A 57,671-nucleotide genomic window follows, 5' to 3' on the forward strand; every position below is an offset into this window, starting at 1 on the left:
CTCGTTGCGAGCTGCATGGATGCAGCGAATGTCATTAAAGCAGGAGCACTTAATGACCTTGCCTCAAAACCGCTAAACTCTCGCTGAGTGACTAACTGTTTATACTGATTGGTATTAGTGAGTTAAACGAATTATTTATCAGGCTCAACGTTTTGAGCCTATTTTGCTGAGGAGCAGTGTATGCCAGCATCTATCGTAGCTGATTACAATTTAGAGATTTACGGTGAGCCTTGTCCTTATCCAGCGGTTGCTACGCTTGAAGCGATGCAATCATTGAAAGCGGGGGAAGTATTAGAAGTGATCACCGATTGCTCGCAGTCGATTAACAATATTCCTAACGATGCAAAGAACCATGGCTACGAAGTTTTAGACATTAGCCAGCAGGGGGTTATGTTGCGTTACCTTTTGAAAAAGTAATTTTCGGCGATTTAATAATAAAAAAGGCACTCAATGAGTGCCTTTTTTGCAGACTAGCTGCGAGTCATTGCAGCTTACTGTGGAAGTTCTGCGTTGTGGTAAACGTTCTGTACGTCGTCACAGTCTTCAAGTGCAGCAAGGAACTTCTCGAACTGTTCAACTTCTTCTGGATCAGTAATCGCAGTCATTGTTTGCGGCACAAAAGTGATCTCTTCCATCACATAGTCAGTGTCTTCTGGTAGCTCTGCAGCCAATGCCGTTTTCACTTTAAAGAATTCTGTATGTGGTGCGTAAACACTGATCATACCGTCTTCAAGTTCTACATCGGTAACATCAACATCAGCCATCATTAGCATTTCCAGAATGGCATCTTCGTCGTCACCAGCGAAAACAAATACCGCTTGGTGATCAAACATGTGGCCAACCGTACCTGGGCCACCTAACTTAGCGTCGTTTTTAACGAATGCTTGGCGAACTTCTGTGAAAGTACGTTTGCCGTTATCTGTTAAACAGTCTGCAATTACCATGCAGCCGCCTGGACCAAAACCTTCATAACGCGCAGTTTCGTAGTCTTCACCACCACCGCCTTTGGCTTTATCAATTGCACGCTCAATAACATGAGCTGGCACTTGATCTTTCTTAGCCTTGTTAATCATTTGACGAAGTGCAAGGTTGCCATCAGGGTCGAAACCACCGTTTTTGGCACAAACGTAGATCTCTTTTCCGTAACGAGAATAAAGTCTAGTTTTTTGCCCAGCAGTTTTCGCCATGGATTCTTTGCGGTTTTGGTATGCTCTGCCCATCTTGATCTTTCTCACTAAGCTTCAAAAATTGTCAGCAATGTTACCAGCTTTATTGCAACAAATCAGGTGCAGGCCTTTAAAAATGCTATTCACAGCGATTAATTTTGTTTTATGGCAGTAACTAAGGCGGCTTATTCACATTTGTAGGATCCAATTACAGCCAATTTAATCTCATTACTGTCTAGCTTGGAAAGATGTGATTAATGCGTCGATAGTCCTTTTAATTAGCAGTGGTTGTTCTCGGCCAAAATCATGCACGGCATAAACACTATTCAACTCACATTGATGGCTGCTAATGAGTTCAACTAATTGCTGTTGTTGCTGGGCTTGCTCAAACATAAAATCAGGCAAAAGCGCGACGCCTAATCCAGCTTTTGCTAACGATAAAACTGCAGAGGAGGTGTCGGCGTAGCGATTGGCATTAAACTGCATTATCAGGTTCTTTTGACCTTTAGTTGGTTTTTTTGATTGCAGTTGATGTTGAATTTTTTGCCCCTGCCAAGAGTTAGCGATGTAGTCCAGTTCAGTAAACTTTTTAGCATTTATCTGCGCCCTATGGCAGTTAATAAATACAGGGCTAGCGCAGAGCACGTCTCGAAATTCACCGACTTTACGTTGCATAAGGTTGCTGGAGGTGAGTTTTCCAACACGTACAGCCAGATCGATATCCTGACCAAGTAGATCTACACGGCGGTCTTGTACCTGAATATGGGGGCGGATCATCGGGTTATCTATGCACAAAGTGGATATTGCTGGCGTAACTATGTTGTCAATCAATGCATGTGGTGAGCTGATTTTTAGTGGCCCAGCTAGGGTGTCTGCCGCTTCTCTAGCTTGCTGCCAAGCGATTGCCGAAATAGCCCCAAGCTCATTACAACGCTGATAGAAGTCTTTACCCGCAGGAGTCAACTGTTGCTTGCGTGTTGTTCTATGCAGTAGCTGTACTCCTAGAGCCTGTTCTAGTGACTTTAAATGATGACTAATTACTGATTTAGATAGATCCAGTTTATCTGCAGCAGCACTGATTGAGCCGTTATCGACAATGTGTTTAAAAATAGCCATATGCCGTAAGTGATCCATATTGCCGTCCTTTTAATCTGGCTACTTTGCTGTTAAATGATTAGCTATTGTTCTGTTAAATAGAACTATGATTGCGATTTTGGCTAGGTTATCAATGCTAATTAACACTGTAAACTGCTGCTACAAATTCAAATTCAGGTACACACTATGTCACAGCAATTACTCAACGCCGTAAAGTTAGCGAGCGCCACTTGGATGCAAGGTTTTAATACACAAAATGCAGCGTTATGTGCGGCGCAATACGCAGAAAATGCACCAATGTTAGCCCGCCCTTTTGGCGAGTTTGTCGGTACAGAAGCGATTCAAGCCTTTTGGCAAAACTTAATTGACCAAGGTTATGCTGATGTCGAATACACCAGCCCACAGTTTAAAGTGCTAGATGAAAAGTCGGTATTGCTTACAACTGAGTGGAAAATGAACAAAGCTTATGGTGTTGTACATAAAGAGATTTGGGTACTTCAAGCCGACGGCACTGCCAAGCTAGTAGATGATGAGTTTGAAGTATTAGGTTGATGCTTAATACTTGTATTTGCAGTTATTATCTTGAGTGTATATTTATCGGTTGCTCTTAAGAATCGCTATTTAATATAAAAGGCTTAATGAGAATTAAGCCTTTTATATTTAGCGTATGTCATTTTATAAAGTGTGAGTTTATTACCGTTGTGTTTGCCAGTGTATTAATAAATATGCCGTTCGGTAAAGTTGGGTTACTAGTCAAGATTTAAAGTTAATTTAAGTTTTAATTAATGGGTTTGATTAATTGAATATTAAATTGTTATCGCTTTTGTTTTATTTGATTATTTATGTGAACTCTACCTCTAAAGATATATATTGTTGAGAATTTAATCACATAAATAATTGCTGTGAAACTTTAAGGTATTTACGGGGGAGTAAAGGTCACGACTTAATAAAAATTATGGAGTGATGATGAGAAAATTTAATAAATGCAGTGTGGCGTTAATCGTCGCCACCGCTTTCGGTCTAGCAGCCTGTAGCGATGGTAAAGATGGTAGTGACGGTGAAGATGGTACTAGCCCACTACCACCAGTGGTTGAGGTGACTGAAACGACAAACGTTGAAATGCTGGGCCATACCTTAGAAGAGGGCGCTGTGCGTTTTGAATTTGAGGTAACTAACGAAAAAGGTCTTTTGGTTAGCGGCCTTGAAAAAGTGAGTGCTGAAGTTGCTGAGCTAACCGACAAAGGTATCGCTCGCAGTCGCCCAGATTTTGAGGGGACTATTGCAGGTGGTAGCGCCAATGAAGAAACTGAAGGCGCAAGCCTGACAATGACAGAGGATGGTCGCTATGAGTTTTTAGCGCCTATGCCTGCAGTTAATGCGAGTACAGAGGGAATTATTCGTATCGCAGTGGGTGGCAGTGAGAAAATTGCTAAATCTGCCTACATTATTGTTGATAAAACAGAAGGACTACATACAACGTCCACTGCGACGTGTCATAGTTGTCACGTTGATTATGCCGCATCTAGTCTAAAACATCCTAGCTATACTGCGATCAATACAGACGGTGAAACTGATTTAGTTGCTGGCTGTATGATGTGCCATGGCAACGTGGTTCGTGATGACGGTGGCTATGCACGCAACTCGATGCAAAAGATTGGTCATATCAATCATCAAAAGTTTGAAAAAGACTTTGATGCCGCGAACTGTTATACCTGTCACGCAGAGCCTATTACTAAAGTTAATACCATGCAGACTTGTACTGACTGTCATGATGCAGCTGGTGTCGGTACCACAGCTGTAGCAATGACCTACAGTGGCTTTAGTGAGTCTGATGATGTACGTCTATTCCACAAAAAAGTGGCTGAAAAAGCTTTGGTTCGTGATGAACATTCATCAACCATATCTGCACCATACATGAGTACAGATGCGGGTTACTGTACCGATATCGCCTTGTTTAAAGGTGAAGAGCAACTGGATCTTGAGGCCTTGTTGGCCGATGGTACTGTCTCATATTTAGGCGCTTACCTACATGGTTATGATAATGGCTCGATTGTTGGCCGTGCAGCAAGAACCAGCACTACAACATTTGATGCCAACGGCACTGCATCTATCTGTTTTGCTAGCTTAGATGCGACTTTCCCTGAGTTAATGGCAAGCTCACGCATTACCTTTAACTTTGGTGATGATGCCAGTTATGACGGAGTAACTTTACACGGCTACTCTGACATGATGTCTGGCACGTTATATGAGCGCCGCCATAGTGTCACCATGGATAGCTGTAGCACTTGTCATAACAACGAAACTAACTACCACAAGAATGGCAGCTATGCCGATGGTGGCTTAGGTTGTGTTGCTTGTCATAACAATGGTCAAGATCGCAGTTCTAAGAACTCTGCACCAGGATTTGGCCCTATGGTTCATAGCATGCACTGGGGCGTTGGTAGTTCAGCAGTGACGGGTGAGCCTAATTCTGCGACTAAACTCAATGCAGAGAACTGTGTCGCTTGTCATGCTGAAGGTATTGATTTGAATGCGGTTCCTAACCAGTACATGTTATCTAAAGCCTTTAATGGCGGGCAATCAGGAGTGGCATCAAGCCCTGTAACGGCGAACTGTTTTGCTTGTCATGACAGTGACCAAGCACTTAACCACATGAAGTCTAATGGTGGTGAAATTAACACTCCAGTTGACCACACGGGTGATTGGTATAGCCAAGGTACCTCTGAATCATGTGCAACGTGTCATGCTGAAGGTCGTTCATACGGTATTGAGAAATACCACGTGTTTGACCGTAAAGAATAAAAAGTAAGGGTTAGCGGCTCCCTGCAATCTGCTAACCCGTCACTTTTTGGGGCGTAATTTAATCAGCATTTAAAAATAAGTGACTCTTTTTAATGTTGTTTATTTGGCGCCTTTTTTATACCTACTAATATATTGCAGTTAGTTAGATTACCTTTTACGTCGTTTGTACCTTTAAATGTAACTAGTTGTATTTTATTTTATCGTAACAATAGTTGTGAGTGCTTGGTTTAATAATCAATAATCTAGGTATAAATAAATGAATGATAATGCTATTTCTATATTTGATATTAATATTGAAATGACTCTTAGTTAATTCTGGTTGCTGAAGTTAGGCCGCTCTATAAATTCTGGCACATCTAGCACTCGGTCTTGCCAGTTATTAAATAAAGCTTGATAGAGAAACTCAATAAACACTTGATAGCGTCTTGGCAGATATACTCGCTGAGGCATACTCATGGTAACTAAGCTTTGTTTCATTGGAAAGTCATTGAGTATCGTGACTAGCTCACCTTTCTCTAATGCATCATGGGCAATCACTAAAGGGATCGCGGCGATACCTAAGCCTTCAATTGCCGCTTCACGCATTAGGGTGATGTTGTTGGTTTCTAGCCGAGATTTAGGCTCTATAGTCACCCAGTCTTGACCGTTAAATAGCGTCCAATTGTTTTCAATATGCGGTGAACTGAGGCGAATACATTGATGCTGATTAAGTTGTTCTGGGTAACTTGGTGTGCCTTGCAGCGCTAAGTACTTCGGGCTTGCCATCAAAATTTTGGGGGTATTGATTAGGGCATAAGTCTTGAGCCTGTCATCAGTTTGTGCCGTGATTTGAAACAATAGATCTATGCCTTCGCCAATGACATCTACCTGACGGTTAGTTAGCTCAGCCTCAATGGTGATATCTGGGTACAGTGCCAAGAACCTTGCGAAGATCCGTCCAAAGTAAAGCTGGCCCATTTCGATGGGGCAAACGATTTTGAGATGGCCTTTAATAGTTTGCTGTCTGGCACTGAGCTGATCTTCTGCGTTATGAAGATCGGCCAAAATACGGCTCACTCTATGATAGTAATCGGCTCCCGCTTCGGTGAGTTTTAATGCGCGGGTAGTTCTATATAAAAGTTGCACTCCGGCATCAGCTTCAAGTTCAGCCACTTTACGGCTAACAGTCGCCTTTGTAAGCCCTAAGGTATTGGCTGCCTTAGTAAAACTACCTTGCTCTACGACTTGAGAAAACATCTGAATACGATTGAGATCTATCATTGTTACACCTGTGAAACAGTGGGTAATTTTTTAGCTATCTAATAAGTATGATGAGACAGTAGTAAACTATGACTCACTAATCAAGGAGTCATTCATGTCCAAAACCAAATTATTTATCGCTATTCCTGCTTTTATTATCGCGCTTGTGGCAGGAGGCTACTATTGGTGGACTCAAGTACGTAATTTTGAATCTACTGATAACGCGTATGTAGAAGCTGATATCTCACATATTAGCGTTAAGGTGCCGGGTTATGTGACGGCAACCTTTGTTACCGACAACCAGCATGTGGCGAAAGGCCAATTATTAGCACAACTAGAAGATAGCCAGTTTGCGGCTAAAGTAGCCCAAAGTCAGGCGCTATTAAATAGTGCAACCGCGCAGTTAACCACGTTAAATGCGCAAATCGATCTACAGCAAGCCTTAATCAGTCAGGCTGAGGCGGGAGTAGTGGCTGCCCAAGCAGAGCAAGTGCGCAGTCAGCAGCAGTTAACTCGAGCGACTCAGTTAAAAGTGAAAAACTATAGCTCGCAAGACGCAGTTGATGAGGCGCAAGCTGCGTTTGAGTCCGCTACAGCTCATGTTGACGAAGCAAAAGCCGCTCTGGTTGCCAAGCAGCGTGAATTGAAAGTACTCACTGCACAGCTAGTTGAAGCGGATTCGAGTGTTGAGCAAAACAAAGCGGGTTTGGCATTAGCTCAGATCCAGTTAGCTGATACTAAGATCACCGCTCCATTCAGTGGCATTATCGGCAAGCGTGGAGTGCAGCAAGGTCAGTATGTGCAGCCAGGACAAGCCATTTATAGCTTAGTGCCTGACAATGCTGTGTGGATCACTGCTAACTTTAAAGAGACACAAATTGCAGATATGCATGCAGGCCAGCAAGTTTCTATCGAGCTAGATGCATTTTCAGGTAAACATTTTTCAGGAGTTGTAGACAGCTTATCGCCTGCATCTGGTGCCAAATTTAGCTTATTACCCGCGGAGAACGCTACCGGTAACTTTACTAAAATAGTGCAACGGATCCCGGTGCGTATTCGTCTTGATAGCGATTCAGCAGCGCAACTTGAACAAGGCAAAATAGTGCCAGGTCTGAGTGCGTTGGTTAAAGTCGATGTTGGTAGTGATGCAGCAAGCACTACAGCAGTTGCTAGCAGAGCGCAGTACTAATGTCTGTCGCGACTACCGATATCACCACAGCTGACACTCAGTTGCCTAAGACCAACATTGAGCAAGTTGAGCCTGGCAGTCGCCGTGCTTGGATTGCCGTATTTGGTGGCCTTATTGGTGCGTTTATGGCGATTTTAGATATTCAAATCACTAACGCATCAATGAAAGAGATCCAAGGTGGTCTGGGGGCAACGCTCGAAGAGGGATCGTGGATCGCAACGGCTTACCTCGTGGCTGAGATGATCGCCATTCCTTTGTCTGGTTGGCTCAGCAAAGGCTTAGATATTCGCCGCTATATGTTGTGGAATAGTGCGATATTTATCTTTGCCTCTTTGCTTTGCTCCATTGCATGGAATTTAGAGTCGATGATTGCCTTCAGGGCAATGCAGGGCTTTTTCGGTGGTGCGTTAATCCCGATGGCTTTCAGGCTTATCTTGGAGTATCTACCCGATAATAAACGTGCCGTCGGCATGGCACTGTTTGGTATTACAGCGACCTTTGCACCATCCATAGGGCCAACCTTAGGGGGCTGGCTTACCGAGCAATTTAGTTGGCACTACCTGTTCTATATCAATGTACCACCGGGATTAGTGGTGATGTCGATGTTAGCTTATGGCTTGGTCAAAAAGCCGATTAACTGGCCTGAGCTGAAAAATGTTGATGTCGCGAGCGTACTCACTATGGCACTGGGTATGGGGTGCTTAGAAGTCGTACTCGAAGAGGGAAATCGAAAAGATTGGTTTGGTTCTGATCTTATCCGCAATCTAGCGATTGTCGCTGCGATTAATATAGTTATTTTCGTTTATTTGCAGTTTAAGAAAAAAGTGCCTTTAGTTAACTTGAGGCTCTTAGGTAATCGTGACTTTAGTCTATCAACCGTTGCCTATTTTTTATTGGGATTAGCACTGTTTTCATCTATCTATATGGTGCCGTTATATCTATCGCAAATTCAAAATTATAATTCGTTAGAGATTGGTGAAGTCTTGATGTGGCTTGGTTTTCCCCAGTTATTGATTTTACCTTTTATGCCGAAATTGATGCAGCGTTTTGATAATCGTTACTTAGCTGGCTTTGGTTTTTTCATGTTTGGCGTGAGTTACTACATGAATTGCCATATGACTGCTGACTTTGCTGGTCCACAGTTAATTGCTTCTATGGTGGTTAGAGCCATTGGCCAACCGTTTATTATGGTGCCAATCGGCATGCTAGCCACGGCTAGATTACAAAAGTCTGAGAACGCCTCGGCATCAACAGTATTGAATGTGGTGCGCAATTTAGGTGGGGCATTTGGTATTGCATTAGTTGCAACCTTGACTGATAACTTAGGCCGACTTCATTTAGCGCAAATGAAAGAAACCTTGCCGGCTGTGAGTCCACTTGCTAACGGATATTTAAGCCAAACAGCGGCTATGTTGGAAGGTGCGGGATCTGATCCTATCACCGCCAGTCAACAAGCGTCGGCACTGCTGGGGCAAACCATGCAGCAGCAAGCCATGATCCAAGCTTATAATGATGTGTTTTTTATTATGGCGGGATTGTTGATGGTTGCAGTGGTGGCTGTGCTATCTATTCGTAAGCCTCTAGCAACAGACAACAGCGCCCATTAGGTTATGATTGTGTAGAAATAGGCGCTAAATATTGAGAAAAATTTCAAGGTTTAGCGCCTGTTTTTATCATAACAAAGTGCTAGACTGCGGCCTGTTGCATTGTAGTTGGAGCAGGTTATGCTTTGGAAGTCTTTGTCTTTTTCTGAGCTTTCACTTAATGAGTTATATGATCTATTAAAGCTTAGAGTTGATGTATTTGTGGTTGAGCAAAACTGCCCATACCCAGAGCTAGATGATAAAGATCGTCACGCGCAAACTCAGCATTTACTAGGCTTGAATGAGCAAGGTGTAATCCAAGCTTACGCTAGAGTACTCGCCCCAGGCGTGAGCTACCCTGATGCCAGTATCGGGCGCGTTATTGTGGCTGATTCTGCTCGCGGTGGCGGTGTGGCACATACTTTAATGCAAAAAGCGATTGCGATATCCACCAAGAAATGGCCTGAGCATAATATTCAGCTTGGTGGCCAAGAGCATTTAAAAGCTTTCTATCAACAGCAAGGATTTGAGCCAGTATCTGAGATGTATTTAGAAGACGGCATCCCACACATTGATATGTTACGAGTTACCAAAGTAGAAGCTTAATATTAGCTGATATGATGTTGCACAATTAAGGAGTGAGTCGTGCTCAACTATATAGAACCCGTATTTCGTCCACCATCAGAATGGAAGTCTTTAATACTGCAGGTCACTAATGGTTGTAGCTGGAATCAATGCAGCTTTTGCGACATGTACACTCAGCCACAAAAACGCTTTCGAGCGCAAAAGACCGATAAAATAGAGCAAGATTTAATTGCTGTCAGCAATTCTCGCGCCCATATTAGTCGGGTGTTTTTGGCTGATGGCGACGCCATGACCTTGCCATTTGCACGACTCGAAGCTATCTGCTTAATGATAAAACAGTACTTGCCTAATGTGACTCGAATTAGTAGTTACTGTTTGCCAAGAAATATTAATAACAAGACGCCCGAACAGTTACAGCGTTTAAGGGAGTTAGGATTAAGTCTGCTGTATATCGGCTGTGAAAGCGGTGATGATGAAGTATTAGCACGGATTAAAAAGGGTGAGACGTTTGACTCATCACTCGCGGCATTACAAAAGATAAAAGCGGCAGGGATTAAAGCGTCGGTGATGATTCTAAACGGCTTAGGCGGGGTCGAATTATCAAAACAACACGCTGAAAACTCTGCTAAGTTGATGAATGCCGCTCAGCCTGAATATTTGTCAACATTGGTGGTCACGTTACCATTAGGCACTGAGCGTATGGACGCGGCTTTTGACGGCCATTTTCAATTGCCAGATCAGACGCAACTCTTCACTGAAATGCACACTTTACTGAGTCATCTCGAGCTTGATAAAACGGTTTTTCGTTCAGATCATGCGTCGAATTATCTGGTTTTAAAAGGTATTTTAGGCAAAGACAAACTAGCACTGATTTCCCAAGTAGAAGCTGCTATGCGCACCCCTGAACGTATTCATTTACGTCAAGAGTGGCAGCGAGGCCTGTAGGTGTATAATCAAAGATCGTGATGCATGCTTCATGCAAATGAGTTTTGCTGTTTAAGCTGATTAACAATGGTTAGGCATTCATCTTTAAACCACTGTATAAGCGGATCTTTATGTACTCTGGCATGCCAATAAAGCGTGCTTTCAAACGGCTTTAATTCTTTGATTGCAACACCTTTAAGTTGTGATTGCCATAAAGGTGACTCCAAAGTGCGCAGCGGTACAAAACCAACGTGTTTACCTGCCAGCAAGCCATGCAACAAAACCTGAAATGAACTAGTCGAAAACGTGGATTTACGCTGTAGTTGATGTTGTACTGCGAGTTGAGTTATCTCCAGTTCTGCTAAGTTCGAAGCGGAATACTCTGCAGTATCATAGCTAAATATTTGCGCAAGCGTTGGTTGTTGCAACTTTGCGAGTGGGTGGTCAAGGCTATAGGCCGCGCAATATCGAGTAGTAGAGATGGTGCGCCCATGAATATTTGCTGGTGGCGTATCTGTTCCTGCGCCTGCAAGATCAATTTCCCCCGACTCTAATAAGCTAAACACATCTTTTGGCTTGTGAATAAACTCAAGCTCTATATTAGGCGCAGATAACAGGATTTTATCTAAAAGCATCGGGATTATTGCTTGAGTTAGGTCATCCATAAACGCCATTCGAATAACCCCATGACTTTCCATCGGATCAAAAGCTGTTTGTGAAATCAGTCGATCACTTAGATAAAGCCATTCAGTGAGTGAGCTATAAAGTCTTAATGCCTTTGTTGTTGCTTTTATCCCTTGGCCTTGCTTAATAAATAGCGGGTCATCAAACATAAGCCTAAGCTTCTTTAAGTTTTGGCTCATCGCAGGCTGTGAGATATCTAATCTTTCAGCACTTCTAGAAACACTTTGCTCTTCAATTAAAATCGTAAGGCTGAGTAAAAGATTAAGGTCACATTGCTGGATAATTTTTAAATCAGTTAAATTCATGACACTTTTTCTAAGGGTAAATGCAAATGTAATAGTTTAGTAAGCTGTTGTCGAAACCACTTCTGCAACTCTGGCGCTCTATGGTGGCGATCCCAGCAGATCTTTAATTCAAGCTTTATTGGCTTACCTAACCAAGCAAATTCCTCGACTTGCTGTTTAGGCAAAATATTTAAAGCAAAATGTGGCAGCAACGTTGCGGTATTATTGGTCTGTAAGGCATAAAGTAGCGCACTTAATGAAGCCGTTGTTAAGGCATACGCTGCATTTTGAGCATTGATTTGCTCTAATGAGGCTAAAGAATGCAGTTGGTTATGTTCTTGAAACTGATAGCGTAATAGTTTTATCGCACTTTCATCTATTTGACTGTGCCGGTTATTACTGAGTTTATGGGTAACCATTTGCCAAGAAGCCTTACCGATAACTTCGCTTGTTAGTGGCGTTGGTACATCATCGTAAAAACCAATAACCGCATCGGCCTGACCGCGTCGGAGTAACTGAAAACCATTAGCACTTTGGGATATATATTCCAGTTCAATACCTGGCGCTTGTTCACTCATTAAGGTTATAAGTGGGGCCATGATAAGCTGGGCAGTAATATCGTTCATAATAAAACGGATCCGCCCTTGAGCTGTTTTGGGGCTGAAATGATCGGCTTCTAATATGCGTGCGGTTTTATCGAGTAATGGAGTGAGCTCTAATGCGATGGCTTGCGCTTTATTAGTGAGGGTCATACCGTTGTTACTTTTTAGCAGCAGCGGATCAGCGAACATTAAGCGTAAACGTTTAAGGGTTTGGCTCATCGCAGACTGAGATAACCCTAGTTGCTTAGCGGCATTAGAAACATGAGCCTCGTTAAGCAGAACTGCTAAAGCGAGTAATAGGTTTAAATCGCAATTTTTTAGACGTTCAAGATTGAGCTGGGTCAGCATTGCCTACTCCTCTTTAAGAAACTGACTATAAACGATTATAATTTGCTTGAATAGGCTTGTTATGAAGTGAGAAAGAGCCATCCTTGGCTTAGGCTATCCCTACCATTCCCATTAATTTGGGCTACAAATCCTTAATGTTCCCTTAGTAAGAGTCGCTTTAAAGCAACTCTTATACCGCTCAACTCAAGAGTTAGAGGGCTTAGTTTAAGTATCCTTGTGCCATCCTAGCGGGTTCGGGTCCTTAGTGTGATACTTAAACTTTTTACTTTGTCACTAGCACTTGCTGTTGGCTAGTTAAGGTCACAATTACTCGACGCTCAAGAGCGCGCTCTTGACGAGTATTAGCTTGTGCAGTTTGCTCACCTACCGCTTCAGTATCGATACGCTTCACTTCAACACCATGGTTTTCTAAATAGCTAGCAACTTGCTTAACACGCTTTTCTGATAGTTTCAGGTTGTAATCGCTATTGCCTTGGTTGTCAGATTGACCGCTTAGTAAGATAACGTCTTCATCTTGTTGTTTAGAAAGATCGATAACTTGATCAAGCTTGCTCTTAGCATCATTAGTTAACTCTGAAGAGTCGAAACCAAAGAACACTGCCACACTATTTGTTTCAGTCACCACTTCATAAGTTGGTTGTGGTTTTGGATCTGGCTTTGGCTCTGGACGTGGCATAGGTTTAGTTTGCTTGTCGATCACCGCTGGTAAAACCACAGGGGTCGCTTTTGACTTAACACCAAAGCGGTAAGTCAGTTGTAGACCAACGGTTTGAGCATCCATATTGGCTGTGTTCCATGCGGTTTCATCGATACCGGCAAAGCGGCGGTACTTAGCTGAAATTGCTAGAGAGTCAGTGATGTTATAGCCAATTCCTGCGCCAAAGTATGCTGCAGTATCCATGGCACTAACATACTTATTAGCATTCATCTGATGGGCTAAATGGTATTGGTAAGCACCCGCTTCACCAGTTAAGAACCATTTTTCAGACAACGGCAAGGTACCTACGGCGCCCAAGGTAAAGCCATCAACATCTATTTTTTGCTTACCGTCTAAACCGCCCCACATATGAGTGTCATCGGTAGCGCCTAGATCTTGCCAGCCAGCTTCAAAAGCAAGGTATTTGTTTAATTGATAACCGACGAGTGCATTCCAAGCAAAATCACTACCGTCACCGAGGTGGCTAACTGCGTCTACAGACTCATAGTTGCTTTGACCTGCACCGGCACCTATGTACCAAGTATTATCAACGTCTGCAGCATTTGCCGCTGAGCATACTCCCATTAAAGCTAATGCAATTAATGTCTTGTTCATCATGTTATCTCCGTTGAGTTTTAATCTGTCTTAAATTTCAATGGCGGCATTCTGCAGTAATATCTAATTCAGAGCGATAGAGTGAAGTTAATAATGATTATTCGTTTTACTTATGGGTTGAGCTGGTTTTTAGTAGCTAATGCTACAGAAACGCTTGATTAATGATTTTGGGTATAAGTGATTTGGATGATGACTGAAACGAATACTTAGCGGTTGTATGCTACCGCTAAGTATTTTTGTTGAGTTTTGCTTTTATAAGTTAGTGTTCTTGGATATGGATCTGTTTTACCGGGCAAGGGATTTCGATATTGGCATTTTTGAGTGCCTTGTAGAGTTCAGCGTTGGTCTGATATTTATCTTGGAAGTAGCTTTCTGTTGCTACCCAGTAACGAATACCTATCTCAATACCTATGCTATTGAAGTCATTGATACCTACCTGAGCTTTATCTCCCTCAAATACTCTAGGGCTATCAGCTAATACCTTGGCGAGTATCGCTACAGCATCATCAGTATTCGATTGGTAACTGATGTTAAACTTGGTTTCGACTAATTTATTGGCAAAAGAGTTATGTAAAATCTCGCCGACGATATGTTTGTTAGGAATATTAATTTCTTCGCCTTCTTCATTGGTTAGCACTGTCATACCCAAGTGGATATCTTTAACCAGCCCGCCAACGCCTTTAATTTCAATCGTGTTACCTACAACAAAGGGACGAGTGACAATAATGGTAATACCTGCGGCGTAGTTGGCTAACATCCCCTGTAATGCCAAACCTGCACCTAATGACGCGGCACCAATTGCTGCAACCATAGGGGTGACGCTAATGCCTAGTTTGCCTAGTGCTATCACGCCAACCATTACAATAATCAATATACGCACAAAGTTACTGGTGAAGTTACTGAGAGTAATGTCTATTTCATGTTTTTCAAAAATGCGGGTAACAAGATTGGCTGCTTTTGAGGCTATCCAAAGGCCAATTAAGAAAATAATGACAGCCCCTAGAATGCTAAAACTGTATTGCACTAGAAACTCGGTTATTACGTTATAAGCGTTCTGTATTTGTGCGATTTCTTGGTCTAAGCCTTGTTGTTCCATTTTAGTAATCCTTTTGGCGACTTCGACTCAATAGCTTACTGAATACACAAGAATTTGTAACTGACAATTTCATAGCTAACTCAAGCTATTTTATGCCGCCGAGCTTTACGTGAAGAGGATCAAGCTTTGTAGTGAAGCTTACTGTTACCTATCAAATAATAGGTTATTCTTTCTGCTAATTCTAATTTGTAGGGGCCAATTATGAGAGCAATTATCTTCGCACTATGTAGCCTATTAACCACTTCTGTTATGGCGAATACTTATCAAGTTGGCGATCAAATAGCAGATATTACATTACAAGATCAGCACCAAGTTGATTATCACGTTGATAGCAAGACCACACGAGTGCTGTTTAGCCGCAGTATGGATGGTGGGACGTTAATCCAAGAGGCGTTAGAAGCAGAACCTGAATTAGTGAGTGATACAGGATTAATGTATGTTGCAGACATTAGTGGTATGCCGTCATTGATCGCTCGTTTCGTTGCGCTGCCGCAGTTTAAAAAGTTTCCTTATAGAGTTGCACTGGACAATGAAGGTGAGCAAACCAAACCACTTCCTGCGGAAAAAGATCAGGCAACCTTGATTGAACTAAACAATAATGAAATCACTAAGATTACCTTCTTTGCTAGTACTACTGATTTGCTAGCTGCGTTGAAGTAACGCTAAATTAAAAGGGCGCTAAGCGCCCTTTTTTATTGGTTCAAATTAGCTGGAGTGACCCTTCAAAATATCGTAAATCTCATCTTTTAAATGTAGCTTCTTTAGCTTTAGTTCATGCACTTCTGAGGTGTAATCGCTAGCGTTACTCTTTTCCAGGTTTTTTATCTCCTCATCGAGTTCATTATGCTGGTTAAACTTCTTCTGGAAGTGTGCGTCAGATGTTTTTAATTGGCTGATAAGTTCTCTGTACTCTGGAAACATGCAGGCGTCCTTTTGGCTGTTTTGGTGCGGAATAATCATTTACTTCACTTTTAAACTAGCGCGATTTTTAGCCGTTAAATGTGATGTTGATCGAATAATGAGCGATTAAATTGTGAACTTTTAAAACGCGTTTTTATTAGCGTTTTTAACGTAAAAGAAAGTGCAATATAACAGCGGTACTCTGGTTAATCTGCAGCTAAATTAATTTTAGCTGTAATTTATTAAGTTGTTGCTAATTAAAAATAAATTCTTCTTTATTAGCGTCATTTGGATTGTGGGCTCTATGCCTTTTTTAAAGCTGGCACTATAGGGGGGAACTGCTATATTTTAGCTCAACAGCGTTGATATATTGGTAACTAGATTACGACATTTTATTGACTCTCGGCTGATAAAGTGTGATCTAGTTAACCTTTTGTAGCTGGCGACTAGGTTAAAGTCGCTTTAATTCGATTATTAATATCAAAAATGAAAGGGGTTTTCACGATGTCTGATGTATTTCATTTAGGCTTAACTAAAGAGATGTTAGATGGCGCTAGCTTAGCGATCGTGCCAGGTGATCCAGAGCGTGTTAAGCGTATTGCCGAGTTAATGGAAAATGCGACTTTTTTAGCAAGTCACCGTGAATATACCAGTTATTTAGCTTATATCGACGGCAAGCCTGTGGTGGTGTGTTCGACCGGTATTGGTGGCCCGTCTACTTCAATCGCGGTTGAAGAGCTAGCGCAGCTTGGCATTCGTACTTTCTTGCGCGTTGGTACTACAGGCGCAATTCAACCACATGTTAATGTGGGTGATGTCATTGTTACTCAAGCTTCTGTGCGTTTAGATGGCGCTAGCTTACATTTTGCGCCGATGGAGTATCCTGCAGTAGCTAACTTTGACTGTACAACTGCTATGGTTGCTGCAAGTCGTGAAGCAGGCCTTGAGCCACATATCGGTATCACAGCATCGTCAGATACTTTCTATCCGGGTCAAGAACGTTATGACACAGTATCAGGTCGTGTAACACGTCAGTTTAAAGGCTCAATGCAGCAATGGCAGGAGCTAGGCGTGCTTAACTACGAGATGGAGTCTTCAACGCTATTTACTATGTGTGCTTCACAAGGCTGGCGGGCAGCATGTGTGGCAGGGGTGATTGTAAATCGAACTCAGCAAGAGATCCCTGATGAAGCAACAATGAAGAAAACTGAAGTCAGTGCCGTTTCAATTGTGGTAGCAGCGGCGAAAAAGCTATTGGCTTAATGTTAATTTCACCGACAAAAAAGGCGCTATTAGCGCCTTTTTTAATACTTAAATTTAGAAATGATATTTAGCAATTACAGAATAAGTATTTTGATCAATACCGTTTACACCGTACTTGTTTTGCCAGTAATCGTATTCAATACCCACAAATAGTTTGTTCTTTTGGTGCTCACCCAATACTACTGCACCTAAGTCGTACTTTAGCTGCGGGTTGAAGTGGAAGTTAGTCTCATAGGCTGCTTCATCTGTAGCAAATACCCAGTCGATATAACCATCAAACACTATGTTAGAGTTGCCAACTGGAAAATCCATTCTGAACGATGGTGATAATTGCCAGCCATCGCTGATGTTGTCACTACCACTGGCGTGACGACGGTAGGTATTTAACTGAAAATAGCTAAAATAAGGAACCTTAATATCCATACCTAAACCGTATAGAAAGCTCTTAACCGGACCTTCACCTTCCTCTAAGGTTAATGCGAGTGATAAATCTGTTACAGGACCAAAGCCAACTTGCTTACCTAAAATTTTGCCTGCACTTAAACGGGTAGAGATCTCACCGTAAGTTGTATCATTTTTACCGCCATTAGCGCCGTTAAAAAATATAACGTCTTGAAATGCAAACCAGTCGCCATATTTCCAGTCGCCAGCCGTTTCAAATGTTAGCGTGGTTTGCTTGTCAGAAGGAGCTAAATCGTAATTCTCACCATGTAGAGCTGTAACGCTGACATCCCACCAATTAACTAAATTGTCGGCCATTGCTGTAGGACTAGCCAGTAAAGCTAGACATAGAAGTTTCTTGTTCATCATTACGCCTTTAGATTTTATTGAGGTCAAAGAGCTGTGTACTTAAAAAGCATGTGTTTTATTCGCGGGGAATATAGGCGTTTTGCTGACAATGTTCAAAGACTTTATCGATGTTTTTATCTGTTTATTATCGCTTTGCTTTTAAGTTTTTGAAAATTTTGATTTTGTTTGTGTATCTTGCTTGTTTGATTATCTTTTTATGCAAACGGTTATCGACTTTTAAGGTTAGTTTTTACTCTTGTCTAACGCCATGTTAGGGTGTCGAGTTAATTAATTTGGCGATTTATTGTTGTGATCTTAAGGTGTAAATGTTGACATAATATGTCGAATTATTCAGTCTCAGCTGATATAGTCGTTGATAGGTTCTTATACTGAGCAACATAAATAGCTGTTCACTGAATAGGGTGTAATGCTTGGTATTAGGTTTAAAAGGGGGAAATATGACATTTTCAGATCCCATTTTAATTTGGGTATGCATAGGCATAGTGCTGATGTTAGCCGAAATCATTTTGCCCGGTGGTATTGTGATTTTTTTAGGTGCGGCTTGCTTAATCGTCGCAGCGGCTTTAGGTGTTGGCTTGGTCGAAGGCATTGTTCAAAGTTTAACCCTTTGGTTTATAACTGCGATGGTGTTACTACTGGCATTTCGGCAAATCACCCAGAAATTAGTGGGGGGAGATGCCCATGTTGCTAACACTGATGAAGAGTTAGATATTTACAATCAACTCGCTATTGTTAAGCAAACCATAGGTCCGGCACAGCAGCTAGGACGTATTGAGTTTCAAGGCTCTGAATGGCCTGCATTAGGTGATGGTAGTGAAATTGCAGCGGGTGCTCAGGTTAGGGTGATTTGTCGCGATAATATTGCACTAGTGGTCGAGCCAATTACTCAAGATAGTGAACACTTGGTATCAAAAAGTAATTGATTTAAATAAGGAAGGAATCTATTCATGTTCGGAATTACACTGTTTGTTCTGTTTGTTTTTTTTATCCTCTATAAATTACTGTTGATTGTGCCTATGCGTGAGGTCAATGTGATTGAGCGCTTAGGTAAGTTTCGTACGGTACTGCAGCCGGGGTTTCACTTCTTAATCCCGTTTTTTGACCGTGTTGCTTATAAGCATGAGATCCGCGAGCAAGTACTCGATGTGCCACCGCAAAGCTGTATTTCAAAAGATAATACTCAGCTAGAAGTGGATGGACTCGTTTATCTTAAGGTGATGGATGGCAAGCTTGCTAGCTATGGTATTGAAGATTATCGCCGTGCGGCGGTAAATCTTGCTCAAACCACCATGCGCTCTGAAATTGGTAAGTTGAGTCTTAGCCAAACCTTCTCAGAGCGTGACAGCTTAAATGAATCTATTGTGCGTGAAATCGATAAAGCTTCAGATCCTTGGGGTATTAAAGTATTGCGTTACGAGATCAAGAATATTACCCCTTCACGTAAAGTCATTCATACCCTTGAAAAGCAAATGGAGGCCGAGCGTAGTAAGCGTGCTGAAATTACTTTAGCTAACGCAGAAAAAGCGGCAATGATTAATTTGTCTGAAGGTGAGCGACAAGAGGCAATTAATTTATCTGAAGGTGAAAAGCAGCGTCGGATCAACGAGGCAAAGGGTACTGCACAAGAGATTGCCATTATTGCTAAGGCCAAAGCTGAAGGGATGGAGCTGGTTTCAGCCGCTCTGGCAAAAGAGGGAGGCAATGAGGCGATGAATATGCAGCTCAAAGAACAGTTTATTGCCCAAGTCGGTAAGATATTAGGTGAGGCTGATGTGTCGGTCGTGCCTACTGAACTGGCTAAAATAGAAGGTTTTTTTGAAGGCATGGAGCAAGTTACTAGCGCAGTAACAGCTAATTCAGCAAAAGGAGCACGCTAATGATTGCAGGAATCGATACAGACATGATTGTTATGGCAATTTGGGCGGTTATTTTTGCGGTCTTCATTATTAAGCTATTTCAATCTATCCGCCTTGTACCGACTAAATCAGCTTATATTGTTGAGCGTTTAGGAAAGTACCATTCAACCTTAGATGCAGGGTTTCATGCCTTAGTGCCTTTTGTTGATAAAGTTGCCTATATTCACGATTTGAAAGAAGAAACCATCGATGTGCCGCCGCAAGAGTGTTTCTCTTGTGATGAGGTTAATGTCGAAGTCGACGGCGTTATCTATATCTCGGTAGTTGATCCAGTCAAAGCCAGTTACGGAGTTACGGATTATCGCTATGCGGCGATTCAACTCGCGCAAACGACCACAAGAAGCGTGATTGGTACCTTAGATTTAGATCGTACATTTGAAGAGCGTGATGTGATTAGTGCCAAGGTGGTAGAGGTGTTAGATCAAGCGGGTGCATTGTGGGGCATTCGAGTTCACCGTTATGAGATCAAGAATATTACGCCTCCAGAAACAGTCAAAAACGCCATGGAGATGCAGGTCAATGCCGAGCGTGAACGTCGGGCATTGTTGGCTAAGAGTGAAGGTGATAAACAGAGTAAAATTAACCGCTCTGAAGGTATTAAAACTGAAACTATCAACCACTCAGAGGGTGAGATGCAGCGCCGTATTAACGAGGCTGAGGGTAAAGGTGAGGAGATCTTAACCATTGCTCGCGCCACGGCAGAATCGATTGAGCGCATGGCAACAGTTATTGCCGCTCCAGGTGGGAAGAACGTTGTACGTATGCAGCTTGGTGCGCAATACCTTAAGCAACTTGAAGGGGTCAGTACTGGTGAAAGCAAGGTTATTTTACCGGGTAATATGATGGACTTTGACCACTGGATGAACAGCATAGGGTTAGAGGAAACGGCTAAACCTAAGTAAACGTGCTGCACATAGTTATTTAACGGTGGTGAGAAAGTGTTAATCCTTTTGGGTTAACACTTTTTTTAACTTCAATTAAGCTCTAAATAGGTAACAATATGGCATTTAATGACAAATTTCGTCTAAGCAGTCATGCGGTAATTATTAAACAAGGTGAAACCGAGCCTAGTGTGTTATTGCTTAAGGCAACCTATGGTGATTGTGCTTGGGGTTTACCAGGGGGATCATTAGAAGCTGGAGAAACCATACATCAAGCTTTGCATAGAGAGTGCATAGAAGAGCTGGGGGTCGTGGTAAAGATTAATTATCTTAGTGGTGTTTATTATCACCAAGATTATGATTCACAGGCGTTTATATTTAAATGTGAGTTTGTAGACAACACTGATATTTCGCTCAGTTGTGAGCATAGCGAATATTGTTTTACGCCTATTTCTCGTTTAAGCGAAGTGCAAAAGCGCAGGGTTGAAGATTGTTTAAATTTTAATGGGCAAGTCATGAGCCGTAAGTTCTAGTTTTTTAGCCATCTCACCCTTTTAAATGACTTTAAGCACGTCGGCTTTTTCTTGGACAGCTAATTTCTGATGTAATGCTTTATAGCGTTCACCAATCAATAATAGATCATCAAATGGTGCAGGTTTACTAATCAAAAAACCTTGCGCATAGTCGCACATCATAAAGCTAAGTTCGTCGAGTTGCTCTTGAGTTTCAACCCCTTCAGCAATAACTTGTATACCTAGAGCATGGGCCATTTCTATGGTTGCGATAATAAGTTCATTACTCTTGTCATCCTTATTCATATCGTTAATAAAACTGCGATCGATTTTAAGGATCTTAAATGGATAGGTGCGCAGGTAACTTAATGAAGAGTAGCCAGTACCAAAGTCATCCATAGAGATGCAGAACCCAGCTTTGCTCAATTGCATTAAAGCATCTAAGGTATAAGCGTGGCCACTTAGTAACACACCTTCAGTGATTTCAAGTTCTAGATCGGCAGGTGTCATACCAGCGTCGCTAACTTTGTCTTTTATCGACTGTACTAGATTTGGGTTTCTGAACTGTCTAGGGGATAAATTAATCGCAATTCTAAAGCTGTCGTTAAATCTCTGTTGCCAGGTTTTCGCAGCTTCAAGGGAGCGTTTTATAATAAATTCCCCCATAGATTCTATGACTCCGGTTTGCTCAGCAATAGGAATAAACTCCGCTGGCGATACGCTACCTAATGTAGGGTTGTCCCAACGTAACAAGGCTTCGGCACCCATAATCGTACCGTCTCGAATATCCAGTTGAATTTGATAATGCACTGAGAGTTCGTCGCGTTCTAGCGCCCCATGAATTTGTTCTTCAATTGCTAGGCGGCGCGATACCTCTTTATTCATTGCATGGGTGAAATAGGAATAAGTATTACGGCCAATGCTTTTTGTGTGATACATGGCAGAGTCAGCATTACGTAATAACTCTGACGGTGTTTTGCCGTCGTTTGGGTAAATCGCAATGCCAATACTGGCGGTTAAAATCAGCTGCCGATTATCGATGTAAAAGGGTTTTCTAAAGCCTGCAATCAGGTTTTCAGCCAAAGGTTGAGCGTCATTTGCGCTAGACAGTCCATCAAGTAGGATAATAAATTCATCACCGCCTAGGCGACCCACAGTATCTTCAGCTCGGGTTGCGTTGAGTAGCCTTTCTGATGCAGTGATGAGTAGTTGGTCACCTGCTTCATGTCCAAGAGAGTCATTAATTTTTTTAAAGTCATCTAAGTCGAGAAAGATCACCGCTATCATCTGCTTATTTCTTTCACTGGCTTCAACTAATTGTTCAAGTCTTTTTAGTGCCAAGAATCGGTTTGGTAGATCGGTGAGGGTATCGTAGTGAGCTTGATGGCGTATCAAAGCTTCGGCTTCTAAGCGTTCGCTATTATCATAAAATGAAATCACCGCGCCTTTGTGTGGCTCACCTAAATCTAGCGGTTGCGATTTATATTCGACAGGAAAACTCGTACCATCGGCCCGCCAAAATGTATCTTCTTTAATGTCTTGAATCGTCAAGTCTAAGCAACTTTGAGAGGCATTCTTATCAATAATTTTGCGCATATTAGCGTTAAGTAGTTCATCGGCAGTTTGATAACCTAAAAGTTGAGCGCATTGCGGATTGGCATAGATACAAGTGCCGCTGCTATTAACGGCATACACCGCTACTGCTGCTGAGTCTAGAATAGCCGAGAGTAATTGGCCGTTAACTGTTGCTTGTTTGTTGCTGGTTTTTGATAACTCCTGACTGAGGTGTTGGCTTAGCCCTTGTACCTTAGCTTCTAGCTTAGCTAGCGGATCGTGAACTGCGCTGCTTGAGTCATTATGGCTGGGCTTCGGTTGTAAAAAGCTGTTGGCAATATCCGTAGTTAACTGGTTAACTCGCGACGTTTGTTGGCGAAAGCTAAACAAGACTCCTACCGCAATTAAAACATTGGTGCTAAGCAGAACTGCGACGAGTATTTCAAGTAATGGTTGCTGCTGAAATAGGTTAACTCCCCAAGCTAGGCCAGTCATAAGCGCCACTAATATCATGGCGAAACAAAGATAATTAAAGGCTATTGGCATTTTTTTAGAGATTGGCATCGGTCAACTCCTACTATAGTGGCTAGCAATTAACAGCTAAAAATTGTTGCAGTGGTTGTTGACGCTGAGTCGAGATATCAACACAGTGAACTGGTGGGCTAACCTCAGAATGGTAAATGCGAGTATGAAGACTGAGAGTGCAGAGAGAAAAAGTCATGTTTAGTCCTTTAAGCGCTTAGAAAATCAAATCCGTTGATTGCCTGTCTCGATTAAGTATAGGACTTTAAAAGCGAAATAGTAAATCATGCTAAAGTATCTAAAACATCTGTTTGAATAATAAGTATTTTTCATTGGAAAAATCTGTTTCGCTAGTTAGACTCTAAGCTGAAATTAATCTGCAATCCCTATATTTATTGAGTGAAAGAGCAAATATGACTATTGAAAGACTTGAGACTGCTACCCGCATGAGCCGCATTGTTAAGCACAACGGCACTATCTATTTGTGTGGTCAGGTAGCCAAAGATGCTGAGCAAGATATTACAGAGCAAACTCGCACCATGTTAGAAAAAGTCGATGCGTTGCTATTGCAAGCGGGTAGCGACAGAGAACATATTTTGTCGGCAACAATTTATATCAAGGATATGCAGTACTTTGCTGCCATGAACGAAGTTTGGGATGCTTGGGTGCCCGCTGGCTTTGCTCCTGCTCGTGCTTGTGTTGAAGCTAAAATGGCACGTGAAGCCTTGCTAGTGGAGATCTCAGTTATTGCTGCTGAAAAGGCATAATTGACGTCTGATTGCCAAAGCAAAGGAGTGTTTTGGCAGTGTGAGGTTTTTCGTGGCGCAATTTCGCATCTTCTATCCTGACGTTCCCTGCATCTGTTATACTGCCCGCCTGATTTTTTGGAGGCAATAATGGACGTATCTTCTTTACTCGACGGCCTAAATGATAAGCAGCGTGAAGCTGTTGGTGCACCGCAATCTAGCATGCTAGTGCTAGCGGGCGCAGGTAGTGGCAAAACGCGGGTGTTAACCCACAGAATTGCTTGGTTAATGCAGGTTGAACAGCAAAGCCCATATGCCATTTTGGCGGTAACCTTTACCAATAAAGCGGCTAAAGAGATGCGCGAGCGTGTTGAGAAAGTGGCTGGTGGTAATATGAGTCGTATGTGGATTGGTACTTTCCACGGCTTAGCTCATCGCTTGCTGCGTACCCATTACAAAGATGCCAATCTGCCTGAAAGCTTCCAAATCTTAGATTCAGACGACCAATTACGTTTAATAAAGCGTATTTTGAAAAGCCTTAACTTGGACGAGAAACAGTATCCGCCAAGACAAGCGCAAGGCTATATCAATGGTAAGAAAGACCTAGGTCTGCGCCCATCACACATAGATGCTGGCGGCTTTCCGATTGAGCAAAACCTGCTAAAGATTTATCAAATTTATCAAGATTCGTGTGATCGCGCAGGCTTAGTCGACTTTGCCGAGATCTTGCTAAGAGCTCATGAGTTATGGCTCAACAAACCGCACATTCTCGAGCACTACCAAGATCGATTTAAGCATATTTTGGTGGACGAATTCCAAGATACTAACGCCATTCAATACGCGTGGATCCGTGTACTTGCAGGCTCAACAGCCAACGTGATGATTGTTGGTGATGATGATCAGTCTATTTATGGTTGGCGTGGTGCTCAGGTTGAGAACTTACATAAGTTCTTAGCAGACTTCCCAGCAGCGCAAACGATTCGCCTAGAGCAGAACTACCGTTCTAGCGGAAATATCCTAAAAGCTTCCAACGAGCTGATTGCCAACAACCCAGACCGTATGGGCAAGAAGCTGTGGACTGACGATAAAGACGGCGAGCCAATTGGTCTTTATTGTGCCTTTAACGAAATGGACGAAGCACGCTTTATTGTTGGCCGTATCACTGATTGGCAAGATGAGGGCGGCAGACTAGAAGATTGTGCGATTTTATATCGTTCTAATGCTCAATCTCGTGTACTCGAAGAAGCCCTATTGCATAAAGGTATCGCATATAGAATTTATGGCGGCTTGCGCTTCTTCGAACGTCAAGAGATTAAAGATGCCATGGGTTACTTACGCCTGATAAGTAACAAGAATGACGACGCTGCTTTTGAGCGTGTGGTAAACACACCAACTCGTGGTATTGGTGATCGAACCTTAGAAATTATCCGCACCACAGCGCGCCAACAGGAGATGACTCTGTGGGAAGCTAGCGTTCGCTTACTTGAAGAGAAAGTCCTTGCCGGGCGTGCTGCAAATGCAGTGCGTGGCTTTATGGATTTGATTGTGGCGATGCGCATTGATACCGATGAGCAGTCACTGCACCGCATGACTGATCACGTGATTCAAACTTCTGGCCTAAAAGCCATGTATGAGGCGGAGAAAAGTGAAAAAGCGCGTGCTCGTGTAGAAAACTTAGAAGAGTTGGTAACAGCAGCTCGCAGCTTTGTCATGCCTGAAGATCTAGAAGATATGGGCGAGCTTAATGCATTTTTGTCCCATGCAGCATTAGAAGCTGGTGAGGGGCAAGCTGACGAGTTTACTGACGCTGTGCAACTAATGACGCTGCACTCGGCTAAAGGTCTTGAATTCCCAATGGTGTTTATGGCTGGTGTGGAGGAGGGGTTATTCCCAAGCCAGATGGCAATTGATGAAGGTGACCGCCTCGATGAAGAGCGCCGCCTATGTTATGTGGGGATGACCCGCGCCATGCAAAAGCTGTATATCACCTATGCAGAATCACGTCGTATTTATGGTCGGGAAAGTTTTGCAAGGCCATCGCGTTTTGTTAAGGAGATCCCTGAGCAATATGTGCAAGAGATCCGCATGCGCACTCAAGTATCAGCGCCAGCTGTGAGCAGTCGTTTTGCTAAACAAGATGATGCATTTAATGATTCTGGTTTTAAAATTGGTCAACGAGTGATGCACCCGAAATTTGGTGAAGGCACAGTGACTAATTATGAGGGCAGCGGCGCGCAGGCGCGTATTCAAGTTAACTTCTTGGATGTTGGTAGCAAGTGGTTAGTGATCGCTTACGCCCGTTTGGAGTCATTGTAAATCGTAGTTAGAAATTAAGGCTGAGCGTAGACTCAGCCTTATTTTTAACCGATAACAGCAGCAGCGATTTTATTTATCTCAATACTGGTTGAATACTGTTACAGCTCAGTCATAATGCGGTTACAAAAACTAAAGGCCGAAGACGTTGTAGGAGAGCCTGAACATGAATTTAAGGGATAAACTAGACGTTTATATGCGACTTGCGCGTATGGACCGTCCCATTGGTACTTTGCTATTGATGTGGCCATGTTTAATGGCACTCACCTTTGCTGCTGGTGGTTTACCAGATCTTAACGTGTTTATTATCTTTGTGATTGGTGTTTTCTCAATGCGTGCCTGTGGCTGCATTATTAACGACTATGCCGATAGAAACCTTGATGCTCACGTAGAGCGTACTAAAGCTCGGCCGCTAGCTAGCGGGGAAGTTTCAAGTAAAGAAGCCCTATTACTGTTTTTAGCTGTTGCCTTGTTTTCATTTGGCTTGGTGCTAATGCTAAACCCGTTGGTGGTACAGTTATCCGTAGTGGGGATCATTCTTACCATTATCTATCCTTTTACCAAGCGCTATACCAATATGCCACAAATGTTTCTCGGCACGGTATGGAGTTGGTCTATTCCGATGGCTTATGCCGCACAAACGGGCACCGTGCCTGTAGAAGCTTGGTGGCTATTTGCTGCAAACTGGTGCTGGACAGTAGCCTACGACACTATGTATGCCATGGTTGACCGTGATGATGATTTGAAAATCGGCATCAAATCGACGGCAATTTTGTTTGGTCGCTTTGACAGGCATATCATCGGTGCATTTCAGTTTGCAGCGTTAAGCTGTTTGATTATTGCGGGAATAGAAGCAGATCGCGGGGCAATTTATGCCTTAGGTATTTTGGCTTTTATTGGTTTTGCTGTGTATCAACAAAAATTGATATTTACTCGACAACGCGCCAATTGTTTTACCGCTTTTTTAAATAATAATTGGGCTGGATTGGTGCTGTATATCGCACTGACTTTAGATTATCTCATTCTGGGTTAGTCGCTTAATTAGCTTGTATTTAGCGCCTCCAAGCGTCCGCTTGGAGGCGTTTTTTTATGGCTGATTAATTAAAACCCTGACTATACTTAATAGCAATTAGTATAAGAAGTTGATCTACTCAGAGCGATTTTGGCAATCTAATTCAAGGCGAATAACTGAAACAATGGTTGCTCCCTTGTGAAGTACTATGCACTGATATGAAGGATCATAGCAGTGACATATTGAACTGGTAAGTTATGCAGGTCATTAGACTTTGCACCCATATGCATCAAATGGATTTGCTCGCAATGGAGGGATTTATGTCATCTTGGAGCACGGCCTATGAGGCCGGACAATGGGCACAATATGAGCTCGCTTTATTGTTAATGGCAGCGATTATTTTGCTGTTCTGGTTATTGCTTTGTTATTTTAAACCGCAAGGTTTTGTTGGCTGGTCTCTCGCGATAGTCAGTTGTGTCGCGATAAGCGGCTTATGTTTAGCCAGTCGAGTTGATGCATTGCAGCTTAACTCGTTGCTGACTAATGGCCGTAACATTGAAGTTTTAAATGGCAATTATCGCTATGGAGAGTATCACTTTCCCCATAACTCGGCTCATGGCGTTGATTTTCGTGAAATTTATATTGGCCAGCGCCGCTTAAAGTTGTACCACAGTGGCTACTTACAGCACTCTCGCTGTTATCGTCATTTTTATAATAGTAATCACTTTAGCGATAATGTTGAGTTACGTTTATACATACATTGGTACGATCACGAGTTGACTCATAAAAATACTAAGGTATTGATTAAAACACCCTGCATTTTAAAAATTGAGCAACGCCAACTGGGTTAATACAACGCATTATGGTCTGTGTGCTTACTTGCCATCGAGCTAAAAGCTTTCGCGTTCTGCTGCTGGAACTTCTTCATTGTTTGAGTTGGCTAGGCTTTTTCCTTGCTTATGATTAAATAACCAGTCCATACCGTGAATAGCTGTGGTCGCAAATGCGGTTGCATGATGTGCCTCATTGATCACCAATAACTTGGTATTTAGTGTTTGCTGTGGCTGTGATTTGGCCGCATTTTCGAGTAGTGCAGTAAACTGCTTAGCATCACCAAGCATATCAAACTCTGAATCTCCACCTTTGCCGTTGTGTTCAAGTGCGCCAATACCGACAAAAACATTCGCATTTAACTTAGTTAACGCCTCGCGATTACGGTTTAGTTGCGACAACAAACTTTGCTGCTGCCACCAAAATGATGGACTACCTAATAGGTAATTGCGAAATAGCTCAGGTTGCTTGGATAAGATATATCCCCCAAAAAGTCCACCTAAAGAGTTACCTACATAAGTACGTTGCTCGGGATCGGTGCGATAGTTTTGTTCTACGTAAGGGATAACGCTATGCTGCAGAAATTTTATGTGTCTATCAGCGCCGCCAGTGACTTTACGCCAACTATGGTCAACCGACGGGGTGTAGTCTCGCACGCGGCTAGTATCGCCTTGCATACCTAGCTCCCAGGAAACACCGACAATGATGGCTGGTGCCATCTGCTTAGCATTCATCGGAAAGCGCGTCACGCCTGACATAATCTGAAACGTATACATAGCATCTGTGAGGTAAATAACCGGATAGTTGACGTCGCGATTAGCCGATGACTTGTAGCCTTTTGGCAGCTTGATATAGAGCTTATAAGTACGTTCTTTGTCTTGAATTTTTACCGTGTGGCTACGCGGAATGTTGAACGGGCTATTGTGCATAACCGTGGCATCGATATTTGACTTTTTTGCCATGCTAATCGCAGGAAAAAAGCAGGCCAATAACAGGCTGCAAAGCATTATTCTAATGAGTGCGGTGCTGTAGTTTCGATATGACATTATTGGCTCGACTTATCCATAAGTTGTGTAGATATATTAACCTATTCGAAGTATTCATTCCTATAAATTGATTAATTTAAAAATCAGTATTTTTAATTGGTTGTCTGCGGTTTATCGGTTAACTAGCGAATAGGAATTGTTTATATATTAGCCATAACACTTGTTTTGCTAGTAGAGTGGCACAATATCTGTTGTTACATACAGATAACAAATCTCAAGGATCAGAGAATGCGTCGTAGTGTCAAATATCGATTATTGTTTTTACTCAGTGCTATTGTGGTTTATTGCGCTGGCTTTCAATGGTTACCAGAAACGATAGAGGGAGACAGAGCACTTGAGCTAACGTTAGTGGTTGCCGCAGGCTACTTTGTGCTGCTTCCTATGCTGTACGCCTATTGCATTATTTATGTAGGCCAACAAGCTTGGTGGAAGATGCTCATCGTATTGAGTTTGAGTAGCTTAATGGCAAGGTTTAGTTTTCCTGCTGAGCTTGCCAGTTATTTTGAGTTTATTGCTTGGCTGCGTTATCCAATTATCGCGGTACTCTTGATAATCGAGTTAGTGTTGGTGGTCAGTATTGTAAAAGCACTATGGCAAGCTCGCAGTTTGAAGGGCGATCCAAGGCTACACATTATTGATAAATATCCCATCGACGAGGAGAAGAAGCGAAGCTTAGCCTTGGTGTTAGCTTCTGAACCTGCGAGCTGGTATTACGCTATTCCTTGGTTTTCTCGTCATCACAGTCAAAATCTAGCCCACCTTAATTTATTTTCAGCTAAGCGTTGGCATTGGTGCTTGCTGATAGTGACAACTCTGTCTGCGTCAGTGTTTACTTATATGCTTATTGCCAATTGGAGTGAGTTATTGGCAGTGGTTATCTCAAGTATTGTTGCTTATAGCCTAGTTGTGGTCACCGCCAACTACCGAGTATCGCGCTATTTCTCTGTGTATGTTCAAGAGCAAAAGTTAGTACTTAATAATGCTATGTGGGGCTTTTTAGCGGTCAAGCTTGATGAAATCGAGTCTGCTGAGTTTGGCACATGGACTAAAGCTCAACGCGTTAGCGAAGAGAATGAAGCAGCGGAAATGCTGTGCTTTGGCCGAGGTACAACAGCGAATATCAAGCTGAGCTTCAAACAACCACAGACCTATTTTGGTGCTGGTGGCCAGTTGCCAGAGCAGATCACGCAACTTTACCTGGTGGTGGACTCTGCTAAGGAGCTACAGTGCCGGCTACAAGCTTTGCTGGATCAGCAGCCATTAGTTCTAGAGGCTGAAGAATTATTAAATAGAGTGAGCTGATATGTTTGGATTGGCTTACGAAATAAGCAGAGGTTCACCTCTGCTTATTGATAGATGCTAGAACTAAGCTTTTACTAACTTGCTTAAATCTGCTGGGCGGTAGTAAACCGATTTCAATACCTTACCTTGGCGAACCACTTTGCCTGCCATTTCTACGTCTTTCGCACACTTGGCGATAATGAACTCACCTTTAGTGCTACCCACAATTTCAACGCCTTGTTTAGCATAGAATTCGATAGTCTCGTTAAGTTCTTGTTCGTTACGGCATACTTTACTCATGTTGCTTGAATGTACTTCATCCCAGCAGGTAATAAAGTCGATGTCGCGATTTTTGGCTACATGTAATAGCAGGTCGATAACGTAGCTAATTTCAATTCTATCAGTTACTTGAGTTGCTCCTAGGTGTACTAGACGACCCATTAGTACATAAACAGAGTCGACGATAGCATCAGCTTGCTCAACGCGGCTATCAGCTTCTGCAAGTTCTGTTAACTCCTCAATAGCCAATGAGGTGTGCAGGGTATCGGCTTTATCATCCAAGCTGCTGATATCTTCAATCGGTAGATCAAAAGTTGAGCGGAACTGGCGGATATCACGATATAAGTGATCGTATAGTGGTTGATCTAAAGCTGATAGTTTCATGTGCGGTAGTGCCTTTGCAGCTAAATGGAATTAATTGCGGCAATACTAAAGAAACAGCAGATGAATTAAAAGCCTCGGACTGCTTTGCTTCAATCAAATAGCTTACGTTGAGGGATTTAGATTTAGGTATTCGGCTTAGCTTTGGGCTTAAATGTTGAGGTCGAGGTGGGTAGCGAGATCATTGTAGAGTAACTTAATCAGTCCTTGAGTATGTGGGTGATGGATCTCAAGTTCTATCCAGCCATCGCTGGCCATTATCTCAAGTTGATGCACGAGGATATAGGCTTTAGCTGTTAAAATGTAATACGCCTTTGAGTTTGAAAATGCCGTGACTGGTGTGCAAACGACTAATGCTAAAGTTTTGCAATCTTGTTTGCCTATGCAGGCTCAGTAAGTGATAGCCGCGTGTTTGATTCAATTTAGCTGCTTTTTTATGCCAATAACCTAAGCTAATGAAATTTTATCAATTATCAAATAGTGTAAGTGAAATTTAGTTTTAATGAATATTAATCCGCTTTTGAGTTTTACCGGTGAATGGATAAGCACTTTGAATTTATTTCAGTAAAGCTCGGCTTACGCAGTTGTAGCTGCATGGCTAGATCTTGTTGTTAATTCTATGTAAGGATGTTGTTCCAACTTGGTGTTGTTGGTATAGCGCTAAGTCATAAGAATAATAAAAGGATCCCCATGAGCGATAATAAAGACTCACAGCTGCCTGATTCAGTATCTATTGAGCCCATCGAGGACAGCAAGCATACGCCAGCAACCTTAATCGACGCGCTTATTCCCATTGTTGCATTAGTCATGATGTTAACCGCAGCGGTTTACCTGTTTTCGTCTGATAGCTCATACGGAGCAAACCAAATCGCACTGATTATGGCGGGCTGTATTGGCCTGTTAATTGGTTGGAAAAATGGTTATAGCTGGGCTGAAATGGAGCAGGGCATTGTCCGTAGTATCGGAGTCGCCACAGGTGCGTTATTGATTTTGCTATCTGTTGGTTCACTCATTGGTGCATGGGTGCTGTCAGGTACCGTGCCGACCATGATCTATTACGGCATGTTAATTCTCAATCCCGAATATTTTTATGCTGCCTGTTGTTTATTATGTGCTGTGGTGGCCATTAGTATCGGCAGTTCTTGGACTGTGGCGGGCACATTAGGTATTGCACTTGTGGGCGTAGCATCAGCGATGGGCTTAAGCGTTGAAATCACTGCTGGCGCTATTATCAGTGGTGCTTATTTTGGCGATAAAATGTCCCCTATGTCTGACACCACCAATTTAGCACCAGCGGTAGCCGGCACAGACATTTTTAGCCATATTCGCCACATGGTATGGACCACGGCTCCGAGTATTATTGTTGCCATGATAGGCTTTATTATTCTTGGCTTTAATACTCAAACCAGTATCGACAATAATAATTTTGAAGCCATGTTGTCGTTAATAGAGACTCAGTTTAATCCCGGAGTTCATCTGTTATTGCCTTTACTGGTGGTATTGGTTTTAGCGTACAAAAAATTACCTGCTTTCCCAACGGTTATCATTGGCACTATTGCTGGTGCTTTATGTGCGGCGTTATTCCAATTTGATAACGTGGTGACCTTTGCTGATGACGACAGTTTGATGCCTATCGTGGCTTTAGTTAAAGGGCTATGGGTGGCGATGTTTAACGGTTATACAGCGACAACAGGTGATGAAGTTCTGGATAACTTATTAAGCCGTGGCGGCATGAGCAGTATGATCAACACGGTTTGGCTTATCCTATGTGCTATGGCTTTTGGTGGCATTATGGAAGTTACAGGTCTACTGAAACGAATTTTGCAAAGCGTTCTCGGTTTAGTTAAATCCAGTGGCAGTTTGATTATGACGACCTTAGCGAGCTGTATTGGCGCTAACCTTATAACAGCGGATCAGTTTATTGCTATTGTGCTGCCGGGACGTATGCTTAAAGTTGAGTACGCTAAGCGCGGTCTTGCGCCTGTCAACTTAAGTCGTGCTCTTGAAGACTCAGCGACTATCACCAGCCCACTTATTCCTTGGAATACTTGCGGCGCCTATATGGCGAGCACGTTAGGCGTAGCTACAGTGGCCTATCTGCCTTATGCCTTCTTTAATCTGTTGTGTCCGCTGATTAGCGCAGCTTATGCAAAGTATGACTTTAAAATTGAACGTATCGCAGAGCAAAAGCAGGCACTCGCATAAACGTAAAGCAAAAAAAAGCCTTGTCGGTCAGGGGAGACAAGGCTGTTGGCGTAGTGATTAATATTGTTTTCAATATAACTATCAAACAGGCATTAACGAAGCCAAATATCACCATGGAGAGGTGAAAATCATAACCCACCGAAATGGGCGTTTAGCGAGGAAAGCATGGTTAAAATCATTTCAGGACCTAGGACCTAGGACCTAGGACCTAGGCTTAACGGTGCGCATACTTAGCGGTAAGCTTCTCAAGGTATGGTTGCACCTCTTTGTCGCCCCAATCTAAATAACCGCGTAAAAAGCCAACTAGGTTACCTGAACCATCAAATACATAGGTTGCAGGCACGACATCAGCCGGCATGATTTGATCAATGGTTTTCTTAGGATCTAACCAAGTTTGGTAATGGCCTAAGTCGTGGCGCTCTAAAAACGCTTGTACTTTGTCACTTTCTTCATCGATAGAGATTGGCACAACGACTAAGTTTTTGTCTTTGTTTACCTGACGGATATTTTCCATCTGTGGGATCTCTTTAATACATGGCGCACACCAGGTTGCCCATAGGTTAACCAGTACTAACTTACCCTTGTATTGTTTGAGGCTAATCTGCTCGCCTTTAGTGTCGGTAAACATCACTTCTGGTACTGAGCGTGCCGATTGCATCTCAATAAAGCGTGACATGATAAGTGGTTTTTCGATGGCTTTACCTGTGTTGTACACTTTGGTGGACGCGACCTGAGCTTGTGCTGGCATGATGAGCGATGAAAAGACCAATAAGCAGCTCAGTAGATGGGTTTTATTCATGGTTGTTAGCCTTTGTAGTTGCAGTTTTACGTTGTTCACGGATCAAGAGTGCAGCAAAGCCAATGATGCCGATTAAAAGAAAGACGGGTCCAAACCAAAGAATGGCGGTAGCACCCGAAAAACTCGGTTGATAACGGATTTTTTCGCCATAACGTTGTACTAAAAAGTCGATAATGTGCGCTTTAGACTCGCCTTGCTCGAGCATTAAAAAGATTTGTCCTTTCAGCTCGCTAGCAATGGGGGCGCCGGAGTCAAACAAGTTTTGGTTTACCGACATAGGGCAACGTAGTTCGTGGGCGATTTCAAAGCCCAGATCGCGGATCTGCTCTGGTGTATAGTGGATTTTATCGCTAGCAGCCTGTGCTGATGCTTGTAGAAAAAGACTCAGGCATAGCAATAGTGCAAAGCTAACTAATAAGCGGATTAGCGTCGAAGTATAAGATTGACTCATGCTAACTCCTCAACGGTGAGTTGCGTTGCAGTTAACGGCTTAGTAGCAGTCAGTTGTTGGCGGCGTAAGTTATATAGCCCAGACATTGCAGCGATGAAGCCGCCAAGCATCATCATTAGGCCGCCAATCCAAATCCAGCAGGCTAATGGTTTATGGCTAATGCGCACTAAATATTCGGTATCACTGAGTTGCTGACCGCTCGAGACATAAAGATCACGTACTAAGTTACGCATAATGCCGGCTTTAGAGACTTCCATAGCGTTGGTTTTAAAGGTTTGTCGTTGTGGAGTGATGTAACCAATAAAATTTTCGTCGCTGTCGCTAACATGGATATTAGACTGAATTGCGGTATAGCTTTTGGCGTCAACATCAACGGTGGCTTCATATACAAAGGTATAACCAGCAACCACTTTACCTTGTCCTGGCCCCATTCTAAGTAACTCTTGGGTTTCAAAGTTGGATACGGCTGTTGCACCAATAATGCTAATCGCCACACCAAAGTGGGCAATTAACATAGCGCATTTCTTAGCGATAACCTTTTTACCTTGGCTGCGAAGACTAAACACAAGGTAAGCTAAGGTTAATAAAATCCAACTGGCCGATGTTGCGCCAATCCATACCCAAGGATTAAAACCGCCACGGGTTTGCAGTGCCACAAGTACACCGATAACGGCTGCTGCGGCAAAGAGTGCTGCTAATGGGTATAAGCGGTTTGATGAGTCTTGCTGCCATTTTATAAGTGGCGCGGCGCCCATAATCAGTACGGCAACAAAAGTCAGCGGTACAAAGATACTATTAAAATAAGGGGCGCCAACCGACAAGGTTCCAAGGTTTAGTAGCTCAAACAGTAGAGGATAGAAGGTACCCAATAATACTGAAATTGATGCTACAACCAGTACGATGTTGCCTAGTAGCATTAATGTGTCACGGGATAATAACTTAAATTCAGATTGCGACTTAATCAGGTTAGCTTTAAGTGCAAACAGGGTTAATGCGCCACATACGAACACCCCGAGTAAGGTCAAAATTGACATGCCGCGAGTGGGATCTGAAGCAAAGGCATGTACCGATTGCACTATGCCTGAACGGACTAAGAAAGTGCCAAGTAAGCTTAAAGAAAATGCTAACAAACACAGCAACAGGGTGGTGACTTTAAAGCTGCTGCGGTGCTGGCTAAGCACAACACTGTGCAGCAAAGCTGTGGCCACTAACCAAGGAATAAACGATGCGTTTTCTACCGGATCCCAGAACCACCAACCGCCCCAGCCTAGTTCGTTGTAAGCCCACCATGAACCAAATGCGTTACCGCCTGTTAAGAACACCCAAGCCATTAATACCCAAGGACGTAAGTAGCTCGCGTGTTGCTGGGTAAATTTGCCACCAATGAGTGCAGCAATAGCGGCAGCAAAAGTAACGGTTAAACCGACATAACCTAAAAACAGCATAGGTGGATGAAAGATCAGACCGATATCTTGCAGGATTGGATTGAGATCGCGACCTTCAATAGGGAAATTAGGCAGTAAGCGCGCGAAAGGGTTAGAGGTAAACAACATGAATAAGTTAAAGCCGGCAATCACAAAGGCCAAAATAGCGATCATGCGGCCGACATATAGCTGATCTTGATAGCGCGATGAGAACACAATCATGCAGCCCCAAATTGCAATCGCCACTACCCAAAATAGCATTGAGCCTTCATGACTCCCCCAAACCGCTGCGACTTTATATAAGGTTGCTAATTGAGTATTGGAGTGGTTGGCTACGTAAGCGACTGAAAAATCATTAACCAGAAAAGAAATAAGTAAACATAAAATAGAGGCGGTAATGGTAACCGTCATTAATGCGGTAAGTGTTTTCACATAGCTAAATAAATAATGATTCTTAGCATAAGCAGCATAGAGCGGAATAAATGAAAGTAACACCGCGGTAACTGTGCTTATAATAAGGAAAATAAGTCCGAGCTCTGGAATCATCTATTAACTTCTCTTTTTATTAACTTAATATATGTTTACTGATATTTAAGTTAGTTATTCATTGATAAATAAATGGCTTATTGTTTGAGCTGTGTTCTGATTGCTTTTTATTAAGTTGAACACGGCTTACGCTATATCTTTATCTATGTTTTGCTTGAACATGAATTGCTTATCAAGCGATTTTGCCTAAGGGTAGGTTATATTAGCGAACCATTTTGTGACCTCCTTAGCCTTTATCAAATCAGGTCTATCGGCTGATATTTTTTCACGTCTAAATCAGTTGTTTTTAGGTTCTTTTAGATATCAAAAAACGCTATTACAAGTGAAAAACACATTCTTTAAATTGGCTTAAGTCGTTGTTTATTTTGTGTTTTCACCGATTTTTTACTTTCTGTAAATTTCTAGCTCTCATTTCTTGCTGTGACTCATATTTTTCGAAAAAAAGATGTGGAAAATAGCTGCAACTCAATTGTTCAGTACTTTGGTGCAACAAGAGAGTGGCTTAAGTGAATGATGATAAAAATACTATAACTAGATATTTCTAGGAGTGATGATGAAAAGTTGGAAACTTAAAACAGTCGCAAGCGTACTGTTTTGTTTCGGCGCAATAGGTAACGCTAGTGCTGCTGGTGATAAGTACAATAGTATCCCAGAAATGGGTGCATCTGCTAAGAATGCAATTGCAAACTATCAAGGTACAGAACAAACAAAAGGTGTTAAGTCACTACACGATTATATTGTTCAAGAAGATGAGTTATTTGATTTCTTATTTCAAAACCATCCAATGTTCAAATACCAAGAAGAAGGTAACTTAATTGGTGATTACCATATTAGTGACCGTGGTGAAGAATATTTAGATACCGGCGGAAGCCAGGCATACAGTAAGCGTGTTGGTCGTCCAAGTGCTGTTCAGTACCGTCTAGGTGCTAAATCAACATTGGATTTTCCAAACAACTTCGTAGGTCCAGAGAAGTGTGGTGAGTGTCACGCGACTCAATATGAGAAATGGCAACGTTCGCGTCACGCTAACGTAGTTCGTTTCCCAAGTGAAATTACTGATAAAGAAGTACCAAACGGCGATTTGAACGCGCCACTATACGGTAGTGAAGCATCAATGCTACCTGATGGTGTTCGTGCTAACGACGTATACGCAATCATCGGTACTCCACGTACTAAGTATGGTTTCTTAGACTCATGGCTAGTTCGTGGTACTTACCACATTCGTGACGGTTTACTATCTGAAGGCACCGGTAAAATGGTTGCTGGTGGTAACCAGTTCTCTCGTGGTTGGGCTGAATGGTTAACGCCAGAAATGGCTAAGAAAATTAATAAAGCAATCCCTGATTTCCCTGTAACACTAGCAGAGTTCGGTGACACGGGTTCTCACAAGTGGGGTATGACTTCATACGGTGCTAAGTACGAAAAAGAGATGCTATTCCAACCAGGTAGCTCTTACTGTGAAATGTGCCATACCTACAAGTTTGACTTCCAAAACCAACAAGAGTTCTTTGATGCACTTGGCGATGCTAAGAAGCTACAAGAGCACACTATCTCTAAAGGTATTGCTTGTGAAGAGTGTCACGGCGCAGGTGGTCACTTAGATGGTGGTACTGGCGGTATGCAGTCTAACTGTGAACGTTGTCACCAACGCTTCTTCTTCGTTGACGAGCTAGCAGATACTGAGCAAGCACAAGAGAAAATGGAATACGCATTCGGCGTATACATGAAGTCTGCTTGTCCTTCTTGTGGTACTGAAGGTTCGCAAATGTATGCTTCTGCTCACTACGAGAAAGGTATGCGTTGTACAACATGTCACGATCCGCATGAAGTAACAGACGGCGACTTCCTATCAGGTTTCTCTACTCCGAAACTGAAGAAAGACTGTGTTGATTGTCACGAAGCGCAAGCAATGATTGCTGACAACACTGATACTCACAGCAACCAAACTTGTCAAAGCTGTCACATGCCAAACATGGGTAGCTGTGAAAACTTTGCTGCGATTCAGTTCCCAGACAACGCAGGTTTTGACGCGGTACGTCGTACTCACATGTGGAAGATTGATATCCACCCAGAGCGTAAGACACTTAACCCGCCAGAAGGCAAGCCACGTGATTCAAGCGTGAAAGGCTGGACTGTTGCTAAGAACGAAGAAGATCACAACTACTTAGACCTTATGTGGACTTGTGCTCGTACCGCGATTTCTGACAAAGACGTAGTGGATAACAAGGGTTGTCACAGCCCATTCCAGTCTGAGCTAGAAGTTGGCCTACATTACGACGACCAGATGGAAATCTACGGCGAAGTAATGAAGATGCAAAAGCCAGTTAAAGAAGTGTTCTCACAAGTTGAGCAAGCTCTAGAGCGCATCGACATGCTACTAGAAGTGACTAAGTTGTCTACTGCTGACAAGACTGAAGTCCTAATGCTAGCTGAGAAAGCACAAGAAACAATTGAGCTAATCAAAGAAGACGGCTCATGGGGTGTTCATGGCTTCCGTTACAGCCAGAAGCGTCTAGACGCAGCACTAACTTATGTTACCCAAGCTCAAAACATCCTTGATGGTGTTGGTTACAACACTGCAAAAATGTAATTGAGTTAATACCGACCTCAGCTTAGGTCCGCCTAAGTTGAGGTAATTAAGAGAGAAATTATGAATAGAGTACTGGGAAGTGTCGTTTTCACCGTCTTACTGTCAATACTATCTACCAGCAGTCATGCCGGTGGTGGCCAAGAGATGGGCCCAGCTAAATATTATGCTGAAACGTTAAATACGATCACCATGATGGAAGCGCAAACCTTAGTGGGCAAAGAGGGAGTTTACTTCTTTGATGTCAACACCTTGGAATTATGGGCTGAAGGATTCATTCCAGGCGCTATTTATTTCAACGTAAAAAATTGGAAAGACTTGCTGCCAAAAAACAAAGACGCGGTGATGGTGTTTTATTGTGCCAACCGTCTTTGTAATGCCAGTGAAATTGCTGCTCGAGCCGTGATGAAGTTGGGTTACACCAACGTTCTGCAAATGCCAGATGGGATCTACGGATGGCGTTTAGCGAATCGAGTAACAGAAAAGCCATAACGGATTATGTAAATTTATTTTTAGTGAGATTAATAGTATGAAAAAGCTTAAAAAAAGTGTCTTGGCCGTTGTGTCTTGTCTAACCATGTCAGTGTCTATGTCTAGCTTCGCAAGTGGCGACTTTACCACTGACGTTGAAAAACAGTCGTACAGTATTGGTGCATCATTTGGTCACCATATCTCTAGTCAGATATACAACCAATCTCAGTTAGGTGCTGAAGTTGACATGGGTCAAGTCGTTAACGGTTTATTAGATGCGTTAAAAGACGAAACCAAAATGTCGAGAGAAGACATCGTGACTTATCTTAATCAGCGCGCAGAAGCATTAAATGCTGCTAAGCAAGCTAAGTTAGATGCATTAACAGCTAAAAACATCGCAGCAGGTGAAGCTTTCATGGCTGAAAACCTGAAAAAAGATGGTGTTAAGCAAACTGAGTCAGGTCTGCAATATGAAGTGATCACTATGGGTGACGGCGAAATGCCAGATGGTAATGACGTTGTTACTGTTCACTACAAAGGTAGCCTGATTGATGGTACTGAGTTTGATAGCACTTATGACCGCGACGAACCAAACCGTTTCTCTCTAGTTACCGTTATTGAAGGCTGGCAAGAAGCCCTTGCTTTAATGCCTCAAGGGTCAAAATTTAAGTTAACCATTCCACCTGCACTTGCTTACGGCGACCGTGTTGTTGGCATGATCCAACCTCACTCGACATTGGTATTCGAGGTTGAGCTTGTCAAAGTTGAGCAGCCTGGTGAAGGCGCTCATGGCATGGGACTTAGCGGCATGGGCATGGGTGGCATGATGGGCGGCATGATGGGCGCCAATCCACACAAATAAATTTGATATTAATTATTGATATAGAGCCAAAATGAATACATTACTTATTAGTATTTCACTGATTTTATTTTGCTTACTGGCATTGCTTTATTGTCATCATTATCGCTATGGCAATGAAGTGCTCAGTTTAGAAAAAGAAGTGGAACACTTTTTTGGCTCTAATATAAACATCGAACCTATCGCTGTTAAACAAAACAATAATTATTATTTTGGGTCAATTGGCTTATTCATTATCAGTGTTTCAGCATTACTTTATTTAACGATTGGCAGCTATGAGAAGTTGGATTCTGCGCAAGTTGATTACAACATCGATTACTTATTAGTTGCTGATATTAATAAAGGCCAGAAACTCGCTGAAGAAAATCCTGGAGACCCAGTTGTGCTGCTAGGACTTGCCCAGTCGTACATCGACGGCGGCTTGTACAGTGATGCAATTGCAACCCTAGACCAGTTATTGGCAATCGATAATCAGAACACAGAAGCTTTAGGGCTTAAAGCAACGTCTATGTATTACCGCGATGATCGGGTGATAAACATGGACACTTCTTTAGTGATCGCGAGGGCGCTAACTCTGCATCATGAAGAATTAAATACCCGTTTATTATTGGCAAACGATGCTTACTTAAAAGGTAACTATCAAAAAGCGATTAGTAATTGGGAAATTGTTTTAACTAATAAAAAGCAGATGTTTAATCGAGATGCCATTAATTACGCCATTGAAAAATCCAAAGGTTTTTTAATGCAAATAAAACCGGCTGCGGCTCACTAACCTAAATTTCAGCGCAATAAGAATATTAAATAAAAAAATAACGTGTCGGTTTTAAACCGGCAATCGGAGGATGCTGTGAGTGAAAATCTAGAGAGACGGAGGTTCCTTAAAGGTCTAGGAGCCAGCTCTTTGATATTAGCACCACTAGGGTGCAGCTCGGTCAAAGAAAAGGAAAATGCCTACACACCGCATTACGTAATGGTTTTTGACCAAAACAAATGTGTTGGTTGTGGTGAGTGTAAGGAAGCCTGTAACAAGGCTAACAACTTACCAGAAGGCAAGTCTCGCCTGTTAATGGAGCAGCAATCAGGTGCCGTTGAAGGTCAACCTTGTCCACACTGCGGCAAAACGACTGGCTGTGGCTGTGAACGTAAGTTCGTACGTGTTTCTTGTCAGCAATGTAAAAACGCACCTTGTGTAACTGTTTGTCCTACGGGCGCGGCTCATCGCGATCCTAAGACTGGCATTGTGACTATGGATGCGGCGAAATGTGCAGGTTGTAAGTACTGTATTGGTGCTTGTCCATACGATGCACGTTTCATCAACAAAGAAACCGATGTAGCTGATAACTGTGACTTCTGCTTAAACAGCAAACTTGCTATTGGTGAGTTACCTGCTTGTGTGCAGCAGTGCCGTTACGATGCATTGATTTTTGGTGATGCTAACGATCCAACTTCTTATGTCAGCAAGTTATTAGCTGTTAAGGATTCGGTACGAATTAAGCCTGGTTTCGGTACAGAGCCAAGCTTGCGTTACATACCTATTGTTAAGCTGGGAGTGTAATCATGGACGGTAATATTGAATTTACAATGGGCCTTTCACAAGGCATCGCGTGGCCTTGGCCTATCGCGGTTTACCTGTTCTTTGCTGGTATTTCTGGTGGTGCATTAGCGATTGCTTTGTTCATTCGTTTCTACAAAAAACAAACTGAAAACACACCTTTTTTAAAGGCTGCGTCTTTAGTGTCGTTAGTGACGATTGCGCTAGGTATGATCTGTCTGGTTTTAGACTTAACTAATCCGCTATTCTTCTGGCGTATTTTGGTGTTCTACAACCTAAACTCAGTGATGTCAGTGGGTGTTATTGCGCTATCAGCATACATTCCATTAGTTGCACTAGTAACTTTGTTTGCGATGGAAGAAGAGATCAAGGCATACAAGCCTTTGAACTTCTTACTACCAATCATCGACAAGTTACGTGGTCTACGCTCACCATCTGAAAAGGCAGTACTTGTACTGGCTATGTCAGTGTGTGCTTACACCGGCTTCTTGATCTCTGCGTTAATTCGCTTCCCAATTATCAATACTTCTGTATTACCTGCGCTATTCGTTGCGTCAGGTCTTTCAGCGGGTGCTGCAGCTGCAAAAATGATTGCAGTATCAGTATTTAAAGAAGACCTACACAGCGAAGATATGCACACATTACACGGCCTAGAATGGCCAGTAATGGCGGCAGAAGCGCTGTTCCTATTCATGATTATCATGTCTTTGGCAACAGGTAATGCTGGCGCACAAGCTGCGTTCGCTGGTTTCCATACTGGCGTGTGGGCAAATGTGTTCTGGATTGGTGTTGTTGGTATTGGTTTTGTTGGTCCATTGCTACTTAACTTTGCAACAGGTAAAGCCTTTAGTCATTCAGCTAAAGCCTTCTACATGTCAGGTATGTGTGCAGTGGTTGGCATGATGTGTCTGCGTTTGTTCATCATTTACGCGGGTCAATTGAATGCCATCTAGTCGCAATAAGTCGCTACAGCTATAGCTTCCCCGAGCGAGTAATTATAGCGACTGTTGAGACTGAAATAAGTGGCGAACCTGCGGCAGTGTCTTGATTGGAAGAGAGGCACTGCCAACGGCTCAACACTAATAACGTTAGTTGTGTACGGCGCACCATACTTACGCGTTAATAGATGCTTTCCCTATGAGCATGCGATGACCCTCTGAGTATGGTGTTGCCCGCCAACTAACTGCGAGTAAGCCAGCCCTTAAAGCCGCCGCCCTGCAAGGTGCTTTAGGGGCTTGGCTGAAAGTACATTTGAGATAGAGTCATTATGAAAAAACTAATCTGTTTATTGCTACTTATCCCATTTCTAACTGCTTGTGGCGATGATGCTGTTGATACGACTAAGTACACAGCACAAGCGATCCATGAGCATGACCGCTGCCATATCTGCGGCATGATGATCACCAAGTATCCAGGTCCTAAAGGCCAAGTTCACCTGAAAGGGCAAACGGTAGTGCCTAAGTTCTGCTCGACTCGCGACATGTTTAATTTTGCACTACAGAGTGAGAATAAGCGCCAAATCACCGCACTGTTCGTGCATGACGTTGGTGCAACGAGCTGGGAAAAGCCAAGTGATGACGCCTTTATTGATGCTAAAACGGCTTGGTATGTTTATGGCACGACTAAAAAGGCGGTGATGGGCTCAGCTGTGGCCACCTTTAAAACTGAAGCAGCAGCCAAGCAATTTGCTAAACAATATGGTGGCCGAGTGCTTACCTATGACCAGATTGATATTAGTTTGTTAGCCGGTGAGTAACGGAGTCTCAAACTAAGGGAAATGATGCAAGACGCCATCTCGCCCCTTTGAGTGTATATATGAAAAAAGCCAGCTATAGTCCAATGTTTCTGCTAATTAATCGCCCTGCAAAATGCGTTGCTATGCTGGCACTGCTGTGCAGTCCGTTAAGCTTCGCCGCTAACCATACGGTTACCGATGCGCAAACCTTAACTGCGCAACTGTTACAAGTTGCTGCGGGTGACACTATCACCCTAAAGCCCGGTATCTATCTTGGTAATTTTGAGCTGCCTACTACGATTCATTTAAGCGGTGAAAAGGGCGCTATTATTGACGCTCAAGGCAAAGGTAGCGCGGTTACTGTGAACAGTGCTAACAGCAGCATTAGCAATTTGCAGATCCAAAATTGGGGCGCGGATCTGTATGAGCTAAACGCGGGCGTGTTGGTTAAAGATAATGCCGATAATGTGCATATTGAAGGCTGTAAACTCAGTGGCGACGGCTTTGGCATTTACTCAGAAAACACCCAAAAAATTACGGTGAATAACAACATCATCATAGGTAACTCTGAGCGCTATAAGCTTGACCGTGGCGATGGTGTTTACCTAAAAGGTGTTGATGCACCGCTTATATATAACAATCATATTTCTCATGTACGCGATGGCGTATATCTAGAAACCAGTACTAATAGCCTAGTGTACGACAACCGGTTCCACTCCCAACAGTACGGTATTCATTATATGTATACCAAGCATGATGAAGCCTATGGCAACGAAGTGGATAATGTTGATGGCGGCTATGCCATTATGAGTTCTCACTTTGTTAACTTACATCAAAATCAGGCGTCTAATGCCCTTGATTTTGGCGTTTTGCTCAATATCAGTAACGACTCTATTGTCAGTAATAATCGTATTTCGCTAGCGCATAACCCACAAGGTAAGCCTGAACTAGGCAATGAAGGCAAAGGGATCTTCATATACGGTGCCCGCGATAACGAAATCACTCATAACCTGTTCTCTACCAGTGATATAGGCATTTATATGGCCATGGGCGGTGAGGGCAACAAGGTTTATGGCAACCAATTTGTTAATAATCAAATTCAAGTCAAATACGTTGGCGACTCACTCTTAGAGTGGAGCCATAACGGTCGAGGTAACTACTGGAGTGGTTATATGGGCTGGGATGCTAATCACGACGGCATTGCCGATGCTCCATATCGGCCTAACGACAGCTTAGATAAGCTTTTTTGGCTTTACCCTGAAGCTGAGTTTTTGATGAATAGTCCTATTGTTGCAGTATTACGCTGGGTGCAAAGCCAGTTTGCTGTTGGGCCATCGACAGGCATCGTCGATAGTTTTCCACTACTTCAGATTGAAACAGCTTTATAGGGATTGGGATTGATTTAAACCAAGCCCCACTTGAATTGCATAAAAAGAGAACCTCATGCTTACACCTTCAGTCAAGCTAACCGATGTTAGCCTTAGATATAATGATTTTACCGCTCTGAATCATGTCAGTTTTGAGGTAAATGCAGGCCAAACAATGGCACTGCTGGGCCATAACGGTGCCGGTAAATCTAGCTTGATCAAGATTATTCTCGGTTTGATTATTCCGACTTCTGGTACCGCCAAGGTGATGGGGCAATGCGCCCACGCTAACCAGCAAAAAAGCAGCATTAACTTAGGTTATTTGCCAGAGGATGTCAGTTTTTACGACAAGCTCAGTGGCCGTGAAGTTTTGGGGTACTTTGGTGCTTTAAAAGGTGTGAGCTTAGCGCGCATCGACGCACTGATTGAGGAATTTGGCTTAGGTTACGCCCAACATAGACAGCTAAAAACCTATTCAAAAGGCATGAAGCAACGCCTTGGTGTAGCGCAAGCCATTTTGTCACAACCTAAAATTCTGCTGCTCGACGAGCCGACAGTTGGTCTTGACCCGCAAGCATCGCAATTCCTCTACGGTAAGATTAATGAGCTGAAACAAGCAGGTTGTGCAGTGGTGATCTCAACCCATGAATTATCACTAGTGGAGTCGCATTTAGATACGGCACTGATTATGGCGCGGGGTAAGCGCAGAGCATTAGGTACCTGCGCAGAGCTGCGTAAAGCAAGCTCCCTAAAGTCCAGTATTCACTTCGATGATTTAGCGCAACGAGTTAAAAGTAATGCTTATTTGCAGCAGTTTTATCAACAAGGGATGTTGCAGTTTGACTCTTCGGCTAAAGCTGAAATTGTTAAACACTTAGTGACTCAGTGCCAAGTGTTTGATTTTGATATTAAAGAACCAAGGCTTGAAGATATTTATCATGAACTAATGGGGCAATCTTTATGCTCACCAGCGGAGCAAGCGTAACATGTTAATCACACGACTCACTTCACCGGTTTTAATTATTGCCTATAAAGAGATCTGCGATAGTTCCCGCAATCGCTGGTTGGCATTCATGGGCAGTATGTTTTTAGTGTTGTCTTTGAGCGTTAGCTTTGCAGGTAGCGCCGTGACAGGCAGTCTATATTTGCCAGAGATTGACAGCCTAATGAGCAGTCTATCGACAATCTCAGTATTTATTATTCCGTTAGCGGCGATTTTATTGTGTTACGACAGCTTTGTTGGCGAAGATGAGTCAGGCACTTTGTTGTTACTGCTGTCATACCCTTTGACCCGATTACAGATCTTGCTTGGCAAGCTGCTCGGCCATGTGATTGTAATGTTGGTCGCCACAGGTGCTGCATTTGGTCTGACGGCATTACTGTTATTAATGCTTGGCGAGCATTACGACAAAGGCGAGCTAATTGCCGCCTTTGCTCAGTTCTTATTGAGCAGTAATTTGTTAGCGCTCACTTTTATTTTAATTAGCTATATCGTTAGCCTTAAGAGCACAGAAAAGGCCAAAGCTATCGGTGGTTTGCTGCTGATTTGGTTTTTGTTTGTATTGATCTACGATTTAATTTTACTGACTATCTTAGTGTCCGATTTTTCGTTTGCGGATCAGTATGTAATTAATGCCCTTATTGCCATGAGCCCGACCGATCTATATCGGGCAATCAACCTAGTCGCCATCGATGGTAATAACGCCAGTGGTAGTTTAGCTATGTTAGCCAGTTCAGACTGGGGCTTAGCAAGTTTATATGGGCTACTTTTGTTATGGATCTCTAGTTTGACGTTGATCTCTCATCGAATTTTTAAATACAAACCGCTGTAGTAGTCAGAACTCGATGGTTAGATTTCGCTAATGAGCCGCTAAACGGCATAGGTGTGACAGCTAATATAATTGCCGCAAATATTAGCTGTTAATGCTGCTGTTAGCTGACTGTTTTGGGTTAATAATCACATTCTACTTAAGTACTTAACGGTAGAATTCGCCTGTTTATTCGCTTGATCCCTAAATGACTTCATTGCTTGTTACTCTACAGAGGTGATTTAGGAATACATCAATTACGCAGAAGAATTAAAAGAGGTTAATTGTGTTGAAAATTACTCCTTATTTGGAGTTGGATACTGAGGCTAACCAATTAGTTGATCATGTTAGTGGTAAAAAGGTCAGCTTAACCTTTTCTGAATCCGCAGTACTTCACCGACTTCTATTGTCATCAAATCCAGTATGCTCGAAAGAAGAGTTACTGAGTGCGGGCTGGCCTGACCGTGTTGTTGCTGTGACGTCATTAACGCAATGCATCAGTACCTTGCGTAAAAAGCTCGATCCCTATAGAGAAGTGCAGTTAAAAACTGTTGCTCGTCGTGGTTATCAGTTGCATATCGCTAGTCAATCCCATGTGAAAATGTTGGCAGTTAATGATGCTGAATCAATGAAGGCCGCCATTTTTGATGTGTCTTTACTGGTCAAAATATCCGGCATAGTAGTTTTGCTTATTCTTGCATTAAGCGCTTGGTATTGCAGTGATTATCATAAGATAAAACAAAATTTAGCCCGTTGGAGCGCCGATCCTCAAGTTGAGCTGCAAATAGGTGGTTTAAGGGGCAATGCTAAGCTGCTAGTTAAAGATGATGCACAGCACCTGCACCCATTTATGTGGGAGAAGCATCTTCAACCTGATAATAGCTTTATGACCTGTCATAAAGGCTTTAATGCGTTTGCCGCTACAGATGGTAGTAACTATTCGATGGCGATTTGCCCCGGGACAGATGATGAACAATGTTCGGGTAATGGCTTAATCAACATTACTTCGGTGGACTCTGAGCCTGCAAATCTGAATATGCCGGAGTTTATGGAGCTGTCGAGTGCGATGGAGCAACGCATTCGTTATAACCGCGTAATGCTGCCAGAAAGCACAGGCGTTAAAGGCTCGTTGTTAGAGCATAACTATCAAGCGGACGTGTATTTCCCTGTAAAAGATGAGCTGCTTATTCGTGCAGATATCAATATGTCGCTTATCTTTGATTCAGAGGATACCGGTGAGTTTCACTTATCTACCTGTATAACAGATGAAGACTGCTTAACTACGCCGATTAAGTACAAGGTACGTGGTACGTTTAAGCAATACTCGAGCAGTATTGATGGCTTAAAAGCGGATATTTTTCAAGTTCGTGTGCAGCAAAAAGACTTGATTAAACCAGATAAGTTAAACGATTCCGCAGTGCGTTTTTATCGTGATTTGCGTAAGCGCGATATTAAAGACAGAGAGATGTATTTTATTCGTGTACACCAAGATCATAAGACCGCGGTTTGGGTCATCCCGTTGTTTGGACAAGTAACGGCTTGGTACCATTATGAGAGAATCGATATTTAGGCTCATATCGAGCTGAGCTTAATAAGTTTGGCGTGTTTGTTGAGTGCTGAGTGTCACTTTGGAAGCCCACAGTAATGTGGGCTTTTTTGTGCCCTTGTTTTGGCTGTGGGGCTCTACATTAAGGGGAGCAGACTGCGCCTGACCTTTAAGTTAGACAGCGTCTAACAATCAACGTCGTGGCGCTTCGCCCACACCCGAGTCAAGGGGGAAAGCGCTTGTCCCCCTTAACAAACCCTCAGCGCCCCAAACGAAGTTGTTGATCCTCATACTCCAATGAAAATCGCCTAACGGCTCAGATGGGACATCCATGTCCCCCTGAGCCTGAACCATCATCCATGATGGTTCTACGGCATTTTCATTTGCGCATTTCGGCAACTTCGATGGGGAATTGGTGTTTTCTGTGAGTTCCATATTTCAAATAGTCCCTCTGATTGGTCATTAAAATCCTCCTAAAAAAGCACATGGAGCCATATGAATCATGCTCTTTTTGTTTTTGTGTTATGTTTAAAACAATGGGTTATAGTTTGGTGGCGGAGCATTGCCAAGACGCATTGATAATATTTAAAAATACAGCAACGATAATAATGTTATTGTTGTTACCACTTAATAAGCTGTTAGGCTGCAAAGGAAAGCTAGGTGAGTAATTTCAATATTAGAACCTTAAATCAAAATGATTGGTCAACATACAGAGAGCTTCGCCTTCGCTCTCTTCAAGACTCTCCAGACTCTTTCGGTAGTAGTTATGAAAAAGAGTTTTGCTTTTCACGTGATGAATGGGCTTCTCGTCTTGACCTCGATAATATGGTTGAATCGGCTCTCCCACTTATTGCAGAGTTAAATGGGGTTGCAGTTGGTTTAGCTTGGGGGATACAGCATAACCCTCAGGATAAAACTGCTCATATTTATCAAATGTGGGTTTCCCCGAATGCTCGTGGTCAAGGCGTAGGTAGTTTATTGCTTAAAAATATTATAGCGTGGTCAAATGAACTTAATTTAGATTATGTTTCGTTAGCGGTAACAACCATTAATAAAACGGCTGTAGAGTTATATAAAGCTTATGGCTTTGAGGCTGATGGCGCATTAGAAGATCTTCGTGAAGGTTCAGAATTGCTTGTTCAGCCCATGAAATTGAAACTGTGCGCGATAGCGCCTAATCGAAATTAAACAAGGACAAAAACAGAAGTTGACAGGGTCACTCAACTATAGAGACTTATAATATATTGCACTCAAAACTGACTGAAAACATCTAACTCGCCATCGAAGATGAGTGAGGGTTAACAACTTCTTTGGGGCGGCTCGGACTCTTTATAAGGAGCTGACCAATAGGGGATTTCTGTTGATCCCCTTTTGACCGAGTGTGAGCTGGAAGCTCACGACGTTCTTCGGCCGATAGGCCGCATATTTAGGCGTTGCTCACGCCCTTCTTAAACAGGCTTGATTGCTTATCAACTGAGATTATGAGACAACCCCATATTAGATAACAGGATGATAAATATAGGGTTAAACAATTGATGAACCTCAAGCTAATCACTCTACTAGCATGTCTGCTCGGGTACTCAAGCATTGGCTATGCAGCCAGTTTTGATTGCACGAAAGCCAAGGCTAAGATTGAAAAGCAGATCTGTGCTGATGATGAGCTGAGCCAGTTAGATACTGAGCTAATGGCTGCTTATAAATTGTATCGGGCGCAGCTTGCTGATGAAGGCAAATTGCAGCTTAAACATGCACAAAGAGCATGGCTGAAGCAGCGCAATAAAGACTGCAGTGATGATACGTCAGCTTGTGCAGATATTTACCAGCAACGCATTACACAACTGTTAGCCCAAGTGTCAGAGGGTAAACAGATCTCAGCTAAGGATTTTTATCAGCATTTCAATATGCGAACCATTTATAGCTCCTATGGCCAACGTTTAAAGTACTATTGTGAGTCGTACCCGCAAGACTTCTTTACAACACCAGAGTTTATCTCTGCCACTAAGCTTGAAATGGTTGAGGGTGACAATATCTGGACAGTTTCAATCGCGCCAGATAATCGTGTAACCCTAGGTAATCAGATCACCTCAGGTACTTATCACTCTGTGACTTCCCATCGTTTGTACTTCGACAAAAACAATAATGACTGGCGTACATTACAAACATTTATCGCTGTGCCTGATGACTGCGTGGCTTATGGAACACAAGATAGTTAACTTGGAACAAGCCGAGCTTGATAAAGGTCGGCTATTTAGCCTCTTATCTACTTAGTAAGTTAACCAATCTATAGAATACCGCGGCTAAATTTTGCCCTTGATATTAATCCTTTCTTGGTGCGTCAGCGTATTAAAAATACCAATGAAATTATTGCTTAAGTAATGGCACTAACAATAGTTGAATCGGCTGAGAGTCGGAGGTTAATTTGCGGTCGGTTTACAAGTTGTGCCCTGCTAAACATAAGTATTAGTGGAGATAAAACGTGTTTTCAATATTTAAAAGAGACCCTGCTAAGAAACTTAAAAAGCGGTATTTTGCTAGCTAGAGCAAGTGATGTTAGCTCAGCGAAATGGCGACATTAAAACCTACTCTGAACTTTCTGCAGAGGCAGATGAGATCGACAAGCAAATATCAAGACTTAATCAATCATCAAGTTAGCGTTCACTGTTTAACGTGGTTTATAGAAGCTAGCTTTTACAAAGTTATTATTCATACGATCTAGCATTAAGGCTGTTGACTTTAAAATATTTCATCATTAAATTAACGCTATTAACTTAATGGTGTTAACTTAATAAGGCTAACAAAAAATGGTTGCGACAAACACTAAAGGTCGGCCTGCGCAAATTTCTAAGGTCGAGGTGATTGAGTGCGCGTTAAATTTGGGGCTGCACAACTTATCTATGCACGCTTTAGCTAAGCAATTAGGTGTCACTGCAACAGCGCTTTATCGCCATGTTAGCTCGAAAGAAGAACTTATCGCTTGTTGCTGTGATTACGTAATGAAGCGGGTAGGTATTCCTGCAGAAACTGATTGGCAGCAGTATTTATATTGTTTCGCTAAAAACTTTAGAAGTTCGTTACTTGCCGTCCCCCATTCAGTGCAATTTATTCGCCATCATCAACAGTTTACCCCTGCTACATCTATTCTTGTGGACGATGCTTTAGGTGTGCTGCGTAACGAGCATTTTGATGCTGAAGTTGGATTTATGGCATTTGTTAGCGTGTATACAAAGGTGATGGATATTGTGCAGCACCAAGAGCAAGCCTTAGCCAATTCTACAAATGAACAAGAGCTAGCGGTTGATGCTGAAGTCTTGCCTAATCTAGCATGGCTATTGGCGCAAGCTAAGCCTGTTGACTATGAACGCTATTTTGAAGATAGCATAAAAATTACTCTCGAAGGTTTAAAAGCTGTTTATCGTTAACGATAGAGAGTGCTGAAAGTTTATAAGGAAACGCTATGAGCTTGTATGTTGAAGATTACATTTCTCGCCAGGTACAAAAAATAAGCGAGTCGGGTGAAATGGCAAATAACCCTTACCAAGGGAAGCGTTTAGAGTTAGAGAGTTACTTTAGATCGCCTGTCGAAAACAGAGCAATTAACCGCTTTTTATCTGATAGTGGTTTTGTTCCGCCTAAAATTCAGATCTTAGCTGAAATTAAAGTGCTTGAATCTCAACAAGAGCAAGAATATAGCTTAGATACTCAGCTTAAGTTAAATGCTTTACGTTTGAAGTATGATATGAGCAAGTGAACCGTTGCTTGTAAGTGGAGAGGCAAGGAGGAGCATAAACTATCCTCCTTGCTAAGCGCAGAGTCAAAGCTTAATTAGAATCTGTTGCTAAAGGTTAGCACTAAATTTTGGCTATCATAGTTGGCAACAAACTCAGTGTTATCAAGCTCTGTTTCGGTGTAGCTGTATTTGAAACCCATTTCCCAAGCATCATTAAAGTCATACTTTACGCCTGCTTCTGCTAATAGGTAGTTATCGCTTTCCCAGCCTTGATATTGGAGGTTGGTTATTGCTGAAAACCCTTCTGTGAGTCGCCATGAGAGCTTTGCTGTAGCCGCTGGCATTGCTCGCCAATGATCTTCGCTAGCGTATTGACCGCCGTTTTCATCAAGGTCAACATCGAGTTCAATCATGTGTAAATATAGCCCTAGGCCGACATCTAGCTTCACTGCATCATTCACCTGTAAGCCTTTGTAGATATTGCCCCCTAGCATCCAATGCCTAAATGCGGTGAGTACTTCGCTGCCTGCTTCAAAGGTTTGACCGTCTAAGGTAAAGTCTTGAGCAACTGTGCCACGACGACGTGTTTCTGTTGGTGTAAACTCCAACTCTATTAGGTCGCCACCGCCGAGTTGGTACTGATAATTCACATAGGAGAAAGGCTGGTATTCATCGATAAGTTCGTCTCTAACTAGATAGTCTTTAGCGCCTGCTTGAGCAGAGCTATCAGCAATGTTAGTACCGACACCAAGTTCTAATTTGTGTTTAAGGTCAACAATCTTTTGCGCTTTGGATTTATGTTGAGTCTTTAGCACTTCATCCGTTACCGTTACCCCCACGGCAAAACCGTCAGCTGTTGGTTGAGCGTTAAAGTAAACGCCATCAACTTTATGCGGTGAAACAAACATTTGGTTCATCAAAAATGCTGTAGATGCACCTGCCACAACATCGCCTGCATAGTGGCGGTTGCCATGAATACGACTCGCTCCTACAAAGGTGGCTGCAGCATACGCTGGTACCCCCCATTTAGCGCCATAACGGCTTTGTAAGAAAGCTGCACCAGAAAAAGCGGCAGCGGTGTGACCCGAAGGAAATGAGTTCCAACTACTCTCATTAGGGCGGCTGCGTCCAACAGCTTGTTTTACGCCATGCACAATGACTTGGGTACTTAATGTTGAGTAAGTTAATTGTTTAGCGCCTTCGAGATCATCGTGCATCCATGCAGCAAAAAAGCCTGTGGCAGGGATGAGAATTTGCAACATGTCACCGGCTTCAACAATTGAGTCGTCAACTGAATCATTAATGCCATTGCTAGCCCACGCTGGAGTGGTCATTGCTACCATTACTGCAGCGATAAGTTTATTTTTATTCATAATACATCCTTTTAATTACCTTAAACTTTATATGGGTACTGCAATGTATTGTTACATTTACCACTTTTTAGGTACACAGTCGTACGGTTAAAGTGTGCATTTTGTAACAGTGTTGAATTTTTGTTGCTTTTTTGGTCTTCCACTGTGAACTATTTGCTGGCGTAAGAGTCCGTGTTTTTATCGTTGTATGTCTATTCAACCGAAATACATATTCACAGCAATCAACAACAATAAGCATGCGAAGATCTTTTTTATCAGCGGAACAGGTAGATGGGCTGTGGCTTTTGCACCCAATGGTGCGGTAAACCAAGAGGTGCACACGATACCCAGCAGTGCAGGTAAGTAAACGAAGCCAGCAAAGCCATCTGCTAATGAGAAATGGCCACTGCCAGAACTGATATAACCAATTGAACCAAACAGTGCGATGACAATGCCGCAGGCTGAGGCGCAGCCGATGGCTTTTTTAATATCTACCTTAAAGTAAGTCAGTAAGGGGACTAATAATGCACCACCGCCTATGCCTATCATGGCCGATAACGCGCCAGTGATACAGCTAAGCAGGCTCAATAGACCTTTATTGGGCAAGCCGCGTTCGCTTGCATCATGTTTTTTATTGCTGCTGTAAAACATTTTTAGTGCGATTAATAGTACGCATAAGGTAAACACTAAGCGCACAATTTGCTCAGGCAAGAGCGCTGCAACGAAACCGCTAATGAGTGCGCCAATAGCAACCCCGGTCATGATCCAAGGGGCTATCTGCCAAGGTACATTGCCATTTTTATGATGGGCAATGGCCGACGAAGTTGAAGTGAATAAAATGGAGGCCAGTGAGGTGGCAATAGCTGCAACTACCACCTGCTCGGCTGGCAGCACCGCGAAGTGCACTAAAATTATGCTGAGTACAGGCACTATCACTAGTCCGCCGCCTATGCCTAGTAGTCCTGCCAGAAAGCCAACCCCGCTGCCTAGCAATGCGCAGTAAATAATTAATAGCAAAAATTCATTCATTTAAAAAATCTCTTTATCTAACTATTGGACTGCGGCGCAATATTATTGAGTTAGCTCTAATGGCCGTGTTAGGCCGGTTAATATAACGGAATGCAAGTTTAGTTTTCAAAGTAATACAATATGAATGTTATTCATGTTGTAAGTGAAATTAAAACGTTATTAATTAAAAGCTGAAGTAGGTATAAATAACAACATCAAATGGCGCTCGAAAATAATCAGAGGCCTTAATTATCTAGCGTCGAAACTTACCTCGATTTGTGGGGCGACTGGTAGATTTAGCGTAATGGATATAGGGATACCAAACACGATGAGTACCGAATTTAGCTTCAACATTAACAGCGTTTGTCTCGATGAAAACTATCAGCCGTCAGACAGTACACGTATTACCACAAACTTTGCTAACTTAGCGCGAGGCGAGAGCAGGCAGCAAAACCTACGCAATGCTTTGCGGATGATTGATAACAGTTTTAATGCATTAGCCCACTGGGATAATCCGCAAGCGGACCGTTATAGTGTTGAGCTTGAGATCATTTCCGTGGATGTAGATGTTGCGGGCAGCGGCAAGACTTTTCCGTCAATTGAAATATTAAAAACCAATATTATTGATAATAAGACTAGCGAACGAATAGAAGGCATTGTTGGTAATAATTTCTCATCTTATGTTCGAGATTATGATTTTAGTGTGTTGCTATTAAATCATAATAAAGATAAAGCTCAGTTTACTATTCCAGATAACTTTGGTGATTTACACGGTAAGTTATTTAAATACTTTATAAACTCTTCAGTTTATAAACAGCACTTTAAAAAGTTACCGGTAATATGTTTAAGTGTGTCAGATAATAAAACCTATTACCGTAGCGACAATCAGCACCCTGTTTTGGGCGTTGAATATCAACCTAATGAATCGTCACTTACCGAGCAGTACTTTAAAAAGATGGGCTTGCAGGTGCGTTATTTTATGCCGCCAAATAGTGTTGCGCCGTTGGCATTCTACTTCTTTGGTGATTTGCTTAATGACTATAGCAACCTTGAGTTGATCAGCACCATTAGCACAATGGAGACATTTCAGAAGGTTTACCGACCAGAGATCTACAACGCAAATGCTGCAGCGGGTCAATGTTATCAGCCGAATTTGAAAAACCTCGATCACTCGTTAACTCAAATTGTTTACGACCGAGAAGAGCGCAGTCAGTTGGCTATCGAGCAGGGCAAATTTGCAGAAGAGCACTTTATAAAACCTTATCAAAGCGTGCTTGAGCATTGGTCAGCTAACTACCCTGTGTAACCTTTAACATTGATTGCGGATAAATGATGAAAACATTATTACCTACTTCAACAGCCGGTAGTTTGCCAAAACCAGCATGGTTAGCCGAACCTGAAACACTGTGGTCACCTTGGAAGTTACAAGGCAATGAACTGATAGACGGCAAGCAGGATGCGCTGCGGATAGCTTTGCAAGAGCAGCAACAAGCTGGTGTGGATATTGTCAGTGACGGTGAGCAAACTCGACAGCATTTCGTGACGACTTTTATTGAGCACTTAAGTGGTGTGGATTTCGAAAACCGTAAAACCGTTCGAATTCGTGATCGCTATGATGCTAGCGTGCCGACAATAGTCGGACCAATTGCTCGACAAAAGCCAGTGTTTATTGAAGATGCTAAGTTTTTACGTCAGCAAACTAAGCAACCTATTAAATGGGCTTTGCCCGGCCCGATGACCATGATCGACACGCTTTATGATGATCATTACCACAGCCGTAAACAGCTTGCGTGGGAGTTTGCTAAAGTTCTCAACCAAGAGGCAAAAGAGTTAGAGGCGGCTGGCGTGGATATTATCCAGTTTGATGAGCCAGCATTTAATGTGTTTTTTGATGAGGTCAATGATTGGGGGATTGCCTGTTTAGAGCGCGCTATTGAAGGGCTTAAGTGTGAAACGGCCGTGCATATTTGTTATGGCTACGGCATTAAAGCCAATACCGACTGGAAAAAAACCTTAGGTAACGAGTGGCGCCAATATGAACAGGTGTTCCCTAAGCTACAGCAGTCAAATATCGACATCATCTCGTTAGAGTGTCATAAATCGCGGGTACCGATTGAGCTATTGGCGCTGATCCGTGGCAAGAAGGTGATGGTTGGTGCTATTGATGTGGCCAGCGATACCATTGAGACACCGCAACAGGTGGCAGATACCTTGCGTCAAGCGCTGGAATTTGTTGATGCTGATAAACTTTACCCTTGCACTAACTGCGGCATGGCGCCGCTATCCCGTGAGGTTGCAAGAGATAAGCTTAATGCGCTTAGTGCTGGGGCAGCCATCGTCCGCCAGGAGCTTGCTAACGCTAACTAATATCTTTAGTAAGTAGAGCGGAATCGTATTTAAGGCCAAGCATGAGAACTCATGCTTGGCCTTGTTGCTTTATACTGATTGGTCTTATACCAATCAATATAAACATTTAGTCACTCAGCGAGAGAACATAGTCAAACTAGGTTCAAGCTTCTTTTTTATCAAGAGTCGTTAAAACTCGCCATTCTGGAGCGTTTTTGGCTGCCTACTTCTGCGTTGATTAGCTTTATAAGGGAACAACCATTATTGCAGCTATTCGCCTTGAATTAGTTTGCCAAAAATCGCTCTGAGTAGTTCAAACTCTTATACTGATTGGTCTTATTGTAAAGTTGCTATTAGTTACCGCGCATTTATCCTATTTTTATTGGTAATTTTTTTTGCAGCGCGATAATCTGCGGTCGCTTTATCTATTTGTTCTTTTATTCGTTTTAACCGCCAAGGATGCAGTATGGCTCAGTTTGATAAGCATGTTTCTATAGTTGTTTCTCCTCACTCTTCCACAAGTATTGCTAACGCATTAGCCGAGTATCGGCAGCGAATTAGCGATGGCTCAGCGTTTCGTTTGACCATGAATTTACTGCTCAATGTGCAGTTTGTTAAACCTGATGGCTCGCCTTTGCTATTAGCAGATGCGGCGGCTAATAGCGCCTTGGTTGAGCAGGCACTCAATGCGTGCCGTTTTGATGAACAACATGCTTATATTACTGAACCTGT

General features: G+C 42.7%; 55 protein-coding genes (1 of these 55 running past the window's edge). 38 read left to right on the top strand and 17 right to left on the bottom strand.

What is annotated here, in order from left to right; genetic code table 11:
* Window positions 1–180: 180 nt before the first annotated feature.
* Window positions 181–417 carry a sulfurtransferase-like selenium metabolism protein YedF gene (yedF, locus tag L884_RS0111530; protein WP_028767655.1) on the top strand — a complete coding sequence of 79 codons (237 nt, stop codon included), beginning with the start codon at window positions 181–183 and terminating at the stop codon, window positions 415–417.
* 74 nt (window positions 418–491) lie between these two features.
* Here yedF and L884_RS0111535 read toward each other — a convergent pair whose 3' ends face one another.
* Both L884_RS0111535 and L884_RS0111540 read right to left on the bottom strand, forming a co-directional pair.
* A complete protein-coding gene (locus tag L884_RS0111535) occupies window positions 492–1,220 on the bottom strand; it encodes a YebC/PmpR family DNA-binding transcriptional regulator (RefSeq protein WP_028767656.1) in 729 nt (242 codons plus the stop codon).
* A 174-nt stretch (window positions 1,221–1,394) separates the two neighbouring features.
* Entirely contained in the window at window positions 1,395–2,300 is a 906-nt protein-coding gene (locus L884_RS0111540) for a LysR family transcriptional regulator (protein ID WP_051435616.1), read from the bottom strand.
* A 147-nt stretch (window positions 2,301–2,447) separates the two neighbouring features.
* Between L884_RS0111540 and L884_RS0111545 the strand changes: the two genes are divergently transcribed.
* Together L884_RS0111545 and L884_RS0111550 are read left to right on the top strand one after the other, a co-directional pair.
* Window positions 2,448–2,813, top strand: coding sequence for a Cif family virulence factor (locus tag L884_RS0111545; protein WP_028767658.1), 366 nt, complete (start codon window positions 2,448–2,450; stop codon window positions 2,811–2,813).
* Window positions 2,814–3,227: 414 nt separating this feature from the next.
* Window positions 3,228–5,063, top strand: coding sequence for a multiheme c-type cytochrome (locus tag L884_RS0111550; RefSeq protein ID WP_028767659.1), 1,836 nt, complete (start codon window positions 3,228–3,230; stop codon window positions 5,061–5,063).
* Between the two features lie 309 nt (window positions 5,064–5,372).
* On the opposite strand, the gene L884_RS0111555 is transcribed toward L884_RS0111550, so the two are convergent.
* The gene (locus L884_RS0111555; RefSeq protein ID WP_037410850.1) at window positions 5,373–6,323 is read right to left on the bottom strand and encodes a LysR family transcriptional regulator; all 951 of its coding nucleotides are present in this window, start codon (window positions 6,321–6,323) and stop codon (window positions 5,373–5,375) included.
* Between the two features lie 94 nt (window positions 6,324–6,417).
* Here L884_RS0111555 and L884_RS0111560 point away from each other — a divergent pair, with 94 nt between their 5' ends.
* The 4 genes from L884_RS0111560 to L884_RS0111575 all read left to right on the top strand — a co-directional run bounded on the left by L884_RS0111560 (window position 6,418) and on the right by L884_RS0111575 (window position 10,604).
* Window positions 6,418–7,491 carry an HlyD family secretion protein gene (locus tag L884_RS0111560; protein WP_028767661.1) on the top strand — a complete coding sequence of 358 codons (1,074 nt, stop codon included), beginning with the start codon at window positions 6,418–6,420 and terminating at the stop codon, window positions 7,489–7,491.
* Complete coding sequence (locus L884_RS0111565; RefSeq protein ID WP_156925683.1) at window positions 7,491–9,098, top strand: DHA2 family efflux MFS transporter permease subunit; 1,608 nt, start codon at window positions 7,491–7,493, stop codon at window positions 9,096–9,098. Before L884_RS0111560 ends, L884_RS0111565 begins: the two co-directional genes overlap by 1 nt.
* A 117-nt stretch (window positions 9,099–9,215) precedes the next feature.
* A complete protein-coding gene (locus L884_RS0111570; protein WP_028767663.1) occupies window positions 9,216–9,680 on the top strand; it encodes a GNAT family N-acetyltransferase in 465 nt (154 codons plus the stop codon).
* A gap of 39 nt (window positions 9,681–9,719) precedes the next feature.
* Complete coding sequence (locus L884_RS0111575; RefSeq protein WP_028767664.1) at window positions 9,720–10,604, top strand: radical SAM protein; 885 nt, start codon at window positions 9,720–9,722, stop codon at window positions 10,602–10,604.
* A gap of 29 nt (window positions 10,605–10,633) precedes the next feature.
* Here L884_RS0111575 and L884_RS0111580 read toward each other — a convergent pair whose 3' ends face one another.
* The 4 genes from L884_RS0111580 to L884_RS0111595 form a co-directional block, all read right to left on the bottom strand.
* Window positions 10,634–11,572 carry a LysR family transcriptional regulator gene (locus tag L884_RS0111580; RefSeq protein ID WP_028767665.1) on the bottom strand — a complete coding sequence of 313 codons (939 nt, stop codon included), beginning with the start codon at window positions 11,570–11,572 and terminating at the stop codon, window positions 10,634–10,636.
* A complete protein-coding gene (locus L884_RS0111585) occupies window positions 11,569–12,501 on the bottom strand; it encodes a LysR family transcriptional regulator (RefSeq protein ID WP_028767666.1) in 933 nt (310 codons plus the stop codon). Before L884_RS0111585 ends, L884_RS0111580 begins: the two co-directional genes overlap by 4 nt.
* A gap of 262 nt (window positions 12,502–12,763) precedes the next feature.
* Window positions 12,764–13,816, bottom strand: coding sequence for an outer membrane beta-barrel protein (locus tag L884_RS0111590; RefSeq protein ID WP_028767667.1), 1,053 nt, complete (start codon window positions 13,814–13,816; stop codon window positions 12,764–12,766).
* 256 nt (window positions 13,817–14,072) lie between these two features.
* A complete protein-coding gene (locus L884_RS0111595) occupies window positions 14,073–14,909 on the bottom strand; it encodes a mechanosensitive ion channel family protein (protein WP_028767668.1) in 837 nt (278 codons plus the stop codon).
* 201 nt (window positions 14,910–15,110) lie between these two features.
* Between L884_RS0111595 and L884_RS0111600 the strand changes: the two genes are divergently transcribed.
* On the top strand, window positions 15,111–15,569 hold the full coding sequence (locus L884_RS0111600; protein WP_028767669.1) for a hypothetical protein: 459 nt from the start codon (window positions 15,111–15,113) through the stop codon (window positions 15,567–15,569).
* A gap of 45 nt (window positions 15,570–15,614) precedes the next feature.
* Here the strand turns inward: L884_RS0111600 and L884_RS0111605 are convergent, their stop codons facing one another.
* The gene (locus L884_RS0111605; protein ID WP_028767670.1) at window positions 15,615–15,830 is read right to left on the bottom strand and encodes an HP1242/YdcH family protein; all 216 of its coding nucleotides are present in this window, start codon (window positions 15,828–15,830) and stop codon (window positions 15,615–15,617) included.
* Window positions 15,831–16,313: 483 nt separating this feature from the next.
* On the opposite strand from L884_RS0111605, the gene udp reads away from it, so the two are divergent.
* Window positions 16,314–17,072, top strand: coding sequence for a uridine phosphorylase (gene udp, locus L884_RS0111610; protein WP_028767671.1), 759 nt, complete (start codon window positions 16,314–16,316; stop codon window positions 17,070–17,072).
* 54 nt (window positions 17,073–17,126) lie between these two features.
* Here the strand turns inward: udp and L884_RS0111615 are convergent, their stop codons facing one another.
* Window positions 17,127–17,879 (bottom strand): outer membrane protein OmpK, encoded by a 753-nt coding sequence (locus L884_RS0111615; protein WP_028767672.1) that lies wholly within the window; start codon window positions 17,877–17,879, stop codon window positions 17,127–17,129.
* A 440-nt stretch (window positions 17,880–18,319) separates the two neighbouring features.
* Between L884_RS0111615 and L884_RS0111620 the strand changes: the two genes are divergently transcribed.
* From L884_RS0111620 to L884_RS0111635, 4 genes are all read left to right on the top strand, one after another.
* Window positions 18,320–18,805, top strand: coding sequence for an NfeD family protein (locus L884_RS0111620; protein WP_028767673.1), 486 nt, complete (start codon window positions 18,320–18,322; stop codon window positions 18,803–18,805).
* Window positions 18,806–18,829: 24 nt separating this feature from the next.
* Window positions 18,830–19,759, top strand: coding sequence for an SPFH domain-containing protein (locus L884_RS0111625; RefSeq protein WP_028767674.1), 930 nt, complete (start codon window positions 18,830–18,832; stop codon window positions 19,757–19,759).
* Window positions 19,759–20,700: an SPFH domain-containing protein gene (locus L884_RS0111630; RefSeq protein WP_028767675.1), complete on the top strand. Its 942-nt coding sequence runs from the start codon at window positions 19,759–19,761 to the stop codon at window positions 20,698–20,700. The genes L884_RS0111625 and L884_RS0111630 overlap by 1 nt, the downstream gene beginning before the upstream one ends.
* Before the next feature lie 98 nt (window positions 20,701–20,798).
* The gene (locus tag L884_RS0111635) at window positions 20,799–21,212 is read left to right on the top strand and encodes an NUDIX domain-containing protein (protein ID WP_028767676.1); all 414 of its coding nucleotides are present in this window, start codon (window positions 20,799–20,801) and stop codon (window positions 21,210–21,212) included.
* Between the two features lie 21 nt (window positions 21,213–21,233).
* On the opposite strand, the gene L884_RS22000 is transcribed toward L884_RS0111635, so the two are convergent.
* On the bottom strand, window positions 21,234–23,309 hold the full coding sequence (locus L884_RS22000) for a putative bifunctional diguanylate cyclase/phosphodiesterase (RefSeq protein WP_037410852.1): 2,076 nt from the start codon (window positions 23,307–23,309) through the stop codon (window positions 21,234–21,236).
* Between the two features lie 371 nt (window positions 23,310–23,680).
* Here L884_RS22000 and L884_RS0111645 point away from each other — a divergent pair, with 371 nt between their 5' ends.
* The 4 genes from L884_RS0111645 to L884_RS0111660 all read left to right on the top strand — a co-directional run bounded on the left by L884_RS0111645 (window position 23,681) and on the right by L884_RS0111660 (window position 28,189).
* On the top strand, window positions 23,681–24,034 hold the full coding sequence (locus L884_RS0111645) for a RidA family protein (RefSeq protein ID WP_028767677.1): 354 nt from the start codon (window positions 23,681–23,683) through the stop codon (window positions 24,032–24,034).
* A 129-nt stretch (window positions 24,035–24,163) separates the two neighbouring features.
* Window positions 24,164–26,329, top strand: a complete 2,166-nt coding sequence (gene uvrD / locus L884_RS0111650; RefSeq protein WP_028767678.1) for a DNA helicase II — start codon at window positions 24,164–24,166, stop codon at window positions 26,327–26,329.
* A 163-nt stretch (window positions 26,330–26,492) separates the two neighbouring features.
* Window positions 26,493–27,359, top strand: coding sequence for a 4-hydroxybenzoate octaprenyltransferase (gene ubiA / locus L884_RS0111655; RefSeq protein WP_028767679.1), 867 nt, complete (start codon window positions 26,493–26,495; stop codon window positions 27,357–27,359).
* Window positions 27,360–27,658: 299 nt separating this feature from the next.
* Window positions 27,659–28,189, top strand: coding sequence for a hypothetical protein (locus tag L884_RS0111660; RefSeq protein WP_028767680.1), 531 nt, complete (start codon window positions 27,659–27,661; stop codon window positions 28,187–28,189).
* 39 nt (window positions 28,190–28,228) lie between these two features.
* On the opposite strand, the gene L884_RS0111665 is transcribed toward L884_RS0111660, so the two are convergent.
* The gene (locus tag L884_RS0111665) at window positions 28,229–29,131 is read right to left on the bottom strand and encodes an alpha/beta hydrolase (RefSeq protein WP_245603114.1); all 903 of its coding nucleotides are present in this window, start codon (window positions 29,129–29,131) and stop codon (window positions 28,229–28,231) included.
* A gap of 312 nt (window positions 29,132–29,443) precedes the next feature.
* On the opposite strand from L884_RS0111665, the gene L884_RS22005 reads away from it, so the two are divergent.
* Window positions 29,444–30,517, top strand: a complete 1,074-nt coding sequence (locus L884_RS22005) for a hypothetical protein (protein WP_037410854.1) — start codon at window positions 29,444–29,446, stop codon at window positions 30,515–30,517.
* 63 nt (window positions 30,518–30,580) lie between these two features.
* Here the strand turns inward: L884_RS22005 and L884_RS0111675 are convergent, their stop codons facing one another.
* Window positions 30,581–31,159, bottom strand: a complete 579-nt coding sequence (locus tag L884_RS0111675; protein ID WP_028767682.1) for a nucleoside triphosphate pyrophosphohydrolase family protein — start codon at window positions 31,157–31,159, stop codon at window positions 30,581–30,583.
* Between the two features lie 687 nt (window positions 31,160–31,846).
* On the opposite strand from L884_RS0111675, the gene nhaC reads away from it, so the two are divergent.
* Window positions 31,847–33,361 carry a Na+/H+ antiporter NhaC gene (gene nhaC / locus L884_RS0111680; RefSeq protein WP_028767683.1) on the top strand — a complete coding sequence of 505 codons (1,515 nt, stop codon included), beginning with the start codon at window positions 31,847–31,849 and terminating at the stop codon, window positions 33,359–33,361.
* A gap of 214 nt (window positions 33,362–33,575) precedes the next feature.
* On the opposite strand, the gene L884_RS0111685 is transcribed toward nhaC, so the two are convergent.
* The 3 genes from L884_RS0111685 to L884_RS0111695 are packed head-to-tail and all read right to left on the bottom strand — an operon-like array spanning window position 33,576 to window position 36,581.
* Complete coding sequence (locus L884_RS0111685; RefSeq protein WP_028767684.1) at window positions 33,576–34,160, bottom strand: TlpA family protein disulfide reductase; 585 nt, start codon at window positions 34,158–34,160, stop codon at window positions 33,576–33,578.
* The gene (locus L884_RS0111690) at window positions 34,153–34,611 is read right to left on the bottom strand and encodes a cytochrome c-type biogenesis protein (RefSeq protein ID WP_028767685.1); all 459 of its coding nucleotides are present in this window, start codon (window positions 34,609–34,611) and stop codon (window positions 34,153–34,155) included. Before L884_RS0111690 ends, L884_RS0111685 begins: the two co-directional genes overlap by 8 nt.
* A complete protein-coding gene (locus L884_RS0111695) occupies window positions 34,608–36,581 on the bottom strand; it encodes a heme lyase CcmF/NrfE family subunit (RefSeq protein WP_028767686.1) in 1,974 nt (657 codons plus the stop codon). The genes L884_RS0111690 and L884_RS0111695 overlap by 4 nt, the downstream gene beginning before the upstream one ends.
* Window positions 36,582–37,134: 553 nt before the next feature.
* Between L884_RS0111695 and L884_RS0111700 the strand changes: the two genes are divergently transcribed.
* The 16 genes from L884_RS0111700 to L884_RS0111785 all read left to right on the top strand — a co-directional run bounded on the left by L884_RS0111700 (window position 37,135) and on the right by L884_RS0111785 (window position 52,254).
* The gene (locus L884_RS0111700) at window positions 37,135–39,171 is read left to right on the top strand and encodes a multiheme c-type cytochrome (protein WP_028767687.1); all 2,037 of its coding nucleotides are present in this window, start codon (window positions 37,135–37,137) and stop codon (window positions 39,169–39,171) included.
* A gap of 60 nt (window positions 39,172–39,231) precedes the next feature.
* Window positions 39,232–39,660, top strand: coding sequence for a rhodanese-like domain-containing protein (locus L884_RS0111705; RefSeq protein ID WP_028767688.1), 429 nt, complete (start codon window positions 39,232–39,234; stop codon window positions 39,658–39,660).
* Window positions 39,661–39,697: 37 nt separating this feature from the next.
* Complete coding sequence (locus tag L884_RS0111710) at window positions 39,698–40,501, top strand: FKBP-type peptidyl-prolyl cis-trans isomerase (RefSeq protein WP_028767689.1); 804 nt, start codon at window positions 39,698–39,700, stop codon at window positions 40,499–40,501.
* A 31-nt stretch (window positions 40,502–40,532) separates the two neighbouring features.
* A complete protein-coding gene (locus L884_RS0111715) occupies window positions 40,533–41,270 on the top strand; it encodes a tetratricopeptide repeat protein (RefSeq protein WP_028767690.1) in 738 nt (245 codons plus the stop codon).
* A 75-nt stretch (window positions 41,271–41,345) separates the two neighbouring features.
* Window positions 41,346–42,053, top strand: a complete 708-nt coding sequence (locus L884_RS0111720; RefSeq protein WP_028767691.1) for a 4Fe-4S dicluster domain-containing protein — start codon at window positions 41,346–41,348, stop codon at window positions 42,051–42,053.
* A gap of 2 nt (window positions 42,054–42,055) precedes the next feature.
* Window positions 42,056–43,003: an NrfD/PsrC family molybdoenzyme membrane anchor subunit gene (gene nrfD, locus L884_RS0111725; RefSeq protein WP_028767692.1), complete on the top strand. Its 948-nt coding sequence runs from the start codon at window positions 42,056–42,058 to the stop codon at window positions 43,001–43,003.
* Window positions 43,004–43,317: 314 nt separating this feature from the next.
* Complete coding sequence (locus L884_RS0111730; RefSeq protein ID WP_028767693.1) at window positions 43,318–43,806, top strand: nitrous oxide reductase accessory protein NosL; 489 nt, start codon at window positions 43,318–43,320, stop codon at window positions 43,804–43,806.
* 59 nt (window positions 43,807–43,865) lie between these two features.
* Window positions 43,866–45,173 (top strand): nitrous oxide reductase family maturation protein NosD, encoded by a 1,308-nt coding sequence (nosD, locus tag L884_RS0111735; protein ID WP_156925684.1) that lies wholly within the window; start codon window positions 43,866–43,868, stop codon window positions 45,171–45,173.
* A gap of 55 nt (window positions 45,174–45,228) precedes the next feature.
* Window positions 45,229–46,137 carry an ABC transporter ATP-binding protein gene (locus tag L884_RS22010; protein ID WP_037410856.1) on the top strand — a complete coding sequence of 303 codons (909 nt, stop codon included), beginning with the start codon at window positions 45,229–45,231 and terminating at the stop codon, window positions 46,135–46,137.
* A 1-nt stretch (window position 46,138) separates the two neighbouring features.
* On the top strand, window positions 46,139–46,984 hold the full coding sequence (locus L884_RS0111745) for an ABC transporter permease (RefSeq protein ID WP_028767695.1): 846 nt from the start codon (window positions 46,139–46,141) through the stop codon (window positions 46,982–46,984).
* 262 nt (window positions 46,985–47,246) lie between these two features.
* On the top strand, window positions 47,247–48,530 hold the full coding sequence (locus tag L884_RS0111750; RefSeq protein WP_028767696.1) for a winged helix-turn-helix domain-containing protein: 1,284 nt from the start codon (window positions 47,247–47,249) through the stop codon (window positions 48,528–48,530).
* A gap of 636 nt (window positions 48,531–49,166) precedes the next feature.
* Entirely contained in the window at window positions 49,167–49,694 is a 528-nt protein-coding gene (locus L884_RS0111765) for a GNAT family N-acetyltransferase (RefSeq protein ID WP_028767698.1), read from the top strand.
* A gap of 347 nt (window positions 49,695–50,041) precedes the next feature.
* On the top strand, window positions 50,042–50,719 hold the full coding sequence (locus L884_RS22635) for a lysozyme inhibitor LprI family protein (RefSeq protein ID WP_051435617.1): 678 nt from the start codon (window positions 50,042–50,044) through the stop codon (window positions 50,717–50,719).
* A gap of 334 nt (window positions 50,720–51,053) precedes the next feature.
* On the top strand, window positions 51,054–51,158 hold the full coding sequence (locus L884_RS23455; RefSeq protein WP_425423485.1) for a DUF6435 family protein: 105 nt from the start codon (window positions 51,054–51,056) through the stop codon (window positions 51,156–51,158).
* Between the two features lie 149 nt (window positions 51,159–51,307).
* Complete coding sequence (locus L884_RS0111780) at window positions 51,308–51,925, top strand: TetR/AcrR family transcriptional regulator (protein WP_028767699.1); 618 nt, start codon at window positions 51,308–51,310, stop codon at window positions 51,923–51,925.
* 35 nt (window positions 51,926–51,960) lie between these two features.
* Window positions 51,961–52,254 (top strand): DnaJ family domain-containing protein, encoded by a 294-nt coding sequence (locus L884_RS0111785; RefSeq protein ID WP_028767700.1) that lies wholly within the window; start codon window positions 51,961–51,963, stop codon window positions 52,252–52,254.
* A gap of 74 nt (window positions 52,255–52,328) precedes the next feature.
* Here the strand turns inward: L884_RS0111785 and L884_RS0111790 are convergent, their stop codons facing one another.
* Window positions 52,329–53,606 carry a phosphatase PAP2 family protein gene (locus tag L884_RS0111790; protein ID WP_028767701.1) on the bottom strand — a complete coding sequence of 426 codons (1,278 nt, stop codon included), beginning with the start codon at window positions 53,604–53,606 and terminating at the stop codon, window positions 52,329–52,331.
* A gap of 195 nt (window positions 53,607–53,801) precedes the next feature.
* Entirely contained in the window at window positions 53,802–54,614 is an 813-nt protein-coding gene (locus tag L884_RS0111795; protein WP_028767702.1) for a sulfite exporter TauE/SafE family protein, read from the bottom strand.
* 307 nt (window positions 54,615–54,921) lie between these two features.
* Here L884_RS0111795 and L884_RS0111800 point away from each other — a divergent pair, with 307 nt between their 5' ends.
* From L884_RS0111800 to L884_RS0111810, 3 genes are all read left to right on the top strand, one after another.
* Window positions 54,922–55,899, top strand: coding sequence for a DUF1852 domain-containing protein (locus tag L884_RS0111800; protein WP_028767703.1), 978 nt, complete (start codon window positions 54,922–54,924; stop codon window positions 55,897–55,899).
* Window positions 55,900–55,925: 26 nt separating this feature from the next.
* Window positions 55,926–56,960 (top strand): methionine synthase, encoded by a 1,035-nt coding sequence (locus L884_RS0111805; RefSeq protein WP_028767704.1) that lies wholly within the window; start codon window positions 55,926–55,928, stop codon window positions 56,958–56,960.
* Between the two features lie 445 nt (window positions 56,961–57,405).
* Window positions 57,406–57,671, top strand: partial view of a hypothetical protein gene (locus L884_RS0111810; RefSeq protein ID WP_028767705.1) — the 5' portion only. Its footprint extends 2,524 nt past the window's final position; 266 of the gene's 2,790 nt are visible here — the first part of the coding sequence; it begins with the start codon at window positions 57,406–57,408; its stop codon lies beyond the right edge, outside the window.

Source organism: Shewanella fidelis ATCC BAA-318, assembly GCF_000518605.1.
GTDB lineage: Bacteria > Pseudomonadota > Gammaproteobacteria > Enterobacterales > Shewanellaceae > Shewanella > Shewanella fidelis.

Bases quoted from the DNA above. Each gene is read 5' to 3' on its own strand.
- L884_RS0111665 (WP_245603114.1), bottom strand. From the start codon at position 29,131: ATGGCAAAAAAGTCAAATATCGATGCCACGGTTATGCACAATAGCCCG.
- L884_RS0111695 (WP_028767686.1), bottom strand. From the start codon at position 36,581: ATGATTCCAGAGCTCGGACTTATTTTCCTTATTATAAGCACAGTTACC.
- nosD (WP_156925684.1), top strand. From the start codon at position 43,866: ATGAAAAAAGCCAGCTATAGTCCAATGTTTCTGCTAATTAATCGCCCT.
- L884_RS0111730 (WP_028767693.1), top strand. From the start codon at position 43,318: ATGAAAAAACTAATCTGTTTATTGCTACTTATCCCATTTCTAACTGCT.
- L884_RS0111620 (WP_028767673.1), top strand. From the start codon at position 18,320: ATGACATTTTCAGATCCCATTTTAATTTGGGTATGCATAGGCATAGTG.
- L884_RS0111570 (WP_028767663.1), top strand. From the start codon at position 9,216: ATGCTTTGGAAGTCTTTGTCTTTTTCTGAGCTTTCACTTAATGAGTTA.
- L884_RS0111605 (WP_028767670.1), bottom strand. From the start codon at position 15,830: ATGTTTCCAGAGTACAGAGAACTTATCAGCCAATTAAAAACATCTGAC.
- L884_RS0111555 (WP_037410850.1), bottom strand. From the start codon at position 6,323: ATGATAGATCTCAATCGTATTCAGATGTTTTCTCAAGTCGTAGAGCAA.
- L884_RS22635 (WP_051435617.1), top strand. From the start codon at position 50,042: ATGAACCTCAAGCTAATCACTCTACTAGCATGTCTGCTCGGGTACTCA.
- L884_RS0111590 (WP_028767667.1), bottom strand. From the start codon at position 13,816: ATGATGAACAAGACATTAATTGCATTAGCTTTAATGGGAGTATGCTCA.
- L884_RS0111550 (WP_028767659.1), top strand. From the start codon at position 3,228: ATGAGAAAATTTAATAAATGCAGTGTGGCGTTAATCGTCGCCACCGCT.
- ubiA (WP_028767679.1), top strand. From the start codon at position 26,493: ATGAATTTAAGGGATAAACTAGACGTTTATATGCGACTTGCGCGTATG.
- yedF (WP_028767655.1), top strand. From the start codon at position 181: ATGCCAGCATCTATCGTAGCTGATTACAATTTAGAGATTTACGGTGAG.
- L884_RS0111595 (WP_028767668.1), bottom strand. From the start codon at position 14,909: ATGGAACAACAAGGCTTAGACCAAGAAATCGCACAAATACAGAACGCT.
- L884_RS0111745 (WP_028767695.1), top strand. From the start codon at position 46,139: ATGTTAATCACACGACTCACTTCACCGGTTTTAATTATTGCCTATAAA.
- L884_RS0111805 (WP_028767704.1), top strand. From the start codon at position 55,926: ATGAAAACATTATTACCTACTTCAACAGCCGGTAGTTTGCCAAAACCA.
- L884_RS0111795 (WP_028767702.1), bottom strand. From the start codon at position 54,614: ATGAATGAATTTTTGCTATTAATTATTTACTGCGCATTGCTAGGCAGC.
- L884_RS0111785 (WP_028767700.1), top strand. From the start codon at position 51,961: ATGAGCTTGTATGTTGAAGATTACATTTCTCGCCAGGTACAAAAAATA.
- L884_RS0111545 (WP_028767658.1), top strand. From the start codon at position 2,448: ATGTCACAGCAATTACTCAACGCCGTAAAGTTAGCGAGCGCCACTTGG.
- L884_RS0111585 (WP_028767666.1), bottom strand. From the start codon at position 12,501: ATGCTGACCCAGCTCAATCTTGAACGTCTAAAAAATTGCGATTTAAAC.
- L884_RS0111675 (WP_028767682.1), bottom strand. From the start codon at position 31,159: ATGAAACTATCAGCTTTAGATCAACCACTATACGATCACTTATATCGT.
- L884_RS0111645 (WP_028767677.1), top strand. From the start codon at position 23,681: ATGACTATTGAAAGACTTGAGACTGCTACCCGCATGAGCCGCATTGTT.
- L884_RS0111615 (WP_028767672.1), bottom strand. From the start codon at position 17,879: ATGAACAAGAAACTTCTATGTCTAGCTTTACTGGCTAGTCCTACAGCA.
- L884_RS0111705 (WP_028767688.1), top strand. From the start codon at position 39,232: ATGAATAGAGTACTGGGAAGTGTCGTTTTCACCGTCTTACTGTCAATA.
- L884_RS0111780 (WP_028767699.1), top strand. From the start codon at position 51,308: ATGGTTGCGACAAACACTAAAGGTCGGCCTGCGCAAATTTCTAAGGTC.
- L884_RS22010 (WP_037410856.1), top strand. From the start codon at position 45,229: ATGCTTACACCTTCAGTCAAGCTAACCGATGTTAGCCTTAGATATAAT.
- L884_RS0111800 (WP_028767703.1), top strand. From the start codon at position 54,922: ATGAGTACCGAATTTAGCTTCAACATTAACAGCGTTTGTCTCGATGAA.
- udp (WP_028767671.1), top strand. From the start codon at position 16,314: ATGTCTGATGTATTTCATTTAGGCTTAACTAAAGAGATGTTAGATGGC.
- L884_RS0111635 (WP_028767676.1), top strand. From the start codon at position 20,799: ATGGCATTTAATGACAAATTTCGTCTAAGCAGTCATGCGGTAATTATT.
- L884_RS0111535 (WP_028767656.1), bottom strand. From the start codon at position 1,220: ATGGGCAGAGCATACCAAAACCGCAAAGAATCCATGGCGAAAACTGCT.
- L884_RS0111660 (WP_028767680.1), top strand. From the start codon at position 27,659: ATGTCATCTTGGAGCACGGCCTATGAGGCCGGACAATGGGCACAATAT.
- L884_RS22005 (WP_037410854.1), top strand. From the start codon at position 29,444: ATGCGTCGTAGTGTCAAATATCGATTATTGTTTTTACTCAGTGCTATT.
- L884_RS0111540 (WP_051435616.1), bottom strand. From the start codon at position 2,300: ATGGATCACTTACGGCATATGGCTATTTTTAAACACATTGTCGATAAC.
- L884_RS23455 (WP_425423485.1), top strand. From the start codon at position 51,054: ATGTTAGCTCAGCGAAATGGCGACATTAAAACCTACTCTGAACTTTCT.
- L884_RS0111700 (WP_028767687.1), top strand. From the start codon at position 37,135: ATGAAAAGTTGGAAACTTAAAACAGTCGCAAGCGTACTGTTTTGTTTC.
- L884_RS0111715 (WP_028767690.1), top strand. From the start codon at position 40,533: ATGAATACATTACTTATTAGTATTTCACTGATTTTATTTTGCTTACTG.
- L884_RS0111690 (WP_028767685.1), bottom strand. From the start codon at position 34,611: ATGAGTCAATCTTATACTTCGACGCTAATCCGCTTATTAGTTAGCTTT.
- L884_RS0111630 (WP_028767675.1), top strand. From the start codon at position 19,759: ATGATTGCAGGAATCGATACAGACATGATTGTTATGGCAATTTGGGCG.
- L884_RS0111580 (WP_028767665.1), bottom strand. From the start codon at position 11,572: ATGAATTTAACTGATTTAAAAATTATCCAGCAATGTGACCTTAATCTT.
- uvrD (WP_028767678.1), top strand. From the start codon at position 24,164: ATGGACGTATCTTCTTTACTCGACGGCCTAAATGATAAGCAGCGTGAA.
- L884_RS0111625 (WP_028767674.1), top strand. From the start codon at position 18,830: ATGTTCGGAATTACACTGTTTGTTCTGTTTGTTTTTTTTATCCTCTAT.
- L884_RS0111790 (WP_028767701.1), bottom strand. From the start codon at position 53,606: ATGAATAAAAATAAACTTATCGCTGCAGTAATGGTAGCAATGACCACT.
- L884_RS0111565 (WP_156925683.1), top strand. From the start codon at position 7,491: ATGTCTGTCGCGACTACCGATATCACCACAGCTGACACTCAGTTGCCT.
- L884_RS22000 (WP_037410852.1), bottom strand. From the start codon at position 23,309: ATGCCAATCTCTAAAAAAATGCCAATAGCCTTTAATTATCTTTGTTTC.
- nhaC (WP_028767683.1), top strand. From the start codon at position 31,847: ATGAGCGATAATAAAGACTCACAGCTGCCTGATTCAGTATCTATTGAG.
- L884_RS0111710 (WP_028767689.1), top strand. From the start codon at position 39,698: ATGAAAAAGCTTAAAAAAAGTGTCTTGGCCGTTGTGTCTTGTCTAACC.
- L884_RS0111560 (WP_028767661.1), top strand. From the start codon at position 6,418: ATGTCCAAAACCAAATTATTTATCGCTATTCCTGCTTTTATTATCGCG.
- L884_RS0111600 (WP_028767669.1), top strand. From the start codon at position 15,111: ATGAGAGCAATTATCTTCGCACTATGTAGCCTATTAACCACTTCTGTT.
- L884_RS0111685 (WP_028767684.1), bottom strand. From the start codon at position 34,160: ATGAATAAAACCCATCTACTGAGCTGCTTATTGGTCTTTTCATCGCTC.
- nrfD (WP_028767692.1), top strand. From the start codon at position 42,056: ATGGACGGTAATATTGAATTTACAATGGGCCTTTCACAAGGCATCGCG.